The following is a 57,671-nucleotide window of genomic DNA, read 5'->3' as shown; positions in this document are numbered from 1 at the left end:
CGGAAATTGCACCAAGTTTACAACTCCCCGATGGGACCGAGGTCTCTGAACTACTGGAACAAGTAGATAGAAACGGCCTCAGTATCTGGCAGTCATAGCCAACTCCTAGTAAGGATAAAACCATGAAAAAAATGACCATCAACGACCTAATCAAGTGGAAGCAAGAAGGTCGTAAATTTGCTACTTCAACCGCTTATGATGCGAGCTTTGCCCAACTGTTTGAAAGCCAAGAAATGCCAGTACTTCTTGTTGGTGATTCTCTAGGTATGGTTTTGCAAGGTCACAACGATACTCTGCCAGTAACGGTCGATGATATCGCTTACCATACTCGTTGCGTACGCGCAGGTAGCCCAAATTGTTTGTTGATGGCTGACATGCCATTCATGAGCTACACCACGCCAGAGCAAGCTTGCGAAAATGCGGCTACACTGATGCGTGCTGGTGCCAATATGGTGAAAATTGAAGGTGGTGACTGGCTAGTCGACACTGTAAAAATGCTCACTGAACGCTCGGTTCCAGTTTGTGCTCACCTTGGTTTAACTCCTCAAGCCGTGAATATTTTTGGTGGTTACAAAGTTCAAGGTCGCGATCAAGAAAAAGCGGACCGCATGGTGAAAGATGCCTTAGCACTGCAAGAAGCAGGCGCTCAAATCGTCTTACTAGAGTGCGTGCCTGCTGAGCTTGCTGAGCGTATTACGCAAGTGCTCGACGTGCCTGTTATCGGTATTGGAGCTGGTAACGTGACAGATGGTCAAATTCTCGTGATGCATGATATGTTCGGTATCTCTGCCAACTACATGCCGAAATTCTCCAAAAACTTTCTTGCTGAAACAGGTGATATGCGCAAAGCCGTTGCTAAATATATTGAAGATGTAGCCAACGGTGTATTCCCAGACGACGCTCATACCATTGCCTAGAGGATAAATGCATGCAAACTTTTGCGGAAATCTCAGCAGTTCGTGAACACCTTAAAACCTTTAAACGTGAAGGTCGTAAAATTGCGTTTGTCCCAACCATGGGCAACCTTCACGAAGGTCACTTAACTTTAGTGCGTAAAGCACGCGAATACGCTGATATCGTTGTCGTAAGCATCTTTGTTAACCCGATGCAGTTTGATCGTGCAGACGATTTAAATAATTACCCACGTACGCTAGAGGAAGACTTAAGCAAGTTGACCTCTGAAGGGGTCGATGTGGTATTTACGCCAACACCAGAAGTTATCTATCCTGAAGGGCTTGATAAACAAACGTTTGTTGATGTTCCGGGTCTATCGACTATTTTAGAAGGGGCTTCACGCCCTGGTCATTTCCGTGGCGTCACAACCATCGTAAACAAGCTATTTAACATCGTTCAGCCAGATGTGGCCTGTTTTGGTGAGAAAGATTTTCAACAACTTGCGGTTATCCGCAAGATGGTTGTCGATCTTGCGATGGACATTGAAATCATTGGTGTACCAACCGTACGTGAAATGGACGGGTTAGCTATGAGCTCTCGCAATGGCTTACTCACGCTGGATGAGCGCCAGCGTGCGCCAGTACTTGCTCGTACAATGCGTTGGATCAGCAGTGCCATTCGTGGCGGCCGTGATGACTACGCATCGATCATCGAAGATGCGAGCGACCAACTTCGAGCTGCAGGTTTGCACCCTGATGAGATCTTCATTCGTGATGCTCGTACTTTACAAGTGATCACGCCAGAAACGACACAAGCCGTCATTCTGATGTCTGCGTTCTTAGGCAAAGCGCGTCTTATCGATAACCAAACGGTAGATATGGTTGTCGAAGCGAAGGAAGAAGCAGAGTCTAGTAATACAAACTCAGAGAGCGCAGAGTAAGCTCTGAGCCATCAAGACGTAAAAAGGTCGACTCTTAGTCGACCTTTTTTATTTTCTACGTATAGACGCAATCTAACCCTTCAGGGCGTGTTTTAAACCGCTTGTGCAGCCACATCCACGCTGGAATATCACGTTTTATCATTTTCTCAAGCTCTTGGTTCAAGATACTTGCCGCTTTAATCGCATTACGCCTCTCGAAACGCTCACTGATATCTTTCCCAATATATAACGTGTAATGGTGATTCTTGCTCACTGTGACGCCAGATATGACCGCGCACTTTGTTGCGTCTATAAGCACACTAGAGCCCATGGTACTCGCGGCTTGTTCAACAGCAAAGAACGGCGCAAAAACAGAATGGCTGACGCCATAATCATGGTCGGGCAAATACCAAAGTCGATGACCATTTTTCAGAACTTTGAGCATTGATTTCACGTCTTTTCGATCAATCATTTGATGCCCAAAACGAGTTCGACCTCGATGTTGAATAAACTCATAAGCAGGATTCGAATTTGGGCGATAAACGCCATAACCTTTGGCAAACTGGCTAAAAATACGAGCGGTTATCTCCAAGTTTAAATGGTGACTGCACACCACCAACACACCACGGCCATTCTTTTCCTCAGCGAGTAAACGATCTTTTCCAACAGTAGAGGTTATCCGACAAATCCGCCAGTCTGGCCAAAACCACGCTATGCCCGTTTCGATGATCGCCATTCCCGTATATTGAAAGTTTTTTCGTACTACGTCCTTACATTGCCAATCCGTAAAATCAGGGAAACACAGCTGGAGATTACGCAGAGCGATCTTGTGTCGGCGCTTCATTACATGCATCGCAATACAACCGATGCCTCTACCTAAAACTTTCAACACCACGTAAGGGAGTAGATTTACAATGACCGCTAGAGAGCCAAATGCTAGCCAAACAGGCCAATACTTGGGCTTAAGTAACTGATAGGAGAAAGGCGGCGGCGGGACAATATTCATAGGATCACTCATTTATTACAAATGATTGAAACCTAACATGATAAAAACCGAAAGATTGTATGGGAGTGTATTGTTATGCATGCCAAAGAGCAGCATGATTCGCTGCTCTTTGTTGTGTGGGAGAGTCTTAGCTTCTTAGCCCAATACCTTTCGTTACTAAGTAATGAGCAACGGCATACAGCGCTATCACAAACACCGCAAGCACACTGAATGAGGTGACAATACCCACATCCGATACGCCTAAAAAACCATAACGGAACGCATTCACCATGTAGACGATTGGGTTAATCTTAGAGACACCTTGCCAAAATTCAGGCAGTAAGCTGATGGAATAAAAAACACCACCCAAGTAGGTTAACGGGGTCAACACAAATGTAGGAATGATCGAAATATCATCAAACGTTTTTGCATAGACCGCATTGATCAACCCGCCTAGAGCAAATACAACGGATGTCATGAAGACGGTCGCAACAATAATGCCCCAGTGTTCAACTTGCAGATCCACAAACAATAGAGACACACAGGTAACAATAGCGCCTACTAACAAACCTCGAGTCACACCGCCCATTACGTATCCAGCAATAATCACGTAATTTGGCACCGGTGCCACCAGCAGCTCTTCAATGTTCTTCTGTAGCTTTGCACTAAAGAACGAAGACGCCACATTCGAGTATGAATTGGTGATAACCGACATCATGATCAAACCTGGAACTATGTACTCCATGTAGCTAAAGCCGCTCATCTCACCGATTCGAGAGCCAATAAGATTACCGAAAATGATGAAATACAGTGTCATTGTGATTGCAGGCGGAACTAAAGTTTGCACCCAAATACGCGTAAAACGGGTGATCTCTTTGCTCAGCAAGCTACGAAATGCCGTCCAATATAAACCGTACATTTACTTACTCCCTTCTCTTACAATGCTAACAAACAACTCTTCCAGTCGGTTGGCTTTGTTACGCATTGAAAGAACTCTAATACCATGCTCTGTTAACTGACTGAACACTGAGTTCAATCCTTGGCTTTTATCTAGCTCTATCTCTAAAGAGCCATCAACAATACTTTGTCGATTGACGCCTTCAAGCTCAGGCACCTCGCCTTCAGATTCAATGTCTAGGATAAATGTCTCGACGCTTAACTTACCTAGCAACGCCTTCATGGTGGTGTTTTCGATCAACTCACCTCGGTTAATAATGCCGATATTTCGACACAGCATCTCCGCTTCTTCTAGGTAGTGCGTCGTCAAAATAATCGTAATCCCTTGCTCTTGGTTGATCTCTTTCAGAAATTCCCACATTGAGCGGCGTAGTTCAATGTCCACCCCAGCCGTTGGTTCATCCAAAATGAGCAACTGCGGCTCGTGCATCAAAGCTCGGGCGATCATCAAACGGCGCTTCATCCCGCCAGATAAATTACGGGCACGCTCTTTACGTTTTTCCCATAAATCGAGTTTTTTCAGGTACTTTTCAGCTCGTTCTTTGGCTAATACTTTAGACACACCGTAATAGCCCGCTTGCTGCATCACGATTTGTTCAACAGTTTCAAACTGATTGAAGTTGAACTCTTGTGGCACCAAGCCTAAATTCTGTTTGGCCAACTCAAGGTCGGTATCAATGTCATAACCGAAAACTTTCGTCGTCCCAGAAGTTTTGTTCACTAAGGAAGAGATGATGCCGATCGTGGTCGATTTTCCTGCACCATTGGGACCTAGAAGCGCGTAGAAGTCACCCTTTTTCACTTGGAGACTAATACCTTTTAACGCCTCAAAGCCACCTGCATACGTCTTGCGCAGCTGTTCAATTTCTAATGCGTACATAAGGTCGTGATTGCCGTTTGTTTGTGATTACTAATACCGACTCGATGTTTATCAGCGGTTTACTACGAAATCGCCTTGGGTATTGTACTGGAGGTCCATCAGTTTATCGTTGAATAACGATGATTACAATTAAACCTTTCGATAATATTGGAAATATAGTCCCTATCAACGTAAAGGTTATCTACAAGTAAGGAAAAGTTAGGGAATAAAAAACGCAACAGAGCGCTGTTGCGTTTTTAACGATCAGAGTGATTACGCCGTTATACGCTGATACTGGTCCGCCTCGACATGAGCTACCGCCGCATTTAATGCTTCATAACGGAATTGGTACATATTGTCATTTGGGACAAGATCAATGACGTGGAACTTTTCTAGCTGTTCTCGCGTGCGCTCATTTGGACACAACAAATACACGGCACAATTAGCATCAAGCGCATCTTTAATCGCGTTTTCTAACGCTAAACCGACGGTGACATCAATCATAGGTACATCGGTAAGATCGAGAATCATCACATCATAATCCGAAATACTGGAGTGCTGGCGTGAAATTGCCTTAGAAACACTGAAGATCATTGGACCCGAAAGATAAAAGAACAGTACTTTGCCATTGGCGCGATCAAGCAAGCCACGCTCGCTGTCAGTTAGCGGCACATCGTCTTCATCCGCGTCACTGATCGCTTTCACTTGCCTCGCCTGTTCTCGGCTCAGACGCTCAATGATAATAATGTTGGAAATAAAGACGCCCAAGCCCACGGCAACGATAAGATCAACAAACACTGTGAGCAACATAACGCCATACATTACCGCCATTCCGGAAAAGCTAACCTTGTGTGCTCGTTGAATAAAACTCCAATCCAAAATGTTAAAGCCGACATATACTGCAATGCCAGCCAACACAGCCATTGGGATCGGCTCCGTTAATCCACCAGCAACCAATACGACCAATGCAAGCATAAGTGCACGAATCACACCGGACAATGGCGAACGAGCCCCAACTTGAATGTTAGTCACCGTGCCCATCGTTGCGCCCGCGCCAGGTAGTGCACCGAACAAGCCTGAGATCATGTTGGCAAGACCTTGGCCTCGCAGTTCTTTGTCTGAGTCGTGCTCTTTACGAGTCAAGGAGTCACCGATAACCGCCGTCAACAAAGTATCGATACAACCTAAGGTGCCGAGCACCAACGCATCAATAACCATCTCAACAAACATATCTGGATCAATATGAGGCGCAACGAGAGAAGGCAATCCTGCCGGGATTTCACCGATACGACGAATATCTTCCGTATCGAAGAGCATCACAGACAACAAAGTCACCGCAACCAACGCCACGAGTTGCGCTGGTACATATTTTCGATACTGCTTAGGGAAGAAAAAGAGAATACCCAAAGTTAGTAGACCTAAAAACAGTTCACTGAACTTAAGGTTAGAAATGGTCTCCGACAAAGCAGATAATGTTCCGAGCACTCCTCCAGAAGGAGCAGCATGCCCCATCAAAGGTGATAGCTGCAAAATGATAAGAATCACGCCAATCCCTGACATAAAGCCCGAAATCACGCTATAAGGCATCAAGGTAACGTATTTACCCAGTTTTAACGTCCCTAATAGGATTTGGAACGCGCCAGCCATCATAACAACCGTGAAGGTCATGGCCATGCCCGTTTCTGGATACTTCGCCATCATACTGGTTAACACAGCGGTCATGATTACCGTCATTGGCCCTGTTGGTTCTGATATTAACGTATTAGAACCACCAAACAACGAAGCAAACAAACCGACCATTATTGCGCCCCAGAGGCCTGCTTCTGCCCCTGCACCGGATGCAACACCGAACGCTAACGCCAAAGGAAGAGAGATAATCGCCGTGGTTACCCCGCCAAATACATCCCCTTTGAAATTAATATCTTCAAAACGACTACCGAACACTGCTGATTTCCCTGCATTCAATTTTAAAAAGTAAAATGTCATTACTTTAACGAGCCAGGCGAAAATTTAAACCATAAATAGATTAAGGCTAAATTCACACCACAAATAATTAGGCCTAATTTTACGTTTTTATTGATGAAAACTAGTCAGATGAGTCCTGTCTGACGAATATTTAACGGGATCGAAATTGTAACATTGTGTATAGTTACAACACTGATCGCTTGCATGTTCATATAAGCGGCAGCGCTTTTGTCTTTTAAGGGAAGTAGTTTGCAAGATGCCGGAAATTAAACAGTTATTTGAAAACAATTCAAAATGGTCTCAAGAGATCAAATCTGATCGACCTGAATACTTCGCAAAACTCGCAGAGGGTCAAAAGCCCGATTTTCTTTGGATTGGCTGTTCTGATAGCCGTGTCCCTGCCGAGCGACTAACCGGACTATACTCGGGTGAACTATTCGTTCATCGGAATGTTGCAAACCAAGTCATCCATACTGATCTCAACTGTCTGTCCGTCGTTCAATACGCCGTAGACGTTCTTAAGGTTAAGCACATCATTGTCTGTGGACACTATGGCTGTGGTGGCGTAAACGCTGCCATTGATAACCCTAAGCTAGGTCTTATTAATAATTGGCTGTTACATATCAGAGATATCTATTTCAAACACCGCACTTACCTAGATCAAATGCCGCAGCAAGATCGAGCAGATAAACTAGGCGAGCTTAATGTCGCAGAGCAAGTGTACAACTTGGGTAACTCAACCATCCTGCAAAACGCTTGGGAGCGTGGGCAAGATGTTGAAATTCATGGCGTGGTATACGGAATTGAAGATGGTCGTTTAGAGTACTTAGGCATTCGTTCTAACTCTAAGGAAACCGTAGAAGCGTCTTATCAGAAAGCCCTTTCGACGATTCTAAATACAGACAACAAGCTGCTTTGTCGCTAAGCCACATCTAAAAGTTGAACAAAAAACGCCCATCTGAGATGGGCGTTTTTTTATATTTTTAATGCTGCTCTCAATGATTATTCTTGAGGTACAACTTTACCGATGTATGGTAAGTGGCGGTATTTCTGCGCGTAATCAATACCCACACCAACGACAAACTCATCTGGGATTTCGAAACCAATCCAATCCACAGGAACATTCACTTCACGACGAGATGGTTTATCTAGGAGCGTACAAATCGCGATAGACTTCGGCTCACGCAGCGATAAGATCTCACGGATTTTATTTAGTGTGTTACCTGTATCAATGATGTCTTCAACAAGCAAAATGTCTTTGCCTTTGATATCATCATCCAAATCTTTCAAGATACGAACGTCACGTGAACTTTCCATTGTGTTGCCATAGCTTGACGCTGTCATAAAATCAACTTGGTGAGTCAGTTCGATAGCACGTGCCAAGTCTGCCATAAATACAAATGAGCCACGCAATAAGCCTACCAACACAAGATCTTCACTACCTTGATAACGCTCTGTAATTTGTTTGCCTAATTCACGAACTCGTTCCCGAACTTCTTGCTCAGAAATCATGACTTCTATTGTATGTTTCATACTGTGCTCAATCTAATTTGTGGGTTGAGGTAAGTCGCACGCAAACGATCACCTAATCTTACGGCGTGTAGTGTATCACCACGTTCATTGGGTTGAAAGTCACATCCTGTTGCCAAAAAATCTTGGAAGAAGGTCTTAGTTTTATAAAGTTCATAGCTAATTTTATCAATAATAATGACATTACTGTATATAAATTGTTCTACAGATGTTGACCTTGTTGATATGCACCATTACACTCATCACTGCTTTAAGCAACTATTAAAATAATCAATTAGGGGGTTACCCCCAATATCAACTCAAATGGCAAGGAAAATGGATATGGACTCAATTGCAAAGAGACCTAGAACTAGGCTTTCCCCGATTAAGCGTAAGCAACAGTTAATGGAAATCGCATTGGAAGTGTTTGCGCGCCGCGGCATCGGTCGTGGTGGTCATGCAGATATCGCAGAAATTGCTCAAGTTTCTGTGGCGACCGTTTTTAACTACTTCCCGACTCGTGAAGACTTGGTGGATGAAGTACTCAACCACGTCGTACGTCAGTTCTCGAACTTCCTATCGGATAACATTGACTTAGACTTACACGCGCGTGAAAACATCGCCAATATTACTAATGCGATGATCGAGCTTGTCAGCCAAGATTGTCACTGGCTAAAAGTTTGGTTCGAGTGGAGCGCTTCAACACGTGATGAAGTATGGCCATTGTTTGTTTCAACTAACCGTACTAACCAGTTGCTGGTACAAAACATGTTCATTAAAGCAATTGAACGTGGCGAAGTATGTGACCAGCACGATTCAGAACACTTGGCAAACTTGTTCCACGGTATTTGTTACTCACTGTTTGTCCAAGCGAACCGTGCAAAAAGTGAAGCGGAACTTAAGCACCTTGTTAGTTCATACTTAGACATGCTTTGCATTTACAACCGTGAACACTAAAGCTTAACTCGCAATATATACCAGCCCACCTTTTGGTGGGCTTTTTATTGTCTGCTGTCAGCTGAGCACACGATTTATATTCCTACCTAACAAGCATAAAAAACCGCTGCAATGCAGCGGTTTCTATCATTCAGTCAGAAAAAGCTTACTTCTTCTTAACTGCTTTTTTGTTTGGCAGGTCAGTGATTGAACCTTCAAATACTTCAGCAGCTAGACCTACAGACTCGTGTAGAGTTGGGTGAGCGTGGATAGTCAGAGCGATATCTTCTGCATCACAGCCCATCTCAATTGCAAGGCCGATTTCACCAAGTAGTTCACCACCGTTAGTACCAACGATAGCACCACCGATTACGCGATGAGTTTCTTTGTCGAAGATTAGCTTAGTCATACCGTCTGCACAGTCAGATGCGATTGCACGACCTGATGCTGCCCAAGGGAATGTTGCCACTTCGTACTTGATGCCTTCTTCTTTCGCTTCTTTTTCAGTCTTACCAACCCAAGCTACTTCTGGCTCAGTGTACGCAATTGAAGGGATAACTTTAGGGTCGAAGTAGTGCTTCTTACCAGAGATAACTTCAGCAGCTACGTGACCTTCATGCACACCTTTGTGAGCAAGCATTGGTTGACCAACGATATCACCGATCGCGAAGATGTGAGGAACGTTAGTACGCATTTGCTTATCAACGTTGATGAAGCCACGCTCGTCAATTTCTAGACCCGCTTTTTCACCGTCGATCAGCTTACCATTTGGTACACGACCGATAGCAACTAGAACCGCATCGTAACGCTCAGCTTCAGCTGGCGCTTTCTTGCCTTCCATTGAAACGTAGATACCGTCTTCTTTTGCTTCAACTGCTGTTACTTTCGTTTCTAGCATTAGCTTGAACTTGTCTTTGATACGCTTAGTAAATACTTTCACGATATCTTTGTCTGCTGCAGGAATTACCTGGTCAAACATTTCAACAACTTCAACTTTAGAACCTAGAGAGTGGTAAACCGTACCCATTTCTAGACCGATGATACCACCACCCATGATAAGCAGTTTTTCTGGCACTTCTTTTAGTTCAAGAGCGTCAGTAGAGTCCCAAATACGTGGGTCTTCATGCGGGATAAATGGCAGTTTGATTGGACGAGAACCAGCCGCAACGATTGCATTGTCAAAGTTAACAACTGTTGGCTCACCTTCGCCTTCTACAAGGATAGAGTTAGGGCCAGTGAACTTACCGTAACCGTTAACTACTGTAACGTTACGCATCTTAGCCATGCCGCTTAGGCCGCCAGTTAGTTGGTTAACAACTTTTTCTTTCCAGATGCGGATTTTGCTGATGTCTGTTTGAGGCTCACCGAACACAACGCCGTGGTCAGCCATCGCTTTCGCTTCCTCAATTACTTTAGAAACGTGAAGCAGTGCTTTTGATGGGATACAACCCACGTTCAGACATACACCGCCAAGCGTGCTGTAACGTTCAACTAGTACAGTTTCAAGACCTAAGTCCGCACAACGGAATGCAGCGGAGTAACCAGCAGGACCAGAACCAAGTACAACAACTTGGGCTTTAATTTCTTTGCTCATTTTGACCTCTTGTAGTCATTATCCCTAACAGGCTGAGTGGGTATCGATTTTTTATGTTTAAGAGAGATTTGTTTTAAACAGTTATTTTCAGACCGCTAACAGTTTACAGAGATGTTAATGGTGTGAAAAGTAAATCAATTTAGCCTGTGAGCTAGACAACAATTCGATTGTGAAAACCCTGAACGAAGCAAGGCTGATAACCAAATTGTCGGTAATTATGATTAGCAGAGGCGGCTAAGTTGCCGCCTCTCATTCATCTAATTTCTATTACAGAACTAGACGACGAATGTCAGATAGACATGAGTTTAGGTAAGTGATGAAGCGCGCACCTTCAGCACCATCGATCACACGGTGGTCGTATGATAGAGATAGTGGAAGTTGTAGACGCGGTTCGAACTCTTTACCGTTCCATACCGGTTTCATTTCTGACTTAGACACACCTAGGATACCAACTTCTGGCGCGTTTACGATTGGAGTAAACGCCGTACCGCCGATACCGCCTAGGCTAGAGATAGTGAAACAGCCACCTTGCATGTCAGCAGCAGTTAGCTTACCTGCACGTGCTTTCTTAGAAACAGCCATTAGCTCTTCAGATAGCTCGTAGATGCCTTTCTTGTTCACGTCTTTAAATACCGGAACAACAAGACCGTTTGGTGTATCTACCGCGATACCAACATTCACGTATTTCTTCAGAATTAGGCTCTCACCGTCTTCTGATAGAGAAGAGTTGAACGCTGGGAACGCTTCAAGCGCTTTAGCTACCGCTTTCATGATGAACACAAGTGGCGTGATCTTCATGCCAGTGTCTTTCTTCGCTTCAATCGCGTTTTGCTCTTTACGGAATGCTTCAAGAGCCGTGATGTCTGCGTTATCCCACTGTGTAACGTGCGGGATCATTACCCAGTTACGGTGTAGGTTTGCACCAGAGATCTTCTTAATGCGAGATAGCGGTTGAACTTCTGTCTCACCAAACTTGCTGAAGTCCACTTTTGGCCATGGTAGTAGACCAAGAGCCGCGCCGTCGCCTTTGCCAGATGCTGCTGCACCTGCGCCAGACTCAAGACGCTTAAGTGCATCTTTCACGTAAGCTTGAACGTCTTCTTTTAGGATACGGCTCTTACGACCAGAACCTTTAACCTTAGAAAGATTAACGCCAAATTCACGCGCTAGACGACGAACAACTGGAGACGCGTGAGCGTACTCATCGTTTTCTTTGAAATCGCCAGTCGCTGCTGGAGCTGCTGCCGCTGAAGCTTCTGCTTTAGGAGCTGGCGCTGCAGGTGCTGCCGCTTGAGCTGGAGCTGCTGCAGGAGCTGGAGCTGCGCCCGCCACTTCGAATACCATGATTAGTGAGCCAGTAGACACTTTGTCGCCAGCTGCAATCTTGATTTCTTTCACTGTACCAGCGAATGGTGCAGGAACTTCCATAGAAGCTTTGTCACCTTCAACAGTGATTAGAGATTGCTCTTCTTCCACTGTGTCGCCAACTGCAACCATGATCTCAGTAACTTCAACTTCATCGCCGCCGATATCTGGAACGTTCACTTCTTTTGCCGCAGACGCTGCTGGAGCTGCTGCCGCAGGAGCTTCAGTTGCCACTGGTGCTGCTGGAGCACCTGAACCTGCTGTTTCGAACACCATGATAAGTGAGCCAGTCGATACTTTATCGCCTGCTGCAACTTTGATCTCTTTTAGAGTACCTGCGAATGGCGCCGGAACTTCCATAGAAGCTTTGTCGCCTTCAACAGTTAGAAGAGATTGCTCTTCTTCGATGCTGTCGCCAACGGCAACCATGATTTCAGTAACTTCAACTTCATCACCACCGATGTCTGGTACGTGAACTTCTTTTAGTTCTGCCGCTGCCGCTGCTGCTGGAGCTGCTGCTGGAGCTGCTTCTGCCGCAGGAGCAGGTGCAGCGTCAGCTGCACCCTCGGCTTCGAAAATCATGATTAGAGAACCAGTAGAAACCTTGTCGCCTTCTGCAACTTTGATTTCTTTAACGATACCCGCTTGAGAAGCAGGAACTTCCATAGAAGCTTTATCGCCTTCAACTGTGATCAGAGACTGCTCTTCTTCAACCTTGTCGCCAACGCTTACAAGAATCTCAGTAACTTCAACCTCATCCGCACCGATGTCTGGTACATTAATTTCGATTGCCATTTCTTATCTACCTTCTTAATTAAGCGTATAGCGGGTTTGTTTTCTCTGTGTCGATGTCGAATTTCTTAATTGCTTCTGCAACTACAGATTTCTCAACTTCGCCACGTTTCGCTAGTTCAGTTAGCGCTGCTACTACTACGTAACCTGCGTTCACTTCGAAGTGACGACGTAGGTTTTCACGGCTGTCTGAACGACCGAAGCCATCAGTACCAAGAACTTTGAAAGACTCAGCAGGAATGTATGCACGAACCTGCTCTGCGTAGTTCTTCATGTAGTCAGTTGCTGCGATAGCAGGCTCAGTACCCATTACTGTTTGGATGTAAGGTACTTTTGCTTCCGCTTCTGGGTGAAGCATGTTGAAACGCTCTGCATCTTGACCATCACGAGTTAGTTCGTTGAATGACGTTACAGAGTAAACATCAGAAGCAACACCGTAATCTTCGCTTAGGATTTGAGCTGCTTTACGTACTTCATTCATGATAGTACCAGAGCTCATTAGCTGAACTTTCGCTTTGTCTCCCGTGTAAGTTTCTAGCTTGTAGATACCTTTACGGATGCCTTCTTCAGCGCCTTCTGGCATTGCTGGCATTGCGTAGTTTTCGTTCATTAGCGTTAGGTAGTAGAACACGTTTTCTTGTTCTGGACCGTACATGCGACGGATACCGTCTTGCATGATTACTGCTACTTCGTACGCGAATGTTGGGTCGTAAGAAATACAGTTAGGAACCGTACCCGCCAAAATGTGCGAGTGACCGTCTTCGTGCTGTAGACCTTCACCGTTCAACGTTGTACGACCCGCAGTTGCACCTAGTAGGAAACCACGTGCTTGTTGGTCACCAGCCATCCACGCCATGTCGCCAACACGTTGGAAGCCGAACATTGAGTAGTAGATGTAGAACGGAATCATTGGTAGGTCGTTTGTCGAGTATGAAGTCGCAGCAGCAACCCATGAAGACATAGCACCTAGCTCGTTGATACCTTCTTGTAGAACCTGACCTGAAGTCGCTTCTTTGTAGTAAGAAACAACGCCACGATCTTCTGGTGTGTAAGTTTGGCCGTGCGGGTTGTAGATACCGATTTGACGGAACAGACCTTCCATACCGAATGTACGCGCTTCGTCAGCAATGATAGGAACGATGTTCTTACCAATGTTCTTGTTCTTAAGTAGAACGTTCAGTGCACGTACGAATGCCATAGTAGAAGAGATATCACGCTTCTGTTCTTCTAGTAGTGGCTTGAATTCTTCTAGCTCAGGAACGATGAATTCTTGAGTGAATTTTGGTAGACGCTGTGGTGTGTAGCCGTGTAGCGCTTTACGACGAGCGTGTAGGTATTCGTACTCTTTTGAACCTTCTTCAAGTTTCAGGTACGGAAGTTCTTTCACAGCTTCGTCAGTTAGGATGTCTTGAAGACCTAGACGATCACGTAGATGTAGTACGTGAGTCATGTCCATCTTCTTAACTTGGTGCGCGATGTTCTTACCTTCAGCCGCTTCACCCATGCCGTAACCTTTAACAGTCTTAGCTAGGATTACTGTTGGACGACCTTTAGTTTCTGCCGCGTTTTTGTATGCCGCGTATAGCTTAGAAGACTCGTGACCACCACGCTTAAGTGCGAAGATTTCGTCATCAGTCATGTCAGCAACAAGTGCCGCTGTCTCTGGGTATTTACCAAAGAAGTGCTCACGTACGTACGCGCCATCTTTAGATTTGAATGTTTGGTAGTCGCCATCGATCGTTTCGTTCATAAGCTGTAGAAGCTTACCAGAAGTATCTTTAGCTAGTAGTGAATCCCAGTTGTTACCCCAGATTACCTTCACTACGTTCCAACCAGCACCTTTGAACAGACCTTCAAGTTCTTGAATGATCTTACCGTTACCCATTACAGGGCCATCTAGACGCTGTAGGTTACAGTTGATTAGGAAACATAGGTTGTCTAGCTTCTCACGCGCAGCGAAAGAGATAGCACCACGTGATTCTGGCTCATCCATCTCACCGTCACCTAGGAACGCGTAAACGCGCTGCTCTGAAGTATCTTTAAGACCACGGCCTTCTAGGTACTTAAGGAAACGAGCTTGGTAGATAGAAGCGATTGGACCTAGGCCCATCGATACTGTCGGGAACTGCCAGAATTCAGGCATCAGTTTAGGGTGCGGGTATGAAGGAATACCTTTGCCGTCTACTTCTTGACGGAAGTTGTCTAGCTGCTCTTCAGTTAGACGACCTTCAACGAATGCACGTGAGTAGATACCTGGTGAAATGTGACCTTGGTAGTAAACTAGGTCGCCACCGTCCTTCTCGTTTGGCGCACGGAAGAAGTGGTTGAAACATGTTTCGTAGAACGCAGCAGAAGACTGGAAAGACGCCATGTGGCCGCCTAGCTCTAGGTCTTTCTTAGATGCACGTAGAACGATCATGATAGCGTTCCAACGAATAATTGAGCGAATACGACGCTCAAGTGTTGTGTCACCTGGGTATGCTGGTTCTTGGTCTGCAGGAATCGTGTTGATGTAGTTAGTTGTGATACCTGTTGGCATATCAACACCGTCTAGACGTGCTTTGTCTAGAACTTGCTCTAATAGGAATTGAGCACGCTCTAGACCTTCTTCACGTACAACTGACTCAAGCGCTTGTAGCCATTCTTGAGTTTCCAGTGCATCTACGTCATGCTTCATATCAGACATGGCGATCTATCCTTCTGTTGGTTGGATCTACTTATTTAAGTAACGCTCTTACGAGTCGTTACCCTGCTGAATTCGACGCAGAGAACGCTCTCGTCGAGACTCTTCTCGAGTCAAATCCAACAATGTTTCTTCGATGTAAGCCAAGTGCGAGTGGGACATTTCTCGCGCCTTTTCAGGCTGACCAGAAACAATCGCATCCACGATATTGGCTCGGTGTTTACTGACTTTCTCGACCGCTTCTGGGCGGCGACGTAGTAATTTAAAATTTTGTAGAATATTTTGCTCAAGCAAAGGTGCTAAGCTTCGAACAATGTGCAACAAAACCACGTTGTGCGCGGCTTCTGTCAAAGCGATCAAAAATTGCATCACTTCCGCAGATTCAGCTTCGATATCGTTGTTTGCTTGCTCTTGGCTAATGCGCTCAAGGCAACCTTGAATACGCGCAAAATCTTCTTCGGTACCACGTAAAGCTGCAAAGTAAGCTGAAATTCCTTCCATTGCATGACGAGACTCAAGCACATCAAGCTGGGTTTCAGAATGACTAGACAACAAATTCAACAAGGGATCTGAAAAGCTCTTCCAGATATTCTCACTTACGAATGTTCCGCCACCTTGGCGACGAGTTAACAAACGCTTCGCTTCTAAGCGTTGAATGGCTTCTCGGACTGAAGGACGAGACACATCGAACTGTCTTGCCAGTTCACGCTCTGGAGGCAGTTGTTGCCCCGGAGACAATGTTCCTTCCACTATCAACCTTTCTAACTCTTGTTCTATAACATCAGAGAGTTTTGGCTGACGAATCCTTTGATAAGCCATAATTTATTGTTCTTCTACTCTTGCAGGTAATTGGTAATACCAATTTTAAGTTGGTGCAGAAATTAACATAATTAAAACGCCACTGTCCAGCCGAAAATTGACCTAAATCATAGAACGAGCTTACTTCCAACACTCTGATAACAATCGACTGTTAAAACAGCAATAGAATTGGTATGACCAATTACATAAAGCATACAAATGGGAAGTCGACGTGCTAGCAATTTTGGAAAAGAAATACAGAAAATGACAAAATTATCAGTCTAATTCTTCACCAAAACGGCGTATACGAGCGTAAAAATGTAGTTAACTTTTAACAATCATTAATATTTCTGGTATCAAAAAAAGGCATACCTGATCGTATGCCTTATTTATTTCGCTTTTTTGAATTTACACTTTCGCTACAAATCAACGCTGTATAAGCTGTCTATATTTCACCCAATCAAAGCTTAGACCAGGATCGCTTTTTCTCAAGGGCGCAATATATTGATGACCGGTAATTCGTGGCGGGGTGATTTGAGGATAAGACTGCATAATCACCTCAGTGATCTCTGCAAGTGATTGATATTGCGCTTCTGTGTAGGCAGTAAATTCTGTCCCTTCAAGCTCGATACCAATGGAATAGTCATTACAACGCTCCCTACCCGCGAAACTGGATTGACCGGCATGCCATGCTCTATCGAGAAAAGAAACAAATTGAACAACCTCGCCGTTTCTCTTAATCAAGCAATGTGCAGAAACGCCCATTTTGTGAATAACTTCAAAAAATGGATGTGCGTTTGGGTCTAGCTTGCCAGTGAAGAAGTCCTCTATATATGGTCCACCAAACTGCCCAGGAGGCAAACTGATGTTGTGTACCACCAGTAGAGAGATGTCGTTTGTATCAGAGCGGGCATCAAAAAATGGTGACGGAACATGCTTTGCCTGTGTCAGCCAGCCATTCTCGATAATTGGGCGCATATCAACCTCTCTACTTTGCAAATTAACTGCTGAAATTATTGACACCGGAGAGTATCATCCGTTGCCATCTCCCTTTCAAGACAAGATTTGCGATGAAGAACACACACAACATTCAAGAGCGCCTAGAATACCTTAAACAACAACTCCCTTTAGAGATCACTCGCTCTGTCACTGATACCTTAAAAGAAGATCTAGGTGGCAGTGTCGACGCAGCTAACGACATTACTGCATCTTTGATCCCTGCCGATGCGGTTAATACCGCAACGATTATTACTCGTGAGCATGGTGTGTTCTGTGGTCAAGCATGGGCTGATGAAGTTTTTAAACAGCTCGGTGGCAAGGTCAGCATTGAATGGCACGTAAAGGACGGCGATAAAGTCGAACCTAACCAAACCCTTTGCACGCTGACAGGCCCTGCTCGTGACTTGTTGACTGGTGAGCGTAACGCAATGAACTTCATCCAAACGCTGTCTGGCTGCGCAACAGTTACCGCAGAGTACGCTGAAAAAATCGCGCATACTGAGTGTCGTCTACTAGACACACGCAAAACCATTCCTGGTCTGCGTAGCGCACTAAAATACGCCGTGACGTGCGGTGGTGGCTTTAACCATCGCATCGGTGTGTTCGACGCTTACCTCATTAAAGAAAACCACATTATTGCTTGTGGTGGCATCACTCAAGCGATCCAAAAAGCGAAAGAGCTTAACCCAGGCAAACCGGTAGAAGTAGAAACGGAAAGCTTAGAAGAGTTGAAACAAGCGATAAACGCTGGTGCCGACATCATCATGCTAGATAACTTCACAAAAGAAATGATGCGTGAAGCCGTAGCGATTAACGCAGGTCGTGCCGCTTTAGAAAACTCAGGCAACATTACGCTAGAGACCATCGCAGAATACGCAGAAACCGGTGTCGATTACATTTCGGTAGGCGCGTTGACTAAGCATTTAAAAGCGATGGATCTTTCGATGCGCTTCAAATAATAAAAGCAACAAATCTCAAATTACTTCAACTAACTCAGTGAGTTGTGAGTAACTCATCATTAAAAAGGGCCAATAGGCCCTTTCTTTTTATCCACTAAAAAAATAGTGCTACTCGCAAAACTCTGCATACGGTATGCAACTTTTCACCAAAGAGTTTTACCTCACTCGAGAGCCCATCCCTTCCCCATTTTCAACCCACCTTAACTCTCCATAATCTTTCGCTAATGCAAGAGCATTATTAATTTTTAGGAAAGGGTTAAAAATGAAAAACAGTAAACAGAAAAAACAACAGGGTTTTACTCTGATCGAATTGATGATTGTGGTGGCGATTATTGGTGTTTTGGCTGCTTTTGCAATTCCTGCATACCAAAATTATACAAAGCGAGCTCACGCGAGTGAGATGTTACACGCGTCGAATGCATTTAAAACCGCCGTGGGTGTCTGTCTATTAAGTTCTGAAACGGACTGTACGGACGGTACTGGTGGGGTTCCTAACGGACAAACTTTTGATAAGGCAACTGGTGACGATAAGTTTGCTATAAGCTCTTCTGTATTGCAAACAACACTAGGAACAGTTGATACGGACACATTTATCAGCGCAACTATTGATGCTACTGATGGCAAAGGTGGATTACCAGCCGGTTTTGAAGTGCGTTTAACACCAACTTTAAGTAACAGTGGAGTGGTATGGGGAGTAACATGTAATTCTACTGGTGGTAACCACGCAGATTTCTGCCCAACTAACTAGTAATGCTAACCAACCTCTCAACGGTTCTTCGTCAAGCGGGAATACTGTCTTTTTCCCAAGAAGAATCGTTACTTGAGCAAGCTAAAGCTTCTGGCATTTCGATGCCGGAGGCTTTGCTCAGTTGTGGCTTTTTCCAATCACATGAGCTGACTGAGCACCTTAGCTCTATCTTTGGACTTTCCTGCACATCACTCAGTCAGTATGAGTACTCGTCGCTGTGCCAAAAGCTTGGCTTGCGCGATCTGATCACTCGACATAATGCCTTGCCACTCAATCGCACATCTTCCACATTAACACTCGCGGTTGCAGACCCAACTAACTTACAAGCGGAAGATGACTTTCGTTTTGCGACAGGGTTGCAAGTAGAGCTTGTTCTCGCTGATTTTCGCGAGCTGACCGCTGCGATTCGGCGCTTATATGGCCGAGCACTTGGGCAAGAAAAGTCTGGATTAAAAGAGATCAACCAAGAAGAGTTAGCCAGTCTGGTTGACGTGGGCGCAGATGAAATCGACAACATTGAAGACTTGAGCCAAGATGAGTCTCCTGTTAGCCGCTACATAAACCAAATTCTGTTGGACGCTGTGCGCAAAGGCGCATCCGATATCCACTTTGAGCCTTATGAAAAGATGTACCGCGTTCGCCTACGCTGTGATGGCATCTTAATTGAAACACAGCAGCCACCAAGCCACTTAAGTCGCCGCTTATCCGCTCGTATCAAAATCCTCTCTAAGCTTGATATTGCCGAAAGGCGCTTACCACAAGATGGGCGTATTAAGCTCAAGTTGAATCAAGACACCGCAATTGATATGCGTGTATCCACGCTGCCTACTCTATTTGGAGAGAAAATTGTATTACGACTGCTCGACAGCAGCTCTGCGTCACTGGATATCGACAAGCTTGGTTATAGCGAACAACAAAAACAATTGTACTTGGATGCGCTGCGTCGCCCACAAGGCATGATTCTGATGACAGGCCCAACTGGGAGCGGGAAAACCGTTTCTCTGTACACTGGGCTGAGTATTCTCAATAAACCAGAAATCAACATTTCCACGGCAGAAGACCCAGTAGAAATTAACTTATCGGGCATTAACCAAGTTCAAGTTCAGCCTAAGATTGGTTTTGGTTTTGCCGAAGCCCTGCGCTCTTTCTTACGTCAAGACCCCGATGTAGTAATGGTCGGTGAGATTCGTGACTTAAACACTGCGGAAATCGCCATAAAAGCATCGCAAACCGGTCACTTAGTACTTTCAACCTTACATACCAATTCTGCGGCTGAAACGGTTATTCGTTTATCAAACATGGGCGTAGAAAGCTTTAACTTGGCCTCCTCTCTTAGTTTGATTATTGCCCAGCGCTTGGCCCGTAAACTGTGCTCGCACTGCAAACAATCACAAGAGCTTACCGTTCAGCTACAACATCTCGGAATTCAAGAAAGCGACAACATTTTTAAAGCCAATCCCGATGGATGCAATGAGTGTACCCATGGTTATTCCGGCCGAACGGGGATTTATGAAGTAATGCGCTTTGATGAATTTCTTTCCGAAGCGCTTATTAAAGGCGCCTCGGTACATGAACTAGAAAAACTCGCCATCGCAAATGGTATGAGCACGTTACAAATGTCGGGCATAGAAAAACTCAAACAAGGGATCACAAGTTTTAGTGAACTACAGCGCGTACTTTATTTTTAATCCTTTAATCAGCAGTCACCTCTATGAAAAGCACTACACCACAACTTAAAAACTTCCGCTGGAAAGGCATCAACAGTTCAGGCAAAAAGACGTCTGGACAAACCCTCGCGATGACAGAAATTGAAGTACGCGAGCGTCTAGACGCACAACACATCAAGATCAAGAAGTTAAAGAAAAGCAATATCTCGTTTCTAACTAAACTCAGCCATCGCGTGAAAGGCAGAGACATCACGGTGTTTACCCGGCAAATTTCGACGATGTTGATAACCGGTGTCCCCTTAGTTCAGGCTTTAAAATTGGTATCAGAAAACCACAAAAAAGCAGAGATGAAATCCATTTTGATGAGCGTGACACGCGCCGTTGAAGCGGGTACGCCCATGTCAAAAGCCATGCGCACTGCAAGTGAACACTTTGACCCACTCTATACCGACCTTATCGCCACAGGTGAGCAATCCGGTAACTTAGCGGAAGTGTTCGAGCGCTTAGCCACCTACCGAGAAAAAAATGAACAACTCCGTGCGAAAGTGATCAAAGCCCTGATTTACCCAGCCATGGTAGTGCTAGTAGCGTTAGGCGTGTCGTTTATCATGCTCACCAAAGTCATTCCCGAGTTCGAAAAAATGTTTGTTGGTTTTGGTGCTGACTTACCTTGGTTTACCAGGCAAGTGTTGGATCTTTCCGCCTGGACACAAAACTGGAGCCCCTTTATAGCACTAGGCTCTATCAGTCTATTCATCTCGGCGAGAATCCTCTCTAAGCGTTCAGATTCTTTTCGCTTAATGCTCAACCGCTCTGTGCTTAAATTTCCTGTTCTGGGCCCTGTATTATCAAAAGCCGCTATCGCCAAATTTAGTCGAACACTCGCCACAAGCTTTACAGCGGGTATTCCAATTCTAACCAGTTTAAAAACCACATCAAAAACCTCAGGAAACTTACACTATCAACTCGCCATAGAAGAAGTTTACCGTGATACCGCCGCAGGTATGCCAATGTATGTTGCCATGCGTAATTGTAATGTGTTCCCTGAATTGGTGTTACAAATGGTTATGATCGGTGAAGAATCTGGTCGACTTGACGACATGCTCAATAAAGTTGCAACGATCTACGAGTTTGAAGTCGACAACACCGTCGACAACCTTAGTAAAATCCTAGAGCCGCTAATTATCGTTTTTTTAGGCATCGTTGTTGGCGGATTAGTGACAGCAATGTACTTGCCAATCTTTAACTTAATGAGTGTATTGGGCTAGAATGAGCTGTTAATTCCTTTAAAACAGCATCTTGCTGATTTCACTCATCGCTCAAGAGACAAATATGGAAGTATTCCAGTACTACCCTTGGCTATTCGTTGTGTTTGCCACCATCTTCGGTCTTATCGTGGGTAGCTTCCTCAATGTGGTTATTTATCGACTACCTAAAATCATGGAACTAGAATGGCGACGCGAATGTGCCGAGTCATTTCCTGAATACAAAATAGAACCTCCTCAAGAAGTGCTGACCTTGAGCGTCCCACGCTCCTCCTGTCAGAAGTGCGCAACGCCGATACGTGTTCGAGACAACATTCCTGTGATTAGCTGGCTGCTTTTAAAAGGCAAATGCCACAACTGTCAGACAGCCATTAGCGCACGCTATCCACTGATTGAACTGCTCACTGCGTTCTGCTCAGGCTTTGTCGCTTACCACTTTGGTTTTAGTTACTTTACCGTTGCCCTACTCTTTTTCACTTTTATCTTAATCGCCGCAACATTTATCGATCTCGATACTATGTTGTTACCTGACCAATTAACATTACCATTAACTTGGGCTGGCATTGCCTTAGCATTAGTCGAAATAAGTCCTGTTACTCTACAAGATTCTGTCATTGGTGCTATTGCTGGTTACCTATGTCTCTGGTCCGTTTACTGGGGCTTTAAGTTACTTACCGGTAAAGAAGGAATGGGATATGGTGATTTTAAACTACTAGCAGCACTAGGGGCTTGGCTGGGCTGGCAGTCACTGCCGATGATCATTCTACTTTCTTCTGTGGTTGGCATCGTATTTGGCATCATTCAACTACGCTTGCAAAAACAGGGAATTGAAAAAGCTTTTCCTTTCGGTCCTTACTTAGCAATTGCTGGTTGGATAAGCTTAATTTGGGGCGACCAGATTTTAAACTGGTACTTTACTTCAGTTCTAGGAGTGTAAATGGCTTTGGTTATTGGTTTAACAGGTGGTATCGCTAGTGGAAAAACAACCGTCGCGAATCTGTTCAAACAACAATTTAAAATCGATATCGTCGATGCCGACATTGTAGCAAGAGAAGTTGTCGAGCCAGGCACTCCCGGCCTAAACGCGATTATTGAACATTTTGGTCACGATATCGTTCGTGAAGACCAAACTTTAGATCGCGCAAAGCTGAGAGAGAAAATCTTTTCAAACTCAGATGAAAAAGCATGGCTCAACGCACTGTTGCACCCGATAATTCGTGAAAAGATGATCGAAGATTTGCAGCAAGTCACCTCAGAGTATGCGTTACTTGTGGTGCCGTTGCTCGTAGAAAACAAGCTAGACAGTTTGTGTGATCGAGTTCTTGTCGTCGATGTAGAACCGAATACACAGATATCTCGCACGATGAAACGAGACAATGTGAGTGAAGAACAAGCTCGCGCTATCCTTGCCTCTCAAGCATCAAGAGAGCAAAGACTCGCGCTTGCAGACGATGTGGTTAAGAATAATCCAAGTGACCCAGATCTTTTGCTTCAAATCACAGATTTGCACGAAAAGTACCTAGCCATGTGTAAGAAAAATCTGCGAAAATAGGAACGAAACTCACAAAGGCTTATGTCGATGACCACGCACAAATTTGAACATCCGTTAAATGAGAAAACTCGTATTTATCTAAGAGTGGAGTCTCTGCTGCGTCAGGCTCACTTGGCCTCTGGGTTTAGCGAAAATCACCAGTACCAACTGTTTTTCCGTGCGTTATTCGATATGGTTGAAATCTTCGAACAGATCCAGTTGAAAAGTGAACTGGCCAAAGATCTAGAGAAACAACGACTGTCGTACCGCCATTGGCTAAATGTTGATGGCGTCGATCAAGACGCATTAAATACCCTACTACAAGAGATAGATGTCGTTCATAGCCAACTGATGGGTGCAGAGCGTTTTGGTCAAGCACTAAAAGAAGATCGCTTCTTAAGCTCTATCCGCCAACGCTTTAATCTGCCGGGTGGTTCATGTTGTTTTGATTTGCCAGCGTTACATTACTGGCTTCACCTACCCATTGAACGTAAAAAGCATGATGCACAGCAGTGGCAAGTAAGCTTAAAGCCCTTATCTGATGCGCTTTCATTATGGTTAAAGCTCACTAGAGAGACCGGACATTTTAAAGCTCAAATCGGTCGTGCGGGTTTCTTCCAAAGTGACGCTGATGAAGCTAATATTCTAAGACTTCACATCCCAATGGAATATGGCGTTTATCCTATGATTTCTGGCCATAAAAACCGCTTTGCGATCAAGTTTATGTCGTTTGAAAACGGTCAAGCGTGCACACAAGATATTGAGTTTGAACTTGCTGTGTGCAGCTAAGACTCACCCCACAATCTAAAATTCAACGCTTTATTGTGCGTATATTGGATAAAATTTCGTAGCAGCAATAGCGCGTTGAATAAGCCATCTTGAATTCATTTAGGTATACTACCCTTTAACACCAATTAGTAATGGGACGCTCAACTATGTCTAAAATTACCATCGTTCAATGCCCACAATGTGGCGCCGACGTAGAATGGGGAGAACAAAGTCCTCATCGCCCTTTCTGCAGTAAACAATGCCAAATGATTGATTTTGGTGAATGGGCAGATGAAGAAAACACCATCCCAGGCGCCCCTGATATGTCCGACAGTGATAGACCAGTATTAATTGAAGCTCTAGGGTAAAGGAATATCCTAGGCTCCTTCTTGGGGAATCTGAATCACGCTCCTTCGTCGCTGTCCAGAATGACGAATTTTAACCACGGTACTCTATAATCTTTGACCATCATTTCCTGTCATTCCGAGGGGCCATAGCGGCATCAAGAATCTACTCATAGCAAGGATGAAGCTAACAACTTAAACAATTGCATGCTCGACTAGTAGATTCTGAATCACGCTCCTTCGTCGCTGTCCAGAATGACGAATTTTAACCACGGTACTCTGCAATCTTTGACCATCATTTCCTGTCAATCCGAGGAGCCATAGCGGCATCAGGAATCTACTCACAGCAGAGCTGAGGCGCGGAGTGTACGTCAGTGCATGAGCATCGACAGTGCAGGTCGGGTGAAAAGAAACGAGCAAGCTAATTACACAAATAAAAAAACGGAGCCCTAAAAGGACTCCGTTTAAGATGAGAACGCTAGTTATAGCATTACTTCTTAGCAAGTTTCTCTTTGATACGAGCAGACTTACCAGAACGCTCACGTAGGTAGTACAACTTGGCACGACGTACTGCACCACGGCGTTTAACTTCGATGCTATCAACGATTGGAGAGTGTGTTTGGAACGTACGCTCAACACCTTCACCGTTAGAGATCTTACGTACAGTGAAAGCAGAGTGTAGACCACGGTTACGGATTGCGATTACAACGCCTTCGAAAGCCTGTAGACGCTCACGGTCACCTTCTTTTACCTTAACTTGAACTACAACAGTGTCACCTGGTGCAAATTTAGGTAGGTCTGATTTCATTTGCTCTTCTTCAAGAGCTTTGATGATGTTACTCATTTTTTAAATTCCTAGAATAAACTGATACTAAATAAATTAGGTTACTTTGCGTTATGTTCACTAATGAACTCAGCAAGTAATTGTTCCTGTTCGTCAGTCAGAGCTAGGTTTTCCAGGAGCTCTGGTCTTCTAAGCCAAGTTCGGCCCAGCGACTGTTTTAGTCGCCATTGACGAATGTCCTTGTGATTGCCTGACATCAGTACCGCTGGTACTTCTTTGTCATCCAATACTTCTGGACGCGTATAGTGAGGGCAATCTAACAAGCCATTTGCAAAAGAGTCTTCTTCTGCTGACGCAAAATCCCCTAGTACACCCGGAACAAACCGAGAGACAGAGTCGATTAACGTCATGGCTGGTATCTCACCACCCGTCATCACAAAATCACCAATCGACCATTCTTCGTCGACTTCAGATTGAATGATGCGCTCATCTACCCCTTCATAACGACCACAAATCAGAAGTAAGTTCTCATTCGTTGCCAGTTCTTCCACTCCTTTCTGGTCGAGCTTGCGACCTTGAGGAGAAAGGTAGATGACTTTCGTCTTGCCCGGTGAGGCTGCTTTCGCGGTATGAATGGCATCGCGCAAAGGCTGAACCATCATTAACATACCAGGGCCACCACCGTAAGGTCGGTCATCGACAGTGCGATGTTTGTCATGAGTAAAATCTCTAGGATTCCAAGTCTCAATCGACAAAAGACCTTTTTTAACCGCTTGACCTGTTACTCCAAAATCAGTAACAGAACGGAACATTTCTGGAAAAAGGCTAATAACGCCAACCCACATGTTTATCTCGCTCTGTAATTTTGGAGATTAGAATCCAGGATCCCAGTCAACTTCGATCCGTTGAGCTTCGCGATCAACATTAATGATCACTTGCTCTTCAAGGAACGGGATTAATCGTTCCTTCTGCCCGAAAGCATCTTTAAGATTTGCTTTAACAACCAGAACATCGTTTGAGCCAGTTTCTAGCATGTCAGTAACGACACCTAGATCGTAACCTTTAGTGGTTACAACTTGCATCCCAAACAATTCGCGCCAGTAGAACTCATCTTCTGACAATTCAGGAAGTACCGCAGGGTCAATAGCAATTTCAAAGTTCGTCATTAGATGCGCGTCTTCACGAACATCCATGCCTTCCAGCTTAGCCACCATACCTTTGTTATGGCGCTTCCAGCTTTCTACTTTGTACTCAACCCACTTACCCTTTTGGTTAATGTACCAAGGGCTGTAATCGAAAATGCTTTCAGCATTGTCTGTGTAGGAAAAAACCTTAAGCCAACCTCGAATGCCGTAAGTAGCACCAAACTTGCCTACAACAATCTTTTCGTTGCTCATTGTTTCTTTACCTTTCATCGACATAAACTAGTTTCTACTTTTCAAGTAAAAAATTAAGCCGCTTTTTGAGCGTCTTTAACTAGCTTAGCAACGCGGTCAGATACAGACGCGCCTTGACCAACCCAGTGGTTAACGCGGTCTAGGTCTAGACGTAGACCTTCTTCTTGACCTTTAGCAGTTGGGTTAAAGAAACCAACTTTCTCGATGAAACGGCCAGTTGCAGCGTTGCGGCTGTCCGCTACTACGATTTGATAAAATGGACGCTTTTTAGCGCCGTGACGTGCCAAACGAATGGTTACCATGTCGTCCTCTTTGCTTTCTCAAAAATAAAATTAACCCCAAAAACCATTCAAGAAATTAAATAGTTTGGGGTCTCGTGCCAAAATAAAGCTCCGGAATTTTACTCTTCTCCCGGAGCAATGCAAGGAGTTTAGTTACTTTTTCGCCAACATAAATTGAATTTAAAGTTTGTGACGTACCTAACACCCTGAATCTATGCGTGATCGATTAATTAACGACCAAATGGGTTGAAGCCACCGCCTCCACCCATGCCGCCCATCATGCCTTGCATGTTGCGCATCATGCCTTTCATGCCACCTTTTTGCATCTTTTTCATCATCTTCTGCATTTGGGTGAACTGTTTTAGTAAGCGGTTTACGTCTTGAACTTGCACACCAGAACCAGCCGCAATACGTTTCTTGCGTGAGCCTTTGATAATCTCTGGGCGTTGACGTTCTTTCATTGTCATGGAGCTGATGATCGCTTCCATCTGCTTGAACATCTTGTCATCGACTTTGTCTTTCACATTGTCTGGTAGCTGAGACATGCCAGGAAGCTTATCCATCATGCCCATCATGCCGCCCATGTTTTGCATCTGGCCTAGCTGTTCACGGAAATCTTCAAGGTCGAAACCTTTCTTCTCTTTGAACTTCTTCGCCAGCTTTTCTGCTTTTTCTTGGTCAACGTTGCGTTGTAGGTCTTCAATTAAAGACAGAACGTCACCCATACCAAGAATACGTGAAGCAACACGATCTGGATGGAACGGTTCTAGCGCGTCAGTTTTTTCACCGACACCCAAGAATTTGATTGGTTTGCCCGTTACATGGCGTACTGACAGTGCCGCACCACCACGAGCATCACCATCAACTTTAGTTAGAACTACACCGGTAAGAGGTAGCGCATCGCCAAAGGCTTTTGCTGTATTTGCTGCGTCTTGACCCGTCATAGAGTCAACAACAAATAGCGTTTCTACTGGGTTGATAGCTGCGTGAAGATCTTTGATCTCCCCCATCATCTCTTCATCAATCGCCAAGCGACCTGCGGTATCGACAATCAATACGTCGTAGAATTTTTTCTTCGCATGGTCAATCGCTGCATTGGCGATATCAATAGGCTTCTGGTCTGGTGATGATGGGAAGAAGTCAACACCGATGTCTGATGCCAGCGTTTCAAGCTGCTTGATTGCCGCAGGGCGGTAAACGTCGGCAGACACAACCAAGACTTTCTTCTTGTCACGTTCTTTTAAAAGCTTAGATAGCTTACCTACCGATGTGGTTTTACCCGCACCTTGTAGACCCGCCATAAGAAGCACAGCAGGTGGTTGAGCGGCAAGGTTTAGCGCCTCATTCGACTCACCCATTACGGCTTCAAGTTCTGTTTGAACGATCTTGATAAATTCCTGACCAGGAGTCAGAGATTTAGAAACTTCTACACCTACCGCTTTTTCTTTAACGCGGTTAACAAATTCACGAACAACCGGAAGCGCAACGTCAGCTTCAAGTAAGGCCATTCGTACTTCACGTAGGGTCTCTTTAATGTTGTCTTCGGTCAGACGACCTTTGCCACTGATATTTTTCAGCGTTTTGGATAATCGATCCGTTAAATTCTCAAACATCTTTGTCTCTTCGCTAAAATGGCGATTAATTAGTGTGAGTATACATTAGCCAAGGTCTGAGTCATACCCGTACCGCTGCTCTATTCTTGTCTCTATTTCTATATGGTGCGGTAACTTATTAATTTCAATATCTCATCTCTCACGATTGATGTCGGATATAACGTAGCCCCAAAGTGTAATGCAAGGTATAATTTCCTCATTGTGCACAATAATATTTAGGATTCATGGATAGCTTAATAGCCATCGCGGCCGCCATACTTTATGTTTTGGCGATTGCGACCATCATACCCGGACTCTCACAGCAGTCAGGAATCAAAGCAAAAACAGTGTTTGCTAGTGCTGCCTGTGCGCTTGTTTTTCATGCGTGGATTTTGAGTGATCTGATTTTTGATGGTGCAGGTCAAAACCTTAGTATTCTCAACGTAGCCTCTTTGATCAGTTTTATAATTTCTCTGGTCATGAGCCTTGCTATGTTGAAAAATCGGTTGTGGTTTTTATTGCCTGTCGTTTATAGCTTTGCTGCCATCAATTTATCTGCTGCCACATTTTTGCCAAGCACGTTTATCAAGCACCTAGAGAATGACCCTAAGCTACTCATTCACATTTCTTTTGCGCTGTTCTCATACGCAACTTTAACTATCGGTGCACTCTACGCACTTCAGCTGGCTTGGTTGGATCACAAACTGAAAACAAAAAAATCTTTGGCGATTAACCCAAACCTGCCGCCTTTATTAATGGTAGAGCGTCAGCTATTCAAAATCATTTTGATCGGTAACTTATTGTTAACTGGCACGCTCATTACTGGCTTTGTCTTTGTGCAGGACATGTTTGCTCAAGGTAAAGCGCATAAAGGAATTCTTTCTTTCATCGCTTGGATTGTGTACTCAATACTGCTTTGGGGTCATTATCAAAAAGGTTGGCGTGGTAGAAAAGTTACTTGGTTCGCTGTCGCAGGGGCTACGCTGTTAACTCTGGCGTATTTTGGCAGTCGCTTTGTGAAAGAAATCATCTTGAATTAAGGAGCTCTAGGGCTCCTATCCTTTATATTTTAGGCTAGATAAAATACAGTACGCCTTAACCCTTTGACTTAACGGACTTACTCAACCGTTATATAACCCAATACTTACAAGGAACAGCAACGTTTTGGACGACATCTCTACGGGTATCTTGTTTGCGCTACTCGCGTGTCTTATCGTCATATCAGGTTACTTTTCCGGCTCAGAAACAGGGATGATGTCTCTGAACCGTTATCGCTTAAAGCACTTAGCCAAAAATGGGCATAAAGGCGCTAAGCGAGTCGAAAGGCTATTAGACCGTCCAGATCGTTTGATTGGTCTTATTCTTATCGGCAACAACCTCGTTAATATTCTCGCGTCCGCCATCGCGACCATTATTGGTATGCGTTTGTATGGTGATTTAGGTGTCGCTATCGCGACCGGTGCACTGACTATGGTTGTATTGGTTTTTGCTGAAGTTACCCCAAAAACAATTGCAGCGCTGTACCCTGAACGTGTGTCTTACGCGAGCAGTATCCTACTGACCATATTGATGAAGTTACTATCACCTTTGGTGATGCTCGTTAACTTTATTACGAATGGCTTTATTCGTTTACTTGGCGTAAAAGCCGATCACTCAGTAGAAGACCATCTTAGTTCCGATGAGCTGCGTACCGTAGTAAACGAAGCTGGCGGATTGATCCCTCGCCGACACCAAGACATGTTGGTATCTATTTTGGATCTTGAGCACGTCACTGTGAACGACATCATGGTGCCACGCAATGAGATTACCGGTATCGATATTAATGATGACTGGAAATCCATCGTTCGTCAGCTTACCCACTCACCACATGGACGTATTGTTTTTTATCGTGACCAAATTGATGAAGTGGTTGGCATGCTGCGCCTGCGTGAAGCTTACCGCCTGATGCTGGAAAAAAACGAGTTCAATAAAGAGACGCTATTACGTGCTGCGGATGAAGTCTATTACATCCCGGAAGGTACGCCACTGAACGTGCAAATGTTAAAGTTCCAACGCAACAAACAGCGTATTGGTCTGATTGTTGATGAGTATGGCGACATTATTGGCTTGGTGACATTGGAAGATATTCTGGAAGAGATCATTGGCGAATTCACGACCTCGATTTCTCCAAGCCTTTCTGATGAAATCAGTCCTCAAGGTGACGGAAGCTTCCTCATTGAAGGCAGCACCAATATCCGAGATATCAATAAAGGCCTGAAATGGGATTTACCAACGGATGGCCCAAGAACGTTAAACGGTCTTATTTTGGAGCACCTGGAAGATATTCCAGAGAGCCATTTAAGCGTGAGAGTGGCTGGTCATCCAATGGAGCTTGTTGAGATTGAAGAAAACCGCATCAAGCTCGTTCGTGTTTATCCTAAAAAGAAAAAATAGCCTCTATCTACAACTCACGATAAGAAATAAAAAGAAAAGAGCCTGATCATGTCAGGCTCTTTTTAGTTCTGGATAAATATGCTTCTTGATAAGTTTTTTAGCAACTAGTCGATGCGCAGCTCTTTTAGCATCGATTCAGGCAAAGCAAGTTCATCATTTTTGTTCACCGATACACCAGCATCCAAAATGCTCTTTGCGATCTGTTGTGCTTCTTCTAAAGAGTGCATCGCTGCCGTGCCACATTGGTATTCGTTGAGTTCAGGGATCTTGTTCTGGCTTTCTACCTTTAGTACGTCTTCCATGGCCGCAATCCAAGCATCCGCTACTTGCTGCTCTGATGGAGTGCCAATCAGGCTCATGTAAAAGCCCGTGCGGCAACCCATAGGCGAAATATCGATGATCTCAACAGAATCGCTGTTTAGATGATTGCGCATAAAGCCTGCATAAAGGTGCTCTAGTGTATGAATACCTTTTTCAGAAAGGATGTCTTTGTTTGGCGCGGTAAAGCGTAAATCGAAGACAGTAATCGTGTCCCCTTTTGGGGTCTGCATGGTCTTCGCCACTCGCACTGCCGGTGCATTCATGCGAGTGTGGTCCACGGTAAAACTATCGAGTAAAGGCATTACATCTCTCCTGATTGTAACTCCAATACCTCTCGGTACTGGATAAATGTCATTCATCCCTACAGCACATAAACAGGCTGTGGGTTAAAAGAACCAGCTGCTGTTGTCTTCCAATTCCTGACGACATTGCTTCAGCTGCCAGCCATAAGTTTTTGCAGTTTGTTCAACACGTCGAGCGACTTTGAGCAAACTGGGCTTTCGCTTATAAGTACCTCGCTTGTACCCACCTCGACCTTCATGATAAGCCAGATATTGACTGTATGGGTCCCATAACGAAATCCCTAGTTGGCGCCTCGTTTCGTGAGTATACCAACCGACAAACATCATTGAATCATCAAAGTTGGTACGAGAACCGCCCTGACCCGTCGCATCTTGGAAATCTTCCCAAGCAGGATCTTGAGCTTGAGCGTAACCATACGCACTGCTGACTCGTCCCCAAGGGATAAATCCCAATAAATAGTCTTTGGGTGGTTTCGCATCGTGCCGAAAGCTGCTTTCTTGTTTAATGATAGCCATAGCGACATGAATGGGGGTTCCCCACTTTTCTTCCATATCTTTGGCATCATCATACCAGCCGGATTTCTCTCGAAATATCTCACATAAATTATTCTGCTGCTTTGGCGGTGCCGTGGCACAACCTGCAAGTAACATGCTTCCGAGTACCGATACTACTAACGGTTTAATGTTCAATCCCACCCAACCTTTACCTATTCACTACTGCTTCAGATAAGCAAAGTAATCTTCCAAAAAATCATCAAAAGATAGCGTGTCACTTTGTTCCGCTTGCTTTTGCTTTTCTACTGACGACGCCACTTCCGTTTCCATCGTATCTTGCGAGTAGTACTGATAACCGTGAGCTAGATTTTCCTCGCGGTACTTCATGCCAAGCGCACAGCCGACTTTACCTAACCCACCAAGCTCTTTCGTCAGCTCTAATAGTTGACCTGAAATCGTTAGTTCTGGGTTATCAACCCATGTCTCGAGTTTATTACACACATCTTGGTATGCACTGCCACCAGCAGCCATATCCATTTGCTGTGCTATCTGACGCAGCTCGACAAAAACTCGATGCGCCCAATCTTGCAGAGATAGACGTTCACCTTGGCAACCAATTTGCAGCATTAGCCCTTTTTCACGACCAGAAACAATGACTTTGTTCCAGTTGTCGCGCCAACACTCTAATTCACAGTTGTCCATTGGATCCGAGTCTGACAAGGCCGCCCAAGTCAGGAAGAGATCAAGGAATCGTACTTGCTCTTCATCCAACCCCACTGCGCTGAATGGGTTAACGTCTAGAGAGCGAACTTCAATGTACTCAACCCCACCGCGTCGTAACGCATCTGAAGGTTTCTCACCACTTTTCGACACGCGTTTCGGGCGAATTGGAGCGTATAGCTCGTTCTCAATTTGTAAAATATTGGAATTAAGCTGGCGGTATTCACCGTCCACTTTGACGCCTATTTTCGCAAACTCTTCTGATGGGTGACGAATCGCATCGCTCAAACCATCCAGATACTGATCAATGCTGTTAAAGCCAATTTTCAGTACACTTTGCGCACTATTGGTGTAGCCCAGATCGCTCAAACGCAAAGACGTCGATTTCGGCAAATACAAAGTGCCGCCAATTTTCTCGAATGGCAGATCGGTTTCACGACCTTGAATAAAAGAGCCGCATAACGCTGGCGATGCACCGAAGAAATACGGAATCATCCAACCAAAACGGTAGTAGTTACGGATCAGCGCAAAGTAGGCATCAGACTTAGCATCTTGGCGGGCTTGTTCATCTTGCTCGCCGAATAGCGCATCCCAAAATGTCTCAGGGAACGAGAAGTTAAAATGCACACCTGAGATGATTTGCATCAGGCTGCCATAGCGGCGTTTTAGGCCTTCTCGGTACAGGGTTTTCATTTTTGCTGCATTCGAAGAGCCGTACTGAGCAAGCTGAATATCCTCTTCCGAGCCGACATAACATGGCATAGAAAGAGGCCACATCTTTTCTTCACCCATTTTTGTCTGCGTGAAGTGATGGATATCTTTCAGTTGTGCCATCAGTTCTGGAATTTCATGTGACACAGGCGTAATGAATTCTAGCAATGATTCAGAAAAATCTGTCGTGATCCATTGGTTTGTGAACGCAGAGCCTAACCCCTCTGGATGAGGTGTTGTTGCTAGATGTCCATCCTGACGATAGCGCAAAGTTTCTCGCTCAACACCGCGTCCAAACTGCTTAAATACTTCGGGGTTTGATGCAACTTTTTTTAGTCGCGCAGCAAAATCAGTCAAAATGAGGTTCGCTTATATTGGGAGCAGGACACTTGTCACAAAGGACAAGCGTAAGCTAAGTTATTGATATTTAATGCATCTAGATAAATAACCCACGAAAAGTCGCTTATCTAGATGAATAGCGGAGAAACGTTTCTCCGCTATTAAATGTGTACTCTATCGAATGATTTCAAGCTCTTCTACGTCTTTCCCCAACTTTTCTAATTGAGGACGCAGTGATTTAGCATCACCAACGACGATAATTTGATAGTCATTTGGATCAAACCACTTTTGAGCCAGTGCATTCAAAGTCTGCTTATCGACTTTTTCTACGATAGCGTTTCTTTGCTGCAAGTAATCTTGATCGAGGTTGTACTTAAGAATATCACTGATAAGTTCCGCTTTTTGTGTTGGCGTTTCATATTTCAGTGCATCTTTTTGACCGACCGCTTGACGCATAAATTTCATCTCTTCATCAGTAATTCCTGACTGCGAGTATTCATTTAGCTCATTTTCCATCTCAATGATAGAAGCAACCGTTGCATCCGCTCGTACTTGCGCGGTGAAAACAACCGAGCCAGTTTCTGGATTTCCAGAGAAGTAGCCGTAAGCGCCGTATGTGTAACCCTTGTCTTCACGTAGGTTTTGGTTAATGCGGCTATTGAAGTTTCCAGCTAAGTTGAAGTTTGCCAGTTGGCTTAGGTAAAAATCGCCCGTTGCATCGTAAGGCATACCCTGACGAACCATCATGACCACACTTTGTGGTGCACCTGGTTTATCAACAAGATGGATCTTTTGCTCACCTAATGCAGCGATGCTTTGCGGTGCATACAATGGCACAGCTTCATCCTGCCAGTTTTTCCAGAACGTCAGTTGCTGTTCAATTTCCTGTTGGTCAATGTCACCAACAACGACGATTTGCGCACTTTGTGGCGTGTAATGCTTCGAGTAGAATTCACGGACATCATCCAACGTTAGTGCACTAACACCTGCTTGCGTGCCGTCTTTTGGTCGAGCAAAGACAGAGTCCCCATAAAGCACCTGGCGAGTCGCTTGTGATGCCATCCAACTTGGGTTTTGATGCTCATACACAAGACCTTCTAGCGCTTGCATCTTCACACGCTCGAAGTCTGCTTGCTTAAATGCAGGAGACAGCAACATCTCTTCGACAATTTTCAACGTCGGCTCTAAGTTCTTTTCTAAAGCAGAAACGCTGATGTTTGTTGTGTAGCCCGTTGCATTCACGGAGATGACACTACCTAGTTTATCGAGCTCAGCTTGAATCTCTTCGACACTACGTTTCGTTGTGCCTTCTTGCAACATTGCTGCGGTCAACTGGGCAAGACCTTCTTTGCCCTTTTCAACAAAACGTGTTCCCGCAGGTAAACTAAACTGCATCATGACCGTTGGTGTTTCATCGCTAACCGCACCAAGCAATTCCGAGCCATTATTGAAATGAAGCTCGTACAACTCAGGCATCGTCGCTTTCACTGGCTCCCCTACAGGCGGTTGCACAGAGCGATCGAAGTTATCGGTCGCACGACGATACGCCAATTGATCATCAGTGATCTTCTCGTATTCTGGTAGCGTACGCTTTGGCGTCACAAAGGTCGCTGGTTTTACGACAAGGTCAGTTTTTCCTTTTGGTACCACGCTTAGGGTCACTTTGTTCTTACCTTGGATAAAATCCGTATACGCTTTTTCTACCGATGCAGGCGTGACTGCGCGGATCTGCTCAAGCTGTTGCTCAAGACGATCAGGATCGCCGAAAAATGTCTCGTTGGAAGCCAACTGCGTTACTTTGCCTTTAACGCTTTCTAATGCAAAGATAGCATCCGCTTCCGCCTTACCCTTCAATTGTTCAAGGCGATCTTCTGTCACGCCTTTTTCAGCAAACTGATTGAGTGACTGTAAAAGCTCGTCGTACAGTTTTGATAGGTCGCCTTTGTCCCCAGAGTCACCCATTGCATAAACGTAAAAGTTACACGCCAGTTCTGCACAGTCATGGAATGAGCCCGCATCGACGGCTTTTTGAGTCTTGACTAAGTCTTGGTAGAGCACGCTGTTTGTACCGCCACCTAGCACTTCAGATAGCGTGTCGAGAGACGCTTGGCTTTCTTCGCCGTTGTAAGTTGTTGGCCACGCGATCATCACCATCGGTTGTTGAATGCGATCTTCTAGCGTGATGTATTTGTCTTCTTGCAGCTTTGCAGGTTGTTTCGGCGCATTTTCAACCTCTGGCCCACGAGGAATCGAACCGAAGTACTTATTTACCCACTCAAGAGTTTGTTCAACGTCTAAGTCCCCACCGATCGTGATAGTCGCATTGTTTGGGCCATACCAACGTAAGAAAAACGCTTTGAGATCGTTCACATCAACACGATCAAGATCTTCAACATAACCAATAGTTTGCCACGAATACGGATGACCTTCAGGATATAGCGCTTCAGACATACGCTCCCAAATTAAGCCATAAGGACGATTATCGTAACGCTGAGCTCGCTCATTTTTTACAGTTGAACGCTGAATTTCAAATTTGCGTTGAGAAACCGCATCCAGCAAAAAGCCCATACGGTCAGACTCTAACCACAGCATTTTCTCTAGCTGGTTAGCCGGGACAGTTTCAAAGTAGTTAGTACGATCACGGTTTGTCGTACCATTTAACGTACCGCCAGCCTCTGTGATGATTCTGAAGTGCTCTTGGTCACCAACGTTCTCTGAACCTTGGAACATCATATGCTCAAAGAAATGCGCAAAACCAGACTTACCCACTTCTTCACGAGCCGAACCAACATGGTAAGTCACATCCACATGGACCAATGGGTCGGAATCTTCAGGAGCTAAGATCACCGTTAAGCCATTATCGAGTTTATATTTTTGGTATGGAATCTTAACTTTGCCTTCTTCCGCTTTCGATGACTCGACGAAAGTTACCCCTTCCGGCAGTGATGAAACTGGCGTATTTGATACACAGCCCGTGATCACTAACAGTGAGCACGCGCCAACCCAAAACATCTTCATGTACTTTCCTTAAAATAATCCGAGATAGATGGCCGCAAGCAAGCTATACCTAGCAGCCTTTCCTAAAAATATTAAAATCACGCAAGGCAGAAGCTTCATTCTCAGCCACCCTGCGGCTAAACACAGCGGGTCTCCAATTATGGGTAACCAGCTAAAAAACAATCCCAAATAGCCATACTTAGACAGCCAGTTTAATGCGGTATGACCGTGCTTTTCTTCTTGCGCTTTGTTGGGAATCCACAAGCCAAGCCAATAATTTGTTAAGCCACCAAGCGTATTGCCGATAGTGGCGACCATAATAATTGACGAAACGGAATATTGATTTAATGAGAGAGTGGCAACTAAGCCCGCCTCAGAACCACCAGGTAACAAAGTGGCACTGAGAAAACCGGTCATGAAAAGCACCCATAACGCTGAATCTGAAAACCAAAGCGCTAAACTTTCAAAGCTCGTATTAAATGCTTCTAGCATGTCATATCAAGCAACACCTTGCCTCTGGTTCTTCCTGATTCGACCTGCTGGTGAGCACCAATTACATCACTCATAGGATAAACCTGTTGAATTTCAGTCTTCAGTAAACCAACGCCGACCATGTACAACAAGGTATCTAACTGCGCAGGATCTGGTTCAACCAACATGCCACTAGCCTCAAAGCCTAGGAGTTTGGCTTTTTCACAAATCAGCTCAGCTGTTATGGTTGGAACGGTTATGACTCTCGCATTGTCTTTCAGGCATTTAAGCGCGTCTAACGCAGCATCTCCGCCTACTAAATCAATCAAAACATCAACATCTTCAACACGTTCTGACACTGGTGCAAATTGATAGTTCACTGCATGAGCACCGAGCGTCGCAAGGTAGTCTAAATTTCGTTCACTGCAGGTTGTAAAGACTTCCGCTTTCGTCGCGATCGCAATTTGTACCGCGAGGTGTCCAACGCCACCGGCTCCTGCGAGGATAAGTACGCGATCGTTTTCAGTCACATTAGTCTTACTGAGAGCTTGTGCCGCAGTTTGGCCTGCCAACGGTAATGCTGCTGCAGCCTCTAAAGTGACAGAGCTAGGAACATGACTTAACTCTGTTTCTGGAACACATACGTACTGACTGTACCCACCGCCTCGAACTGGGAAACCAGTAAATCCAGCCACCTCATCACCTTCATTAAAACGTGATGCCCCCTCTCCACAAGACATCACTTTTCCTGAGATGTCGTAACCTGGTACCCAAGGTAAATTATCCTTGTTCTGCGCAGCTGCCCAACCGAGTCCGGCTCGAGTTTTAACATCAATAGGATTTACGCCTGAAAAAGCGACTTTTACTAAGACTTCACCAGGCTGTGGTGATGGTGTAGAAGCATGTTGAATCGCGAGTACGTTGGCATCACCAAATTCAGTGATAACGATCTGTTTGTGTTCCATAAACCATTCCCTGCAAGAAAACAAAAAGGGATGCGAAAGCATCCCTTTGACTATAAACCATTTTGTTAACCGAAGTTAATCGTGATTTTGTAAATTAGTTGATCATTCCATTTTCGGTAATGACTAGCCGACAAGTGCTAGCAAGATACCAGCGGCAACCGCTGACCCCAATACACCTGCAACGTTTGGTCCCATCGCATGCATCAACAAGAAGTTTTGCGGGTTAGCTTGTAAGCCGACCTTGTTCACCACACGCGCGGCCATTGGTACCGCAGAAACGCCAGCCGCACCGATAAGTGGGTTGATGTCTTCTTTTGAGAACTTGTTCAGCAACTTAGCCATTAGCACACCAGCACCCGTGCCAATACTAAACGCAACCGCACCAAGCCCTAGAATGCCTAATGTTTCTAAGTTCAGGAATTGATCCGCTTGCAGCTTCGAGCCAACCCCTAAGCCCAAGAAGATCGTCACGATGTTGATCAGCTCATTTTGTGCGGTTTTCGATAGACGATCGACCACACCCGCTTCACGCATTAAGTTACCAAGACAGAACATACCGACAAGAGGCGTTGCTGAAGGTAGGAAAAGAATCGTCATGAGTAATACTGCCATCGGGAACAATACCTTTTCCCATTTACCCACGTGACGCAGTTGCGCCATTTGAATCTCACGTTCTTCCTTAGTGGTTAGCGCCTTCATGATTGGCGGCTGAATGATTGGCACTAAAGCCATGTAGCTGTACGCGGCTACAGCAATCGCACCAAGCAGGTCTGGTGATAACTTACTTGCTAAGAAAATCGCCGTTGGGCCATCCGCACCACCGATGATAGCGATAGACGATGCATCCGCCATGGAGAACTCCATACCAGGTACATAGTTGAGCAAAATAGCGCCAAACAGTGTCGCAAAAATACCAAACTGAGCTGCCGCACCTAGCCACAACGTTTTTGGGTTTGCGATCAAAGCACCAAAGTCGGTCATCGCACCCACACCCATGAAGATCAACAACGGGAACACACCCGATTCAATCCCAATGTAGTAAACGTAGTAGAGCAAGCCGCCAGGCTCAGTAAAGCCAGCATTTGGAATATTCGCCAAGATAGCACCAAAACCAATCGGCAATAGCAGTAAAGGCTCAAAGCCTTTTTTGATTGCCAAAAACAGCAAGGTACAACCAACCAGCATCATACAGATTTGGCCGAACTCGAAGTTAGCGATCCCTGTTTCTGCCCAAAGGGTTAACAATCCGTCCATGATACTCCCTTACGCCAGGCTCAACAGAGGCGCACCTACTGTGACAGCATCGCCTTCTTTAACGTTCAACTCTTGAACCACACCACCACGCGCCGCACGCACTTCTGTTTCCATCTTCATTGCTTCAAGAATCAGTAGTACATCGCCTTCAGCCACTTCAGCACCAGGCTGAACATTCACTTTAAAGATGTTACCGGCAAGAGGAGCAGGCACCGCTTCAGCAGAAGCGCTAGAAGGTGCGCTAGGTGCCGTCGATTTTGCAGGCGCCGCAGAAGGAGCGACAGAGGTTAGCTCGCCTTGAGGACCGACTTCCACCTCATACACCTGTCCGTCAACACGTACGCTATAAGTTTCTACGCCGCCAGTTGCTGTTTGCGCCGCAGGTACGGCAGGCTTCGCGGCTTCTAGCGTTGGTGCAGGTTCAAATGCTTCTGGGTTATCACGATTCTTAAGGAACTTGAGACCAACTTGAGGGAAAAGCGCATAAGTAAGTACATCATCAACACGCTCACTTGCTAGCTTAATACCTTCTGATTTTGCTTTCTCCATCAGATCAACAGTAAGCGTCTCCATTTCAGGCTCAAGCAAATCGGCAGGACGACAAGTAATAGGCTCTTTGCCATCAAGTACTTTAGCTTGCAGCTCTGCATTTAACTCGGCTGGCGCTTGACCGTATTCGCCTTTCAATAGACCAGCGGTTTCCTTAGTTATGCTCTTATAGCGCTCGCCAGTAAGCACGTTAATCACGGCTTGCGTCCCGACGATCTGCGAAGTTGGAGTCACCAATGGAATGAAACCAAGATCTTCGCGTACACGAGGGATCTCTTCTAATACTTCATCAATGCGATCCGCAGCGCCCTGTTCTTTCAACTGGCCTTCCATGTTAGTCAGCATGCCGCCAGGCACTTGAGCAATCAGGATGCGAGAGTCTACACCTTTCAACTGACCTTCCCACTTCGCGTACTTCTTACGTACTTCACGGAAATACGCGGCGATAGGTTCTAGTTGCTCGAGCTTCAAATTGGTATCTCGCTCGGTTCCTTCTAGCATCGCGACTACCGTTTCCGTCGGCGTGTGACCATAGGTACAACTCATTGAAGAAATCGCTGTATCGAGAATATCAATACCAGCTTCAACTGCTTTTACCGCTGTCGCAGTAGACAAGCCTGTCGTCGCGTGACAATGAAGTGCTAATGGCACATCACAAGACGCTTTGATACGCGTGATAAGCTCTTCCGCTTCATAAGGCTTGAGTAAGCCAGACATATCTTTAATACACAGTGAATGACAACCTAAATCCTCTAGGCGTTTTGCCAAGTCAACCCAAGTGTCTGCGTTATGCACAGGGCTTGTTGTGTAAGACAGCGTACCTTGAGCATGTGCGCCAACATCGACCGTTGCTTTAACAGCCTTCTGGAAGTTTCGCACGTCATTCATTGCATCAAAGATACGGAATACGTCCATACCGTTAGCATGTGCGCGTTCAACGAACTTCTCTACTACGTCGTCGGCATAATGGCGGTATCCTAAAAGGTTTTGACCACGCAGTAGCATTTGCATTGGCGTATTAGGCATCGCTTTTTTCAGCTCACGTAAACGCTCCCAAGGATCTTCCCCTAAGAATCGAATACAAGAATCAAACGTTGCGCCACCCCAAGTCTCTAGAGACCAGTAACCAACCTTATCCAACTCAGCTGCGATAGGCAGCATATCCTCAATACGCATACGCGTAGCAAATAGTGATTGATGGGCATCACGAAGGACCACATCTGTAATAGCTAGTGGTTTAGACATGCTCTTAAACTCCTTTTTAATCCTGGTTCGGCTACTTCGCGAATGAGGCGCGATGTTTATGAATCGCAGCCGAGATCGCCGCCACTACTTGTGGACTAACAGCTGAAGAGGTTGATTGAATATTAGTATTTGTTTTTGGTGCTGCGATCGGCTCTGGTACTTCTTCTGGTACCAATTTCGACATTAGCCGAACGAGATAAACAAGAATAGTGAGGAAAATAAATACGACCGCCATCCCCGTTAGCATCAGGGTGGCCGCATCTACTAGCAGGCTTCCTATATTAGTCATGTTGCTTCCTTTCTTTGTCATCCTGACAACGTGCAGGACTTTAATAGCGTCAAATCCCGACCAATGGATTATCTCGATTGGTTAAATTTTGTCAATTTTGTTTAAGGAAGGTTTGTAATAATCCTGATAAATGATTATTTATTCACTACCCAGATCACAGTTCATGACAAAATAATTACTGCGAATCTGCTATCTCCTTACGAACAGAGTAAAGGAGGACATAAATAAAAACTGCGATTTGGATTTCAAAACCAAATCGAGATTTACACATAAAAGCCAATAAAAACAAAAGGATGTCATTTAATAACAATTAATAAACAAATAAAAAACAAAGAAGTTACATTTAAACAATTGAAGTGAAAGAAACGGAAATCAATATACAGGAGAGATAGTAAGGATGGATTCACAAACTACAGCAGAAACTTTATTCCAAATTGCTTAGATAAGCACATATTCGCTTTTGGAAAAGAAGGGCATCGCCTCTAACGACTCAGGTTATAGTTCTAGATGTCCAGATACAAAAAAGCCTCGCAATTGCGAGGCTTTTTCAGTAAATGGCGCGTCCTGGAGGATTCGAACCTCCGACCGCCTGGTTCGTAGCCAGGTACTCTATCCAGCTGAGCTAAGGACGCGCAGTTTTCGATATCAACTTTCATCAATATCAGGGCAATACCCTTTAATAAGTGGCGCGTCCTGGAGGATTCGAACCTCCGACCGCCTGGTTCGTAGCCAGGTACTCTATCCAGCTGAGCTAAGGACGCGCAAGTTTTCGATATCGACTGTCATCAATATCAGGGCAATACCCTTTAATAAGTGGCGCGTCCTGGAGGATTCGAACCTCCGACCGCCTGGTTCGTAGCCAGGTACTCTATCCAGCTGAGCTAAGGACGCGCAGTTTTCGATATCGACTTTCATCAATATCAGGACAATACCCTTCAATAAGTGGCGCGTCCTGGAGGATTCGAACCTCCGACCGCCTGGTTCGTAGCCAGGTACTCTATCCAGCTGAGCTAAGGACGCGCAGTTTTCGATATCGACTTTCATCAATATCAGGGCAATACCCTTCAATAAGTGGCGCGTCCTGGAGGATTCGAACCTCCGACCGCCTGGTTCGTAGCCAGGTACTCTATCCAGCTGAGCTAAGGACGCGCAGTTTTTGATATCGACTTTCATCAATATCAGGGCATTACCCTTTAATAAGTGGCGCGTCCTGGAGGATTCGAACCTCCGACCGCCTGGTTCGTAGCCAGGTACTCTATCCAGCTGAGCTAAGGACGCGCAATAATCTTATTTTACTTTGTATAACCCGTTTATCAAACGAATTATTAAATAGTGGCGCGTCCTGGAGGATTCGAACCTCCGACCGCCTGGTTCGTAGCCAGGTACTCTATCCAGCTGAGCTAAGGACGCGCAGATCTTCTTGCTAGGAAGTTGTGAAGCAAATCACATTCATTTCTTACGAAACAAAAAAAAGGCCATCGGGCCAGTCAATGAATGGCGGTGAAGGAGGGATTCGAACCCTCGATACGGGATAAACCGTATACTCCCTTAGCAGGGGAGCGCCTTCAGCCTCTCGGCCACCTCACCGTTTTCATTGTTATATCTCAAAAGAGATATGGCGCGTCCTGGAGGATTCGAACCTCCGACCGCCTGGTTCGTAGCCAGGTACTCTATCCAGCTGAGCTAAGGACGCACTTTTTTGTTGATTTCTCAACGTTGCAAGAATGGCGGTGAGGGAGGGATTCGAACCCTCGATACGGGATAAACCGTATACTCCCTTAGCAGGGGAGCGCCTTCAGCCTCTCGGCCACCTCACCGTCTTGCGGAGGCACATATTACGTTTTACCGAAAATATGTCAAACACTTTCTTTGAAAAAATCCACGAAACTGACTTAACCGTTGCTGATTTAATCAAAGTGACTATTAAACGAACTTTACCACTCTATTATGATGAAAAAAAGAGAGTCTTCTCTGAAAAAAAGACATTTATTTTCAAACAACTTCCTGGTGTTCGATTCAACAATATTGACGGATTCACGGCCACACTCAACACAATGGTTTCCGCAAATCTTCAAAAGCATTAAAGACTAAAAAGGCCAACCCTTCGGTTAGCCTTTTTCATTCAAACTAAGCTCTGTAAACAGGAGCGACTTAGTAGTTACCTGAAGCAACGTTGCCATTGCCTTTTTCAGCTTGAATGCGCATGTAGATTTCTTCACGGTGAACTGAAACCTCTTTCGGAGCGTTAACGCCGATACGTACTTGGTTACCTTTCACACCTAGTACAGTTACAGTCACTTCATCACCAATCATCAGTGTTTCGCCTACGCGGCGAGTCAAAATTAGCATTCTTTGCTCCTTGAGTAATCTCTAAATTTTCTTGCTACAAAGCTATTATCCAACAAAAGTTATATTTTCGTAAACTACCTTGTTAGCGAAAATTAGCCTAAAAAGGCATGTTTTTGTTGAATGTTTAATGCTTCACTAGACGTAATGTAAGCATCATGCAGAATGTTTGCTGCTGTATCCACACATTCGGGTGCTAAAACTAGCATCATAGTGAGTGCATTCGTTGCGCTGAAATTGATCTCAATATCTCGCTTTGCCAACAAATCGCATGCGTGCTCTACCATTCCATTGGCATCAAGCCCCACTGCGGTCAACAGGCTTACCACTTCACTATTACGGATTTTGTCGCTGAACACCAGATCGAACTTGGCACATGCATCTTGTTTTATCATGATACCTGCCCGTTCTGCTTCCTCGATCACATTCCAAATGTCTATACCCAACATCTGACATTGTTTTGTAGCACTAGATAAATGTTCTTTATCGACTTCGATAATGGCAAGGTCACGTTGAATGGCTATACCAGAGACGGCTTGATTGCCTGACTCCCCCTTTACCAAACTGCCTTCATTAACATCAAATGTCGAAAGCACGCGTAGTGGCACATTATTCTTCCATGCAAATTGCACTGAAGGTAAATGTAATACTTTTGCGCCTCGGCTTGCCATCGCTTCCATTGAAGGAAAATCGATAACCGCCAATTTGCGCGCATTTTTCACTACACGTGGGTCACAAGTATAAATACCATCAACGTCGGTAAAGATTTGACACTCGTCAGCGCGCAATGCGCCCGCCAGTGCCACTGCGCTCGTATCTGAGCCACCTCGACCTAATGTGGTGATATCCCCGTTCTCATTCACACCTTGAAATCCCGCAACAATCACGATTTGGTCTTGCTCAAGCAATCCCATAATTGTCGTGGTATCAATGTGTTTAATCGTTGCGTCATTGTGTTGATTATCCGTCACAATATTCGCCTGTGCTCCGGTAAGCGAGCGCGCAGCATGACCCATTTTATTCAAAGTCATGGCTAACAGTGCCATTGACACTTGCTCACCAGCAGAGAGCAAAACATCAAGTTCTCGAGCTGTAGGTACGCTATCTATCTGTTTAGCGAGATCCATCAGTCTGTTTGTTTCGCCTGACATTGCAGACACGACAACAACAACTTGATTGCCATCATTTTTCGCCTTAATGATGTGTTCAGCGACTTGGTGGATTCTTTCAATTGAACCCACAGAGGTTCCGCCAAACTTTTGCACGATAAGGGGCTTTTTCACCAGTCTTCACCTTCCCAAGACCGAAGTCTCTTTAGAACTGCTTACATCTTAAATATTTCCTTTGAGAAAAATTATATAAGCAGTAGTTACAACAAAAACCAAGCAGCTTAAATGACTCGGTTAACTTTTGGTCAATTAAACCACTTGGTTGCTAAAAAAATTACGCTCAATCAAAGAAACTTGATTGAGCGTAATTTTATTAGTTAAGAGCTTATAAACGCTCTTCTAGCCAAGGCTGAACTGTTTTGATTGCCTCTGGTAGTGCTGAAACATCAGTACCACCGGCTTGAGCCATGTCTGGACGACCACCGCCCTTACCACCGACTTGCTCTGCAACCATTTTAACTAGATCACCTGCTTTTACTTTACCAGTGAGATCTTTAGTCACACCAGCAATCAAGCCAACCTTGTCACCCGTTACGTTTGCAAGCAGTACAACACCAGAACCCATTTGATTCTTGATGTCATCAACCATGGTACGTAGGTTCTTGCTATCAGCACCTTCAAGGGCCGCGACTAGAACTTTTGTGCCATTTACTTCAACCGCTTTGCCCATGATGTTAGCGCTTTCTGCGGCTGCCATCTTATCTTTTAGCTTCTGCACTTCTTTCTCTAGTGCTTTTGCTTTCTGTGCAGATTCTGCCAGTTTCTCTTCGTACTTCGCATTTTGAGCTTCAATGGCGTCTAATGCCGCCTCGCCTGTTACCGCTTCAATACGACGAATACCGGCTGCAATACCGCTTTCTGATGTGATTTTGAATAGACCAATATCACCCGTGCTTGATGCGTGAATACCACCACAAAGCTCAGTAGAGAAATCGCCCATAGATAGCACGCGAACTTCGTCATCGTACTTCTCACCAAACAGTGCCATTGCGCCTTTCTTCTTAGCAGACTCAATATCCATCACGTTGGTTTCAATCGTGTGGTTACGACGGATTTGCGCGTTAACTAGGCGCTCAACTTCTTTCAACTCTGCTGCGGTTACGGCTTCTAGATGCGAGAAGTCGAAACGTAGGTTGTCTGCCTTCACCAATGAGCCTTTCTGCGTTACGTGCTCACCTAAAACTTGGCGTAGTGCTGCGTGTAGCAAGTGCGTTGCTGAGTGGTTTAGAGAGATAGCTGCGCGACGCTCTGCGTCAACGATAGTTGCTACTTCGTCGCCTTTCGCTAGAACGCCTTCTGCCATTACACCGTGGTGTGCAATTGCGTTACCGAGTTTTTGAGTGTCCTCAACGCGGAATACACCAGATTCAGTACGGATTTCACCCGCGTCACCACACTGACCGCCTGACTCTGCGTAGAATGGCGTTTCACCAAGCACGATGATGGCTTTATCGCCTGCAGATAGTGAATCTACTTCGTTGCCTTCAACGAACATCGCTGCGACTGAGCTAGAACCTTTAGTACCTGTGTAACCACAGAACTCTGTTTGCGTATCAACTTTGATTGCTGCGTTATAATCTGTACCGAATTGACCAGCTTCACGCGCACGTTGACGCTGCTCTTCCATCGCTTTTTCGAAACCCTCTTCGTCGATCGCGAACTCACGCTCACGTGCAACGTCGTTAGTGAGGTCTGCTGGGAAGCCGTAAGTATCGTAAAGCTTGAATACCGTTTCGCCGTCTAGCACTTTGCCATCTAGGTTATCTAATGCTTCGTTAAGAATTACCATACCGCGCTCAAGTGTACGACCGAAGTTTTCTTCTTCGATACGCAGTACTTTTTCAACCACTGCTTGTTGACGCTTCAGCTCTTCGCCTGCTGTACCCATCACTTCTGCTAATACGCCAACAAGCTTATAGAAGAATGCACCTTGTGCACCTAGCTTGTTACCATGACGTACGGCACGACGAATGATACGACGTAGTACGTAACCACGACCTTCGTTTGAAGGCATCACACCATCAACAATCAAGAATGAACATGAACGGATGTGGTCAGCAATAACGCGTAGCGATTGGTTCGATAGATCTTCATAACCAATGACTTCAGCCGCTGCTTTGATAAGAGTTTGGAATACATCGATTTCGTAGTTTGAGTGAACGCCCTGCATGATTGCAGAGATACGCTCGATACCCATACCAGTATCTACCGATGGTTTTGGTAGCGGTTCCATAGTGCCGTCTGCGTGACGGTTGAACTGCATGAATACGTTGTTCCAGATCTCGATGAAACGGTCACCATCTTCTTCAGGCGTGCCAGGACGACCACCCCAGATGTGTTCACCGTGATCGTAGAAGATTTCAGTACATGGACCACAAGGACCAGTGTCGCCCATTTGCCAGAAGTTATCAGACTCGTAAGGCTTGCCACCTTCTTTGTCACCAATGCGAACGATACGATCAGCAGGCACGCCAACTTTTTTGTTCCAGATGTCGAATGCTTCGTCATCGGTTTCGTAAACGGTTACCAATAGACGATCCGCAGGCAGTTTAAGAACTTCGGTTAGGAATTCCCAAGCAAATGAAATCGCATCTTCTTTGAAGTAGTCGCCAAAGCTGAAGTTGCCTAGCATTTCAAAGAATGTGTGGTGACGAGCGGTAAAGCCAACATTTTCCAGGTCGTTGTGTTTACCACCAGCACGTACACAACGCTGAGCCGTAGTCGCTCGAGTATAGGCTCGTTTTTCTAAGCCTAAGAAACAATCTTTAAATTGGTTCATACCTGCGTTTGTGAACAGCAGGGTTGGGTCGTTATGTGGAACTAACGATGAACTTTCTACGATTTGGTGTCCTTTGCTTTCAAAGAACTTGAGGAACGCGTTACGAACCTCGTCAGTGCTCATGTACATGCAGCTCTTCCTGAAAATAGTCGAGTTAGAATTTTGCCGTATTGTAGATCATGCAAACAGCTGAGACTAGTTTTCTTGAGGAAAAGAGGGAGTAGAAGAAAAAATTTGAAGCAAAACAAAAATCAGCGCAATTGGATCAACGCTAATCTTGGTCTTCAAAGGCAAGCGCATAGCTAATTTGGTCGAAACTGTAGCCTCGGTATTGTAGAAAACGGACTTGTTTTGCGTATTCTTTTTGGTCCTTGGCTTTGACGCCTTTGAATTTCTTTTCTGCCGCCTGCTTAGCAAGTTCAAACCAGTCTTGTGGTTCTTCAGCCATGGCTTGCTCAATCACCGATTCCGCAACACGTTTCTGGTTTAACTCTTGGCGAATTCGACGCTCGCCATGTCCTTTGTATACATGCTGCCTAATTTGGCTCTTCGCATAACGTAAATCATCTAAATAGTTATGGTCTAAGCAAAAATTAATCGCGATTTCGATGTCTGATGCTTCATAGCCTTTCATCGACAGTTTTTGGTACAGCTCATACTGACCATGATCGCGACGGCTAAGCAGTTGGATAGCCGCCTCTTTGCTCGATAATGTTGGTGTCTGGCGCTTTTGGTACATGGTGATCCTAAAGGTATTTTTGCTGTACAGACTCTCAATGGCCTTTGTGATGATTCGATTTTTGATGTCAATAGATACAACAAAGCCCCGCATTGCAGGGCTTTATCACTTTTTAATCTGTGAAGGGATTAAAACTCTTCAGCTTGCTCAGGCGCCTCGCCTGCTTCAGGAGCTTCCGCAAGGGCTGGCGCTAACAACATTTCACGCAATTTAGTATCGATAGTTTTAGCCACTTCAGGATGCTCACGTAGGTAGTTGCACGCGTTCGCTTTACCTTGACCAATCTTATCGCCTTGGTAGCTGTACCAAGCACCAGCCTTTTCAACCAGCTTGTGCTTCACGCCTAGATCTACCAGCTCACCTTCGCGGTTAAAGCCTTGACCGTACATGATTTGCGTATTGGCTTCTTTAAACGGTGCAGCAATCTTGTTCTTAACCACTTTGATGCGCGTTTCGTTACCAACGACTTCGTCACCTTCTTTGATTGCGCCAGTACGACGAATATCAAGACGAACAGAAGCGTAGAATTTAAGTGCGTTACCACCCGTGGTCGTTTCTGGGTTACCGAACATCACACCAATCTTCATACGGATTTGGTTGATGAAGATACACATACAGTTAGACTGTTTTAGGTTACCAGTTAGCTTACGCATCGCTTGAGAAAGCATACGAGCCTGCAGACCCATGTGGCTGTCGCCCATTTCGCCTTCAATTTCTGCTTTTGGTGTTAGCGCCGCAACTGAGTCAACAACCATTACATCGATAGCGCCAGAGCGAGCTAGCGCATCACAAATCTCCAGTGCTTGCTCACCAGTGTCTGGCTGAGAAACCAAGAGCGCATCGATATCAACACCAAGTTTCTTCGCGTAGACAGGGTCCAAAGCGTGCTCTGCATCAATAAACGCACAAGTTTTACCTTCACGTTGCGCAGCAGCGATAAGCTCAAGCGTTAGTGTTGTTTTACCTGAAGATTCTGGACCGTAGACTTCTACGATACGCCCCATTGGCAGACCACCAGCACCCAAAGCGATATCAAGAGAAAGAGAGCCTGTTGAAATCGTTTCTACGTCCATTGCGCGGTTATCACCAAGGCGCATGATAGAGCCTTTACCGAATTGCTTTTCAATTTGACCTAGCGCAGCGGCGAGCGCTTTCTGTTTGTTCTCGTCCATTACTTTCTCCGATTTATTCATCTTCTTTGGGCGACGAATAGTAATTCATTTTTCTTAAGCAGCTAACCTGCTCAGCAATGAAAGTTATTATACTGTTGATTCATACAGTGTCTATACCTGTATAGAAAAAATTTAGTCCACTGCTTCTAAGGATTGGCTCTAACCCTTATCAATTCTGGGCTAAGACAGTGTAAGAAATTCTAAATTAAATGTTGATGCAATCGAGTCAATGCATGCATCACCGCTTGTTGACGAACTTCCGCCCTGTCACCAGAAAAATGCATGGTCTCAACAAAGAGCCAGTCGTGCTTATCCGAAAAAGCAAAGCAGACGGTTCCAACCGGCTTTTCATCACTGCCTCCCCCCGGTCCAGCAACACCACTGATGGAAACCCCAATAGTGGCATTCGAGTGTTGAAGCGCACCTTGCACCATTTCAATCACAACAGGCTCACTCACGGCACCATGTTCCTCTAAGGTTTCCGCTCTCACACCCAGCATTTCCATTTTGGCTTCGTTGCTGTAAGTGACAAAAGCTCTATCTAACCAACCTGAGCTGCCTGCAATATCAGTAATAGCGGTCGCAACACCGCCACCCGTGCACGATTCTGCCGTCGTTAAAACATGACCATACTTTGCCAATAATGCGCCTAAATCTGCGCTCAATTTTGTTGTTTTTTCCATAGCCAAAATGCCCTTTGTCTCTTTTTACTTGATAGGGATTCACGTATCCTAAGCCGCTACGGAAATAAACAAAAGAATTTACCTGTGAAAGCTGAACAAAAACACACTCCTGATGCAAGGGTGTTATAATAAATACAAAACAACAACTTATAGAGAAAAACTCAGAAGAGCTACACTTTTACCTACACTAAATACAATCTCTGCGGCAATTATTGTCCTTTCACAAGTCATATCAAAAAGAGCTAACTCTGATCTCGGCAAACAAAAGCCAATTTTCCTCAATAAACCCAACCTTTTCATAAAAAACAAGTGGCACAAATATTGCTTTAACTGCTTAATTATTTTTAATTTCCCAAGGAGTTGAGCATGGCTTTGAGCATCAATACTAATACTCTCGCTAATTCTGCACAGAACGGCTTAAAGAAAGCTAGCATGGCTCATAGAGAATCGATGGACAAGTTAAGCTCTGGCTCAAGTATTAATTCTGCAAAAGATGATGCTGCTGGGCTACAGATCTCCAATAGACTCCAAACTCAAAGCCGAGGACTTGAAGTAGCATTAAGAAACTCTAATGATGCAATATCTACGCTAGAAGTCGCTGATGGTGCTCTAAACGAATATACGAATATACTGTTCAAAGTTAGAGAACTGTCGCTCCAGTCTTTGAATGGTTCTCTTGATAAGGATGATAAAGAAGCTATTCGAAATGAAATAACTCAATTAGGAAAGGAGTTAACAAGAATTGCACAAACCACTGAGTTTGCAGGAAAGTCGTTATTTACCGGACATTCTTCGCATGAGCACAGTATGACGTTTCAAGTAGGAAGTGACTCAGGACAAGCTGTCACAGCAACCTTACCTGAATTAAGTGCTATTCAAAGTGGGCTAATGACTAGAACTAGCATCGATACATCTGCATTCGCAAATGGGGCAAATTTCGAGATTCCTTCAGGTTGGAGAACTGAAACTGGTGATTTCATAGAGTTTATTTATTCACCACAAAAAAATGGACAGACATCATTAAGAGTTGATTTTGAATCTGGCAAGTCTGCCGAAGATATTATTCACACTCTAAACTCAGCTCTTGAAGGTAGTAAAGCAAAGTTTTTTCTTGCAGAAGAGGTTAATAGTAAAGGTGAAAGTGTCCACAAGATCGGCTATAGCAGGGAATATAATTATTTCAATTCAGTAAACCCCACGTTAGGCATCGGCATTCAAAATTTTAAATCAATGCCTAATAATAATTTGATATATACGACAAACCAATGGCATTTAGGTGAACATCATGTCTCTTATGACGAGTTAATTTCTTTTAAGCCAGAAGTTGCTACTAAATTCAATAATCACTATGAAAACGCTCTAGTTCATGCAACCGACCAAATGTTGACACTAGTTGATTCATATAGGTCTGGTATTGGAGCAACTAACAATAGGTTAGAGAATGCAATCAATAATCTAACAAGCCAAAATATCAATACAACCGAATCGAAAAGCAGGATAAAGGATACTGACTTCGCCAAAGAGACTACTGAGTTAACCAAGCAAAAGATCCTCAGTGACTCAACCACGAGCATATTGGCACAAACACAGAATATCCCTAAAAGTGTCTCTCAACTACTAGCTTGACGGTGGTATTCATAATGAACCCACCGTCTAGTGTATTACCTAATATGCAGCTATATAAGCCATAGAGTGATTAATCATAATGCTCTATTCGCTTAGTAGTGCATCTCTTACGTAAACTAGCCCACTTGTGATCTGATATCCCTAGGGTAAATTTAAACTCTGAGTAGTCGTGACTATCCATAAATAGTAGATATTCAGAAAGCTTTCTTTCTCTTAAAAAGTATCCTTTCTTATTACCACCTCGATCAATCGTTATCTCTTTGCCGTAAAGCTTATGTGTGTAGCTGAGAACTGTAACTGAATCAACAATATCAAATGGATCACGCTTATACGGTCTATTTTCAGTTCCTTCCAAAAACTGATTATTACAGTGAAAAACTCGTGATTTTTTCAACGCCTTGTATGCCACATCATTATTTTTTGTATCTGGTAAAACGATGTGGAAATGTGGCAACCATGCATCGGCATACGAGTGATAATCAATTTCCATCATCCCCCAGATCGGTCCAGCGAACCCAAAGTTACGCAACACACGTCCAAACCACTTCTTCATTGCCTTAACGTCAAAATACATAAAATCAGGTGCTGTAATGCTTTTCTCATATGGAACTACCGTTAGTAAGTGCCACTTATCAACACCTGACTCAACGACTGAACATATGACCGGATTTACCAACTCGATTCTCAAATCTCGATTGCAAAGCTTACACGCCAGACTGCCACACGGCTCTCCACCATCGATACAGTCTTGCAATCGAAAACGTAGTTCATCAAACAGCTTACCACTGCTCTTTAGTGCTCTAATTCTTCGTTGATTTTCTTCAATCGAGCGTTCTGTTGTCTCGAATTTATCCATTTCTTCGATGCGCATTTTCATTAGGCTTCCTCCAAGTAAAAATCCAAAACTCTTGGACGTGACAGAATCCACTCATCGACTTCAGACTCAAACCATCCAACTCGCCTCGTGTTTGAACTACTGTCACCATCATCAAGACGCACAGGTGAGGGAAATAAACCTTTTTCAATCTTTCTGTAGATGGTTGATTTGCTGATAGAAGTTTTCTTTATAACTTCAGTTAACTGGATAATTCGAAGAGTGCTCACAACTTTCTCCTTGTGTATTTAAGTCATAAGCGGATTTACAATTTTCCTAATTCACACCAAAAACTACTTTTTTTGTGAGCATCACAAATTAAAATCAATGTAAACTTAGCTAGAATGGGTAAACAAAGGATTTACTTATCATTTTGTGAGCATCACAAATTTAAAACTTATAGAGATATTGAATGGCTACAAAAAAAGCAACCGGATTAAAGAAGAGCGAACAGCCAAAAGAATTCGAAAGATTAGAAATCGAGGTAGTCAGCTTAAGCGAGCAAATAAAGGAGCTATTTGAGACTCTGAGTTCAAAAAATGAAAGCGATGTTACGGAAGAAGCAACTGTTAGGAAACGTAAAAGCTCAGCCAAGAAAAAAGCTTCAGGTTTTACATCAAAAACTATCCATCTATCAGAAAGTGCGCTTGAACGGATGGAAAATTTGGCTGACGACCTAGGACACAAAATTGGAGAAAAAGGACTTAGCAGTGAACAGCTATCGATGTTGGTTCACTTCCTTCTTGACAGCCACAAGCAACCTAAGAACATTGAAACTCCTCAAACAGCTAAGGGACAGTACATTTATCGTCTACATCAGATTCTAAAATACCGAAGTACAGAAATGAGTGACACTATGGGTGAAATCGTTAACTTCATGAAAGAGAAGAAGTTCGTACTTCCTAGGTTCTATGGAAGCTCTAGACAAATAGACAAAATTCAAAAATATAACTGGAGCCAAAAACTGGTTAGGTCCATTCTAGATTCAGAACAACTGAACACGAAACTTAAGAATTTAAACGATAGAACCAATCGAAGCGGTAGAAAGGTCATTCGCAGAAAGGCATCAAAAACACAGCAATCTGAAGATTTTATTACCAATACAAAGGAATTGCCAACTCCTGCAAGTATTACTCTCCAAACGATTCAATCTCTTTTCGAGCAATCATCGCTCTATATGTTGGGACGAAAGCTTACCGATGATGAGATTCTAGACAAGTACGGGGTAGAAAAAAAAGTCCTTCTGAAAAAGATAATGAATCACTACAAGGATAATCCAAACATAGTGCTTGAACAGTTCCTAAATGAATTATTAGCAAGATCTCGGTGACTCAATAACAAGAACCAACGTACATAAATACATCAGTTGAATTAATCCTGATATAACCGTTTATTACTTGAGTTTCGGTGCTATCAGAGCAGATATCTTGTCCCAACTTGCTTCTGCCCCATTATGAGTTGCGATTGTGTAAGAGCACATTTGTAAACTTTACTGATCACCTATCCAAACTAATCTATTCACATCGATTTTGATACTATAGTTCATTACGTATGGACTGTGATCCATCACATAACTCAAATTTAACTTTGGGTGATATAATGCTGAAACGGATTACGGCAAATGCACCTTTGCGCCAAAGTTTGGCTCGGAGCACTCGTTCTATCGACATTCTGGCTAATGTAAAGAGAGCCACTGTATTATGATACCGAAAGACGAAATTGAATACGTACTGTCTGAAGCATCTAAGTTGGATATGACTAGTGCTATTAACTACCTACAGAGTAAACTTTATTTAAATAGTGGAATGTCGTGGGAGCACTTTGATGCCTTGTTGGTTGAGTACCAGAGAGGTCGAAACACTATTACTGCCAATTACATTCTTACATACGCTTTAATTTGCGCTAAAAATGATAGAGGAAACACAGCCAATGAAAATAGCATTGTTGACGTTAATGGCTATGGTAAGTTTTGGGACTAACGCCGCTATTCATTGCAAGACAAGTGATGACTTCAAATGGAATATACAGGTCTCTATTGGAGAAAGTGAGGTTGATTATCGTGTGTCAGGTAAATCTTTTCATTCTCCAATAATTAAAAACTCTGATGGTTCTTACAATTTATTTGATAATGTGAAAGGCAGTGAGGTTTTCCTAAGGCACTTAATTGTTAACGGTAGTGAAGGGAAAATGTTTGGAACTTACGTTGATCTAAAAAAGTCTGAAGTAATACACAAAAGTGTTGTGCCATTAACATGTGTTGAAATAAAACAATATTAAAGTGTTTGATTCATAGAGGTCGTTTCACTTCACTTTTTTGAAGATCAAGTTTATAGTGCTGCTCTTGGCTCCTCTATTCTTCGAACTGATAACGCTTTTGAATGTCCTCAGAAGAAGGTGAAGTCGTTCGGGCCATTCTTTAAGATATTTTTCTAATATCAATCTACAGATTTAGACCAAGTTTCTAACTCATAAATGTCCAAAAATGAGTTTGGTGGGCGCGTTTATCCTTATCGTATAGGTTGAATCGCACCACCAGTTTTGTGAGGTTTAACCAACTAATACACGTCACATTAGTACAAATCTGCAACCTGAAAAACCATTTAGCTTCGTAAGAGTGCTTCCAATCAAGAAATAGGCTCACTCATTAGAGAATCTAAATGGTCAGCCCATTTTTGCAACCAAACTCTACACTCATCCTCATAAGAATGAAGGTCATAAGTCCCATTAATACCTTCCTTTGTATGTCCTAAAACGGCTTCAGCAACTTCTGAAGGACACTTTTTCCTAGCAAGTCCTGTTCTAACCGTTCTTCTTAAATCATGGGGAGTCCAATTGGGGATATCTAACATCATACCTTTCTGCTTCAAACTCCAGATTTTTTCAGATAAATGTTTTTGCTGAACAGGTCTGCGAGTCCTCTGAGATTGGAAAACGTAATCATTTTTATCTCGTTTTTGGTATTTGTTCTGTAGCCACTCAGCCGCTTGATTAGAAAGCATCACATGACGAACCAGACCAGTCTTAGTTTCTCTCAAAAATAGAGTTTTATTGTTCAAGTTGACATCAGACCAAGCTAAGGAACATACCTCACCTGTTCTACAACCAGTCCAGAGCGTCAGTCTCAAGATCCCCTTTTGGTTCTGACTAAAACCAGAGATTGGTAACCAGTTCAAAAACTGAACAATTTCTTCATCATTGAAATAGCGTCTTCCTTTACTACAAGTTAATTTCACTTTGGATATTTTTAAGCTATCTTTAGCTTGTAGCGCAGGGTTTACAAATTCATAAGGTAAGTAACCAGTTGAAATAGCATAACGATACGCTGAAGTTAGTTCTCTAAGGACATACCCAGCTTGAACATTTGCTCCGCGCTCAACGATCCCCATAACCAAATCAGATATATCTTTACGGGTTAGGTCAATAGCGAGCTTTGAACCAATAGGTTTTACGACGTCTTTATACAGCGTTCGGCGAGCTTCCTTTTGTCCTTTAGGTTTCCTATTACTTGAACCTTCAATGTAGCCTTTCAGGTAATTATCAACCAAGTTTTTAACGTTGATCTTAGCGTAGCGATCTGATTCTTTAGCTTGAGTCTCTAGGAGCTTCTGTTTTTCCAATTCTCTTTTAGGACACTTACCTGCATCTCTAATAGCTTTTAAGTGCTTAAGCTCAACTCTAGCTTGCTCCAAAGACATGTCTGGATAAGTGCCAAGCTTAGCTTGAGTTATCTTGTTGTTTACCGGAGAACGATAGCGGTAAGTAAATGTCTTACGTCCTGTTTTACCAACATTAACTCGCAACCCTCTATATTCACCAACATCAACCAAGGTTTTTCCATCAGCTTTATGGTTTCTAATTGCTCGATCACTAAGAGGTTTGTTACTCTTTCCCACGGTCATATTTGTATAATCCTTAACTAATACGCAAACAACACAATATGACTATCTTAGTGTAGGAAGAATCCAAAAGCTACACAAAAACCTACACTTAGTTATGGGATTCACTGACACCAAGTGGCACTCCATGAGACTAGAAACCACACATGGTTGGTCGTAAAACATTGAATATTATTATGAAAACATTAGAAGAAACCAATAAAAACAAAGCAACCAACCACAAACACACACCTATGATGCAGCAATACCTCAAGCTAAAAGCTGAGAACCCTGAGATTTTGCTGTTCTACCGCATGGGCGATTTCTACGAACTCTTTTACGATGATGCAAAGCGAGCGTCCCAACTGCTTGATATTTCGCTAACTAAGCGCGGTTCGTCAGCTGGAGAGCCTATTCCTATGGCGGGAGTGCCATTTCACGCAGTAGAAGGCTATCTAGCAAAACTTGTTCAGCTTGGTGAATCAGTCGCAATCTGCGAACAAATTGGCGATCCAGCCACCAGCAAAGGTCCGGTAGAACGTAAAGTTGTGCGTATTGTGACACCAGGCACTGTTACTGATGAAGCATTGCTTTCTGAGCGTGTCGATAACTTAATCGCAGCCATTTACCATCACAACGGTAAGTTCGGTTATGCGACGCTGGATGTCACTTCTGGTCGCTTCCAACTGACAGAACCAGAAACCGAAGAAGCGATGACAGCCGAGC

At 44.3% G+C, this 57,671-nt stretch carries 52 protein-coding genes and 10 tRNA genes (2 of these 62 cut by a window edge); 19 read left to right on the top strand and 43 right to left on the bottom strand.

The features are described 5' to 3' along the window. The 3 genes in view from folK to panC are tightly spaced (at most 24 nt apart) and all read left to right on the top strand, a layout consistent with a single transcriptional unit that may run on beyond the window. Positions 1–98: the final stretch of a 2-amino-4-hydroxy-6-hydroxymethyldihydropteridine diphosphokinase gene (folK, locus tag OO778_RS03070; RefSeq protein ID WP_048625962.1), read on the top strand. 388 nt of this gene lie to the left of the window's left edge; 98 of the gene's 486 nt are visible here — the last part of the coding sequence; the start codon falls outside the window, past its left edge; its stop codon occupies positions 96–98. A gap of 24 nt (positions 99–122) precedes the next feature. Further along, entirely contained in the window at positions 123–917 is a 795-nt protein-coding gene (gene panB, locus OO778_RS03065) for a 3-methyl-2-oxobutanoate hydroxymethyltransferase (protein WP_005396718.1), read from the top strand. Between the two features lie 11 nt (positions 918–928). Next, positions 929–1,834 (top strand): pantoate--beta-alanine ligase, encoded by a 906-nt coding sequence (panC, locus tag OO778_RS03060; RefSeq protein ID WP_005396717.1) that lies wholly within the window; start codon positions 929–931, stop codon positions 1,832–1,834. 55 nt (positions 1,835–1,889) lie between these two features. Here panC and OO778_RS03055 read toward each other — a convergent pair whose 3' ends face one another. The 4 genes from OO778_RS03055 to OO778_RS03040 form a co-directional block, all read right to left on the bottom strand. Then, the gene (locus OO778_RS03055) at positions 1,890–2,819 is read right to left on the bottom strand and encodes a Kdo(2)-lipid IV(A) acyltransferase (RefSeq protein ID WP_264910670.1); all 930 of its coding nucleotides are present in this window, start codon (positions 2,817–2,819) and stop codon (positions 1,890–1,892) included. Between the two features lie 127 nt (positions 2,820–2,946). Then, positions 2,947–3,717: an ABC transporter permease gene (locus tag OO778_RS03050; RefSeq protein WP_005396714.1), complete on the bottom strand. Its 771-nt coding sequence runs from the start codon at positions 3,715–3,717 to the stop codon at positions 2,947–2,949. Then, positions 3,718–4,635 (bottom strand): ABC transporter ATP-binding protein, encoded by a 918-nt coding sequence (locus tag OO778_RS03045; RefSeq protein ID WP_047008973.1) that lies wholly within the window; start codon positions 4,633–4,635, stop codon positions 3,718–3,720. A gap of 252 nt (positions 4,636–4,887) precedes the next feature. Further along, positions 4,888–6,558 (bottom strand): SulP family inorganic anion transporter, encoded by a 1,671-nt coding sequence (locus OO778_RS03040; protein ID WP_258686233.1) that lies wholly within the window; start codon positions 6,556–6,558, stop codon positions 4,888–4,890. A gap of 277 nt (positions 6,559–6,835) precedes the next feature. Between OO778_RS03040 and can the strand changes: the two genes are divergently transcribed. Beyond that, positions 6,836–7,504 (top strand): carbonate dehydratase, encoded by a 669-nt coding sequence (gene can / locus OO778_RS03035; protein ID WP_005379996.1) that lies wholly within the window; start codon positions 6,836–6,838, stop codon positions 7,502–7,504. 77 nt (positions 7,505–7,581) lie between these two features. On the opposite strand, the gene hpt is transcribed toward can, so the two are convergent. Continuing rightward, positions 7,582–8,112, bottom strand: a complete 531-nt coding sequence (gene hpt, locus OO778_RS03030; RefSeq protein ID WP_264910669.1) for a hypoxanthine phosphoribosyltransferase — start codon at positions 8,110–8,112, stop codon at positions 7,582–7,584. A gap of 318 nt (positions 8,113–8,430) precedes the next feature. Between hpt and opaR the strand changes: the two genes are divergently transcribed. Beyond that, on the top strand, positions 8,431–9,045 hold the full coding sequence (opaR, locus tag OO778_RS03025; protein WP_031780576.1) for a transcriptional regulator OpaR: 615 nt from the start codon (positions 8,431–8,433) through the stop codon (positions 9,043–9,045). A gap of 145 nt (positions 9,046–9,190) precedes the next feature. On the opposite strand, the gene lpdA is transcribed toward opaR, so the two are convergent. The 5 genes from lpdA to ampD all read right to left on the bottom strand — a co-directional run bounded on the left by lpdA (position 9,191) and on the right by ampD (position 17,234). Continuing rightward, positions 9,191–10,618: a dihydrolipoyl dehydrogenase gene (gene lpdA / locus OO778_RS03020; RefSeq protein ID WP_005379993.1), complete on the bottom strand. Its 1,428-nt coding sequence runs from the start codon at positions 10,616–10,618 to the stop codon at positions 9,191–9,193. A gap of 267 nt (positions 10,619–10,885) precedes the next feature. Beyond that, complete coding sequence (aceF, locus tag OO778_RS03015; protein ID WP_264910668.1) at positions 10,886–12,778, bottom strand: pyruvate dehydrogenase complex dihydrolipoyllysine-residue acetyltransferase; 1,893 nt, start codon at positions 12,776–12,778, stop codon at positions 10,886–10,888. Positions 12,779–12,797: 19 nt separating this feature from the next. After that, on the bottom strand, positions 12,798–15,461 hold the full coding sequence (gene aceE, locus OO778_RS03010; RefSeq protein ID WP_005396679.1) for a pyruvate dehydrogenase (acetyl-transferring), homodimeric type: 2,664 nt from the start codon (positions 15,459–15,461) through the stop codon (positions 12,798–12,800). 48 nt (positions 15,462–15,509) lie between these two features. Further along, complete coding sequence (pdhR, locus tag OO778_RS03005; RefSeq protein ID WP_005396680.1) at positions 15,510–16,277, bottom strand: pyruvate dehydrogenase complex transcriptional repressor PdhR; 768 nt, start codon at positions 16,275–16,277, stop codon at positions 15,510–15,512. 405 nt (positions 16,278–16,682) lie between these two features. Continuing rightward, positions 16,683–17,234 carry a 1,6-anhydro-N-acetylmuramyl-L-alanine amidase AmpD gene (ampD, locus tag OO778_RS03000; protein ID WP_005396682.1) on the bottom strand — a complete coding sequence of 184 codons (552 nt, stop codon included), beginning with the start codon at positions 17,232–17,234 and terminating at the stop codon, positions 16,683–16,685. A gap of 92 nt (positions 17,235–17,326) precedes the next feature. Between ampD and nadC the strand changes: the two genes are divergently transcribed. The 8 genes from nadC (at position 17,327) to yacG (ending at position 24,561) form a co-directional block, all read left to right on the top strand. Beyond that, positions 17,327–18,214 carry a carboxylating nicotinate-nucleotide diphosphorylase gene (nadC, locus tag OO778_RS02995; RefSeq protein ID WP_258614056.1) on the top strand — a complete coding sequence of 296 codons (888 nt, stop codon included), beginning with the start codon at positions 17,327–17,329 and terminating at the stop codon, positions 18,212–18,214. Between the two features lie 262 nt (positions 18,215–18,476). Beyond that, positions 18,477–18,962 (top strand): prepilin-type N-terminal cleavage/methylation domain-containing protein, encoded by a 486-nt coding sequence (locus OO778_RS02990; protein ID WP_025768185.1) that lies wholly within the window; start codon positions 18,477–18,479, stop codon positions 18,960–18,962. A 2-nt stretch (positions 18,963–18,964) separates the two neighbouring features. After that, positions 18,965–20,650 (top strand): type IV-A pilus assembly ATPase PilB, encoded by a 1,686-nt coding sequence (gene pilB, locus OO778_RS02985; protein ID WP_258614054.1) that lies wholly within the window; start codon positions 18,965–18,967, stop codon positions 20,648–20,650. 23 nt (positions 20,651–20,673) lie between these two features. Further along, positions 20,674–21,897 (top strand): type II secretion system F family protein, encoded by a 1,224-nt coding sequence (locus OO778_RS02980; protein ID WP_248381230.1) that lies wholly within the window; start codon positions 20,674–20,676, stop codon positions 21,895–21,897. A gap of 64 nt (positions 21,898–21,961) precedes the next feature. Continuing rightward, on the top strand, positions 21,962–22,831 hold the full coding sequence (locus OO778_RS02975; protein ID WP_258614053.1) for an A24 family peptidase: 870 nt from the start codon (positions 21,962–21,964) through the stop codon (positions 22,829–22,831). Beyond that, a complete protein-coding gene (gene coaE / locus OO778_RS02970) occupies positions 22,832–23,446 on the top strand; it encodes a dephospho-CoA kinase (RefSeq protein WP_047008979.1) in 615 nt (204 codons plus the stop codon). Between the two features lie 27 nt (positions 23,447–23,473). After that, positions 23,474–24,214, top strand: a complete 741-nt coding sequence (zapD, locus tag OO778_RS02965) for a cell division protein ZapD (protein ID WP_012841416.1) — start codon at positions 23,474–23,476, stop codon at positions 24,212–24,214. Positions 24,215–24,360: 146 nt separating this feature from the next. Further along, on the top strand, positions 24,361–24,561 hold the full coding sequence (gene yacG, locus OO778_RS02960) for a DNA gyrase inhibitor YacG (protein ID WP_264910666.1): 201 nt from the start codon (positions 24,361–24,363) through the stop codon (positions 24,559–24,561). 466 nt (positions 24,562–25,027) lie between these two features. On the opposite strand, the gene rplS is transcribed toward yacG, so the two are convergent. From rplS to ffh, 5 genes are all read right to left on the bottom strand, one after another. Beyond that, complete coding sequence (gene rplS / locus OO778_RS02955) at positions 25,028–25,381, bottom strand: 50S ribosomal protein L19 (protein ID WP_005379971.1); 354 nt, start codon at positions 25,379–25,381, stop codon at positions 25,028–25,030. Between the two features lie 41 nt (positions 25,382–25,422). After that, complete coding sequence (gene trmD, locus OO778_RS02950; protein ID WP_005425529.1) at positions 25,423–26,166, bottom strand: tRNA (guanosine(37)-N1)-methyltransferase TrmD; 744 nt, start codon at positions 26,164–26,166, stop codon at positions 25,423–25,425. 27 nt (positions 26,167–26,193) lie between these two features. Next, positions 26,194–26,742 carry a ribosome maturation factor RimM gene (rimM, locus tag OO778_RS02945; protein WP_005379964.1) on the bottom strand — a complete coding sequence of 183 codons (549 nt, stop codon included), beginning with the start codon at positions 26,740–26,742 and terminating at the stop codon, positions 26,194–26,196. A 29-nt stretch (positions 26,743–26,771) separates the two neighbouring features. Next, a complete protein-coding gene (gene rpsP / locus OO778_RS02940) occupies positions 26,772–27,020 on the bottom strand; it encodes a 30S ribosomal protein S16 (RefSeq protein WP_005379962.1) in 249 nt (82 codons plus the stop codon). A gap of 209 nt (positions 27,021–27,229) precedes the next feature. Beyond that, the gene (gene ffh / locus OO778_RS02935) at positions 27,230–28,612 is read right to left on the bottom strand and encodes a signal recognition particle protein (RefSeq protein ID WP_258614052.1); all 1,383 of its coding nucleotides are present in this window, start codon (positions 28,610–28,612) and stop codon (positions 27,230–27,232) included. Between the two features lie 224 nt (positions 28,613–28,836). Here ffh and OO778_RS02930 point away from each other — a divergent pair, with 224 nt between their 5' ends. Continuing rightward, positions 28,837–29,631: an inner membrane protein YpjD gene (locus tag OO778_RS02930; protein WP_047008980.1), complete on the top strand. Its 795-nt coding sequence runs from the start codon at positions 28,837–28,839 to the stop codon at positions 29,629–29,631. Between the two features lie 124 nt (positions 29,632–29,755). Continuing rightward, positions 29,756–31,024, top strand: coding sequence for a CNNM domain-containing protein (locus tag OO778_RS02925; protein WP_005396696.1), 1,269 nt, complete (start codon positions 29,756–29,758; stop codon positions 31,022–31,024). Positions 31,025–31,128: 104 nt separating this feature from the next. Here OO778_RS02925 and luxS read toward each other — a convergent pair whose 3' ends face one another. The 25 genes from luxS to pncC all read right to left on the bottom strand — a co-directional run bounded on the left by luxS (position 31,129) and on the right by pncC (position 50,570). Beyond that, positions 31,129–31,647 carry an S-ribosylhomocysteine lyase gene (luxS, locus tag OO778_RS02920; protein ID WP_005396698.1) on the bottom strand — a complete coding sequence of 173 codons (519 nt, stop codon included), beginning with the start codon at positions 31,645–31,647 and terminating at the stop codon, positions 31,129–31,131. Positions 31,648–31,731: 84 nt separating this feature from the next. Further along, the gene (locus tag OO778_RS02915; protein WP_012841415.1) at positions 31,732–32,298 is read right to left on the bottom strand and encodes a hypothetical protein; all 567 of its coding nucleotides are present in this window, start codon (positions 32,296–32,298) and stop codon (positions 31,732–31,734) included. A 63-nt stretch (positions 32,299–32,361) separates the two neighbouring features. Continuing rightward, positions 32,362–33,930 carry a glutamate--cysteine ligase gene (gene gshA, locus OO778_RS02910; protein WP_253651603.1) on the bottom strand — a complete coding sequence of 523 codons (1,569 nt, stop codon included), beginning with the start codon at positions 33,928–33,930 and terminating at the stop codon, positions 32,362–32,364. 156 nt (positions 33,931–34,086) lie between these two features. Next, complete coding sequence (locus tag OO778_RS02905) at positions 34,087–36,930, bottom strand: pitrilysin family protein (protein WP_264910665.1); 2,844 nt, start codon at positions 36,928–36,930, stop codon at positions 34,087–34,089. Positions 36,931–36,939: 9 nt separating this feature from the next. Continuing rightward, positions 36,940–37,401, bottom strand: a complete 462-nt coding sequence (locus OO778_RS02900; RefSeq protein ID WP_047008984.1) for a YqaA family protein — start codon at positions 37,399–37,401, stop codon at positions 36,940–36,942. Continuing rightward, positions 37,395–38,345: an NADP-dependent oxidoreductase gene (locus OO778_RS02895; protein ID WP_264910664.1), complete on the bottom strand. Its 951-nt coding sequence runs from the start codon at positions 38,343–38,345 to the stop codon at positions 37,395–37,397. Before OO778_RS02895 ends, OO778_RS02900 begins: the two co-directional genes overlap by 7 nt. Before the next feature lie 123 nt (positions 38,346–38,468). After that, positions 38,469–39,599, bottom strand: a complete 1,131-nt coding sequence (locus OO778_RS02890) for a sodium ion-translocating decarboxylase subunit beta (protein ID WP_005396706.1) — start codon at positions 39,597–39,599, stop codon at positions 38,469–38,471. A 9-nt stretch (positions 39,600–39,608) separates the two neighbouring features. Then, positions 39,609–41,393: a sodium-extruding oxaloacetate decarboxylase subunit alpha gene (gene oadA / locus OO778_RS02885; protein ID WP_139060519.1), complete on the bottom strand. Its 1,785-nt coding sequence runs from the start codon at positions 41,391–41,393 to the stop codon at positions 39,609–39,611. A gap of 31 nt (positions 41,394–41,424) precedes the next feature. Beyond that, positions 41,425–41,682, bottom strand: a complete 258-nt coding sequence (locus tag OO778_RS02880) for an oxaloacetate decarboxylase subunit gamma (RefSeq protein ID WP_005379932.1) — start codon at positions 41,680–41,682, stop codon at positions 41,425–41,427. A 555-nt stretch (positions 41,683–42,237) separates the two neighbouring features. Continuing rightward, positions 42,238–42,314: transfer RNA gene (locus OO778_RS02875), tRNA-Arg, on the bottom strand. A gap of 52 nt (positions 42,315–42,366) precedes the next feature. Next, positions 42,367–42,443, bottom strand: a tRNA-Arg gene (locus OO778_RS02870). Positions 42,444–42,496: 53 nt separating this feature from the next. Further along, a tRNA-Arg gene (locus tag OO778_RS02865) sits at positions 42,497–42,573 on the bottom strand. Positions 42,574–42,625: 52 nt separating this feature from the next. Then, positions 42,626–42,702, bottom strand: a tRNA-Arg gene (locus OO778_RS02860). A gap of 52 nt (positions 42,703–42,754) precedes the next feature. Continuing rightward, a tRNA-Arg gene (locus tag OO778_RS02855) sits at positions 42,755–42,831 on the bottom strand. 52 nt (positions 42,832–42,883) lie between these two features. Further along, positions 42,884–42,960 (bottom strand) — tRNA-Arg (locus OO778_RS02850). A gap of 55 nt (positions 42,961–43,015) precedes the next feature. After that, positions 43,016–43,092: transfer RNA gene (locus OO778_RS02845), tRNA-Arg, on the bottom strand. Positions 43,093–43,177: 85 nt separating this feature from the next. Continuing rightward, positions 43,178–43,269 (bottom strand) — tRNA-Ser (locus tag OO778_RS02840). A gap of 29 nt (positions 43,270–43,298) precedes the next feature. Further along, positions 43,299–43,375 (bottom strand) — tRNA-Arg (locus OO778_RS02835). 32 nt (positions 43,376–43,407) lie between these two features. Further along, a tRNA-Ser gene (locus tag OO778_RS02830) sits at positions 43,408–43,499 on the bottom strand. 334 nt (positions 43,500–43,833) lie between these two features. Beyond that, complete coding sequence (csrA, locus tag OO778_RS02825) at positions 43,834–44,031, bottom strand: carbon storage regulator CsrA (RefSeq protein ID WP_004415691.1); 198 nt, start codon at positions 44,029–44,031, stop codon at positions 43,834–43,836. Positions 44,032–44,123: 92 nt separating this feature from the next. Next, complete coding sequence (locus OO778_RS02820) at positions 44,124–45,311, bottom strand: aspartate kinase (RefSeq protein WP_104969790.1); 1,188 nt, start codon at positions 45,309–45,311, stop codon at positions 44,124–44,126. A 211-nt stretch (positions 45,312–45,522) separates the two neighbouring features. After that, positions 45,523–48,105 carry an alanine--tRNA ligase gene (gene alaS, locus OO778_RS02815; RefSeq protein WP_109169448.1) on the bottom strand — a complete coding sequence of 861 codons (2,583 nt, stop codon included), beginning with the start codon at positions 48,103–48,105 and terminating at the stop codon, positions 45,523–45,525. 142 nt (positions 48,106–48,247) lie between these two features. After that, positions 48,248–48,715, bottom strand: coding sequence for a recombination regulator RecX (gene recX / locus OO778_RS02810; RefSeq protein ID WP_005393871.1), 468 nt, complete (start codon positions 48,713–48,715; stop codon positions 48,248–48,250). 128 nt (positions 48,716–48,843) lie between these two features. Further along, a complete protein-coding gene (gene recA / locus OO778_RS02805) occupies positions 48,844–49,887 on the bottom strand; it encodes a recombinase RecA (RefSeq protein ID WP_005393872.1) in 1,044 nt (347 codons plus the stop codon). Positions 49,888–50,087: 200 nt separating this feature from the next. Then, positions 50,088–50,570, bottom strand: coding sequence for a nicotinamide-nucleotide amidase (gene pncC, locus OO778_RS02800; protein ID WP_264910663.1), 483 nt, complete (start codon positions 50,568–50,570; stop codon positions 50,088–50,090). A gap of 366 nt (positions 50,571–50,936) precedes the next feature. Between pncC and OO778_RS02795 the strand changes: the two genes are divergently transcribed. Beyond that, entirely contained in the window at positions 50,937–52,196 is a 1,260-nt protein-coding gene (locus tag OO778_RS02795; RefSeq protein ID WP_264910662.1) for a flagellin, read from the top strand. A gap of 70 nt (positions 52,197–52,266) precedes the next feature. Here the strand turns inward: OO778_RS02795 and OO778_RS02790 are convergent, their stop codons facing one another. Then, positions 52,267–53,073 (bottom strand): hypothetical protein, encoded by an 807-nt coding sequence (locus tag OO778_RS02790; RefSeq protein ID WP_029851397.1) that lies wholly within the window; start codon positions 53,071–53,073, stop codon positions 52,267–52,269. Next, positions 53,073–53,300, bottom strand: a complete 228-nt coding sequence (locus OO778_RS02785) for an AlpA family phage regulatory protein (protein WP_029851398.1) — start codon at positions 53,298–53,300, stop codon at positions 53,073–53,075. The genes OO778_RS02790 and OO778_RS02785 overlap by 1 nt, the downstream gene beginning before the upstream one ends. A 182-nt stretch (positions 53,301–53,482) precedes the next feature. On the opposite strand from OO778_RS02785, the gene OO778_RS02780 reads away from it, so the two are divergent. Together OO778_RS02780 and OO778_RS02775 are read left to right on the top strand one after the other, a co-directional pair. After that, positions 53,483–54,400 carry a hypothetical protein gene (locus OO778_RS02780; RefSeq protein ID WP_264910661.1) on the top strand — a complete coding sequence of 306 codons (918 nt, stop codon included), beginning with the start codon at positions 53,483–53,485 and terminating at the stop codon, positions 54,398–54,400. A 599-nt stretch (positions 54,401–54,999) separates the two neighbouring features. Beyond that, positions 55,000–55,347: a hypothetical protein gene (locus OO778_RS02775; protein ID WP_146074157.1), complete on the top strand. Its 348-nt coding sequence runs from the start codon at positions 55,000–55,002 to the stop codon at positions 55,345–55,347. Positions 55,348–55,694: 347 nt separating this feature from the next. On the opposite strand, the gene OO778_RS02770 is transcribed toward OO778_RS02775, so the two are convergent. Next, positions 55,695–56,969: a site-specific integrase gene (locus OO778_RS02770; protein ID WP_205390999.1), complete on the bottom strand. Its 1,275-nt coding sequence runs from the start codon at positions 56,967–56,969 to the stop codon at positions 55,695–55,697. Positions 56,970–57,142: 173 nt separating this feature from the next. On the opposite strand from OO778_RS02770, the gene mutS reads away from it, so the two are divergent. Next, a protein-coding gene (gene mutS, locus OO778_RS02765; protein ID WP_264910660.1) for a DNA mismatch repair protein MutS crosses the window boundary here: on the top strand, positions 57,143–57,671 show its 5' portion. 2,063 nt of this gene lie beyond the right edge of the window; the window shows 529 of its 2,592 coding nt (coding positions 1–529); its start codon is at positions 57,143–57,145; the stop codon falls past the right edge of the window.

The organism is Vibrio sp. STUT-A16 (assembly GCF_026000495.1).
GTDB lineage: Bacteria > Pseudomonadota > Gammaproteobacteria > Enterobacterales > Vibrionaceae > Vibrio > Vibrio diabolicus.
Note: the sequence above shows the minus strand (reverse complement) of the source record. Positions and strands in the feature narration are given on the sequence as shown.

Bases quoted from the DNA above. Each gene is read 5' to 3' on its own strand.
- trmD (WP_005425529.1), bottom strand. From the start codon at position 26,166: ATGTGGGTTGGCGTTATTAGCCTTTTTCCAGAAATGTTCCGTTCTGTT.
- OO778_RS02880 (WP_005379932.1), bottom strand. From the start codon at position 41,682: ATGACTAATATAGGAAGCCTGCTAGTAGATGCGGCCACCCTGATGCTA.
- nadC (WP_258614056.1), top strand. From the start codon at position 17,327: ATGAAGAACACACACAACATTCAAGAGCGCCTAGAATACCTTAAACAA.
- panC (WP_005396717.1), top strand. From the start codon at position 929: ATGCAAACTTTTGCGGAAATCTCAGCAGTTCGTGAACACCTTAAAACC.
- oadA (WP_139060519.1), bottom strand. From the start codon at position 41,393: ATGTCTAAACCACTAGCTATTACAGATGTGGTCCTTCGTGATGCCCAT.
- OO778_RS02775 (WP_146074157.1), top strand. From the start codon at position 55,000: ATGAAAATAGCATTGTTGACGTTAATGGCTATGGTAAGTTTTGGGACT.
- can (WP_005379996.1), top strand. From the start codon at position 6,836: ATGCCGGAAATTAAACAGTTATTTGAAAACAATTCAAAATGGTCTCAA.
- OO778_RS02905 (WP_264910665.1), bottom strand. From the start codon at position 36,930: ATGAAGATGTTTTGGGTTGGCGCGTGCTCACTGTTAGTGATCACGGGC.
- OO778_RS02790 (WP_029851397.1), bottom strand. From the start codon at position 53,073: ATGAAAATGCGCATCGAAGAAATGGATAAATTCGAGACAACAGAACGC.
- hpt (WP_264910669.1), bottom strand. From the start codon at position 8,112: ATGAAACATACAATAGAAGTCATGATTTCTGAGCAAGAAGTTCGGGAA.
- pncC (WP_264910663.1), bottom strand. From the start codon at position 50,570: ATGGAAAAAACAACAAAATTGAGCGCAGATTTAGGCGCATTATTGGCA.
- OO778_RS02895 (WP_264910664.1), bottom strand. From the start codon at position 38,345: ATGGAACACAAACAGATCGTTATCACTGAATTTGGTGATGCCAACGTA.
- OO778_RS02770 (WP_205390999.1), bottom strand. From the start codon at position 56,969: ATGACCGTGGGAAAGAGTAACAAACCTCTTAGTGATCGAGCAATTAGA.
- alaS (WP_109169448.1), bottom strand. From the start codon at position 48,105: ATGTACATGAGCACTGACGAGGTTCGTAACGCGTTCCTCAAGTTCTTT.
- OO778_RS03050 (WP_005396714.1), bottom strand. From the start codon at position 3,717: ATGTACGGTTTATATTGGACGGCATTTCGTAGCTTGCTGAGCAAAGAG.
- OO778_RS02795 (WP_264910662.1), top strand. From the start codon at position 50,937: ATGGCTTTGAGCATCAATACTAATACTCTCGCTAATTCTGCACAGAAC.
- rpsP (WP_005379962.1), bottom strand. From the start codon at position 27,020: ATGGTAACCATTCGTTTGGCACGTCACGGCGCTAAAAAGCGTCCATTT.
- pdhR (WP_005396680.1), bottom strand. From the start codon at position 16,277: ATGGCTTATCAAAGGATTCGTCAGCCAAAACTCTCTGATGTTATAGAA.
- OO778_RS02975 (WP_258614053.1), top strand. From the start codon at position 21,962: ATGGAAGTATTCCAGTACTACCCTTGGCTATTCGTTGTGTTTGCCACC.
- yacG (WP_264910666.1), top strand. From the start codon at position 24,361: ATGTCTAAAATTACCATCGTTCAATGCCCACAATGTGGCGCCGACGTA.
- OO778_RS02900 (WP_047008984.1), bottom strand. From the start codon at position 37,401: ATGCTAGAAGCATTTAATACGAGCTTTGAAAGTTTAGCGCTTTGGTTT.
- ffh (WP_258614052.1), bottom strand. From the start codon at position 28,612: ATGTTTGAGAATTTAACGGATCGATTATCCAAAACGCTGAAAAATATC.
- csrA (WP_004415691.1), bottom strand. From the start codon at position 44,031: ATGCTAATTTTGACTCGCCGCGTAGGCGAAACACTGATGATTGGTGAT.
- rimM (WP_005379964.1), bottom strand. From the start codon at position 26,742: ATGTCGATGAAAGGTAAAGAAACAATGAGCAACGAAAAGATTGTTGTA.
- OO778_RS02915 (WP_012841415.1), bottom strand. From the start codon at position 32,298: ATGTTACTTGCAGGTTGTGCCACGGCACCGCCAAAGCAGCAGAATAAT.
- OO778_RS02980 (WP_248381230.1), top strand. From the start codon at position 20,674: ATGAAAAGCACTACACCACAACTTAAAAACTTCCGCTGGAAAGGCATC.
- aceF (WP_264910668.1), bottom strand. From the start codon at position 12,778: ATGGCAATCGAAATTAATGTACCAGACATCGGTGCGGATGAGGTTGAA.
- OO778_RS03055 (WP_264910670.1), bottom strand. From the start codon at position 2,819: ATGAATATTGTCCCGCCGCCGCCTTTCTCCTATCAGTTACTTAAGCCC.
- panB (WP_005396718.1), top strand. From the start codon at position 123: ATGAAAAAAATGACCATCAACGACCTAATCAAGTGGAAGCAAGAAGGT.
- pilB (WP_258614054.1), top strand. From the start codon at position 18,965: ATGCTAACCAACCTCTCAACGGTTCTTCGTCAAGCGGGAATACTGTCT.
- lpdA (WP_005379993.1), bottom strand. From the start codon at position 10,618: ATGAGCAAAGAAATTAAAGCCCAAGTTGTTGTACTTGGTTCTGGTCCT.
- recA (WP_005393872.1), bottom strand. From the start codon at position 49,887: ATGGACGAGAACAAACAGAAAGCGCTCGCCGCTGCGCTAGGTCAAATT.
- ampD (WP_005396682.1), bottom strand. From the start codon at position 17,234: ATGCGCCCAATTATCGAGAATGGCTGGCTGACACAGGCAAAGCATGTT.
- opaR (WP_031780576.1), top strand. From the start codon at position 8,431: ATGGACTCAATTGCAAAGAGACCTAGAACTAGGCTTTCCCCGATTAAG.
- OO778_RS03045 (WP_047008973.1), bottom strand. From the start codon at position 4,635: ATGTACGCATTAGAAATTGAACAGCTGCGCAAGACGTATGCAGGTGGC.
- coaE (WP_047008979.1), top strand. From the start codon at position 22,832: ATGGCTTTGGTTATTGGTTTAACAGGTGGTATCGCTAGTGGAAAAACA.
- OO778_RS02930 (WP_047008980.1), top strand. From the start codon at position 28,837: ATGGATAGCTTAATAGCCATCGCGGCCGCCATACTTTATGTTTTGGCG.
- recX (WP_005393871.1), bottom strand. From the start codon at position 48,715: ATGTACCAAAAGCGCCAGACACCAACATTATCGAGCAAAGAGGCGGCT.
- OO778_RS02890 (WP_005396706.1), bottom strand. From the start codon at position 39,599: ATGGACGGATTGTTAACCCTTTGGGCAGAAACAGGGATCGCTAACTTC.
- OO778_RS02990 (WP_025768185.1), top strand. From the start codon at position 18,477: ATGAAAAACAGTAAACAGAAAAAACAACAGGGTTTTACTCTGATCGAA.
- OO778_RS02780 (WP_264910661.1), top strand. From the start codon at position 53,483: ATGGCTACAAAAAAAGCAACCGGATTAAAGAAGAGCGAACAGCCAAAA.
- aceE (WP_005396679.1), bottom strand. From the start codon at position 15,461: ATGTCTGATATGAAGCATGACGTAGATGCACTGGAAACTCAAGAATGG.
- rplS (WP_005379971.1), bottom strand. From the start codon at position 25,381: ATGAGTAACATCATCAAAGCTCTTGAAGAAGAGCAAATGAAATCAGAC.
- luxS (WP_005396698.1), bottom strand. From the start codon at position 31,647: ATGCCTTTACTCGATAGTTTTACCGTGGACCACACTCGCATGAATGCA.
- zapD (WP_012841416.1), top strand. From the start codon at position 23,474: ATGACCACGCACAAATTTGAACATCCGTTAAATGAGAAAACTCGTATT.